Origin of the sequence: Micromonospora salmantinae (genome assembly GCF_022230905.1) — a bacterium.
Classification (GTDB): domain Bacteria; phylum Actinomycetota; class Actinomycetes; order Mycobacteriales; family Micromonosporaceae; genus Micromonospora; species Micromonospora salmantinae.
In genome coordinates, this window is the sequence record NZ_JAKKFG010000019.1 from 110,359 (window position 1) to 166,215 (window position 55,857).

Annotated in this window: 51 protein-coding genes and 2 pseudogenes (2 of these 53 cut by a window edge); 26 read left to right on the forward strand and 27 right to left on the reverse strand. The window is 70.0% G+C overall.

The window, feature by feature from the left end; all coding sequences use genetic code 11:
• From PSH03_RS16490 to PSH03_RS16500, 3 genes are all read right to left on the reverse strand, one after another.
• Positions 1 to 565, reverse strand: the 5' portion of a protein-coding gene (locus PSH03_RS16490) for a hypothetical protein (protein ID WP_238689661.1). The gene continues 284 nt to the left of window position 1, outside the view; 565 of the gene's 849 nt are visible here — the first part of the coding sequence; the start codon lies at positions 563 to 565; its stop codon lies off the left edge, out of view.
• A gap of 384 nt (positions 566 to 949) precedes the next feature.
• Positions 950 to 1,375: an OsmC family protein gene (locus PSH03_RS16495; protein WP_030332593.1), complete on the reverse strand. Its 426-nt coding sequence runs from the start codon at positions 1,373 to 1,375 to the stop codon at positions 950 to 952.
• Positions 1,376 to 1,445: 70 nt separating this feature from the next.
• Complete coding sequence (locus tag PSH03_RS16500; RefSeq protein ID WP_210785152.1) at positions 1,446 to 2,393, reverse strand: serine/threonine-protein kinase; 948 nt, start codon at positions 2,391 to 2,393, stop codon at positions 1,446 to 1,448.
• A gap of 200 nt (positions 2,394 to 2,593) precedes the next feature.
• Here PSH03_RS16500 and PSH03_RS16505 point away from each other — a divergent pair, with 200 nt between their 5' ends.
• From PSH03_RS16505 to PSH03_RS16525, 5 genes are all read left to right on the forward strand, one after another.
• A complete protein-coding gene (locus tag PSH03_RS16505; RefSeq protein WP_091408172.1) occupies positions 2,594 to 2,824 on the forward strand; it encodes a DUF8847 domain-containing protein in 231 nt (76 codons plus the stop codon).
• A 119-nt stretch (positions 2,825 to 2,943) separates the two neighbouring features.
• Complete coding sequence (locus PSH03_RS16510) at positions 2,944 to 3,684, forward strand: response regulator transcription factor (protein ID WP_372494781.1); 741 nt, start codon at positions 2,944 to 2,946, stop codon at positions 3,682 to 3,684.
• A complete protein-coding gene (locus PSH03_RS16515; RefSeq protein WP_238689662.1) occupies positions 3,662 to 5,167 on the forward strand; it encodes a sensor histidine kinase in 1,506 nt (501 codons plus the stop codon). Before PSH03_RS16510 ends, PSH03_RS16515 begins: the two co-directional genes overlap by 23 nt.
• A gap of 44 nt (positions 5,168 to 5,211) precedes the next feature.
• Positions 5,212 to 7,440 carry an ArnT family glycosyltransferase gene (locus tag PSH03_RS16520; protein WP_238689663.1) on the forward strand — a complete coding sequence of 743 codons (2,229 nt, stop codon included), beginning with the start codon at positions 5,212 to 5,214 and terminating at the stop codon, positions 7,438 to 7,440.
• Entirely contained in the window at positions 7,437 to 8,699 is a 1,263-nt protein-coding gene (locus PSH03_RS16525) for a glycosyltransferase (protein WP_238689664.1), read from the forward strand. Before PSH03_RS16520 ends, PSH03_RS16525 begins: the two co-directional genes overlap by 4 nt.
• A 12-nt stretch (positions 8,700 to 8,711) precedes the next feature.
• Here the strand turns inward: PSH03_RS16525 and PSH03_RS16530 are convergent, their stop codons facing one another.
• Genes PSH03_RS16530 through PSH03_RS16540 form a run of 3 tightly spaced genes read right to left on the reverse strand, consistent with a single transcriptional unit; the run spans position 8,712 to position 11,484 of the window.
• A complete protein-coding gene (locus PSH03_RS16530; protein WP_238689665.1) occupies positions 8,712 to 9,848 on the reverse strand; it encodes an FUSC family protein in 1,137 nt (378 codons plus the stop codon).
• 47 nt (positions 9,849 to 9,895) lie between these two features.
• On the reverse strand, positions 9,896 to 10,270 hold the full coding sequence (locus PSH03_RS16535) for a sensory rhodopsin transducer (protein ID WP_112680675.1): 375 nt from the start codon (positions 10,268 to 10,270) through the stop codon (positions 9,896 to 9,898).
• Entirely contained in the window at positions 10,267 to 11,484 is a 1,218-nt protein-coding gene (locus PSH03_RS16540; protein WP_238689666.1) for a D-arabinono-1,4-lactone oxidase, read from the reverse strand. Before PSH03_RS16540 ends, PSH03_RS16535 begins: the two co-directional genes overlap by 4 nt.
• A gap of 68 nt (positions 11,485 to 11,552) precedes the next feature.
• Here PSH03_RS16540 and PSH03_RS32900 point away from each other — a divergent pair, with 68 nt between their 5' ends.
• The gene (locus tag PSH03_RS32900) at positions 11,553 to 13,394 is read left to right on the forward strand and encodes a glycoside hydrolase family 15 protein (RefSeq protein ID WP_238689667.1); all 1,842 of its coding nucleotides are present in this window, start codon (positions 11,553 to 11,555) and stop codon (positions 13,392 to 13,394) included.
• A 4-nt stretch (positions 13,395 to 13,398) separates the two neighbouring features.
• Here the strand turns inward: PSH03_RS32900 and PSH03_RS16550 are convergent, their stop codons facing one another.
• Positions 13,399 to 14,247 (reverse strand): arginase family protein, encoded by an 849-nt coding sequence (locus PSH03_RS16550; protein WP_238689728.1) that lies wholly within the window; start codon positions 14,245 to 14,247, stop codon positions 13,399 to 13,401.
• A 201-nt stretch (positions 14,248 to 14,448) separates the two neighbouring features.
• On the opposite strand from PSH03_RS16550, the gene PSH03_RS16555 reads away from it, so the two are divergent.
• The 4 genes from PSH03_RS16555 to PSH03_RS16570 all read left to right on the forward strand — a co-directional run bounded on the left by PSH03_RS16555 (position 14,449) and on the right by PSH03_RS16570 (position 19,563).
• Positions 14,449 to 14,598, forward strand: coding sequence for a hypothetical protein (locus PSH03_RS16555; RefSeq protein ID WP_165947858.1), 150 nt, complete (start codon positions 14,449 to 14,451; stop codon positions 14,596 to 14,598).
• Positions 14,599 to 14,615: 17 nt separating this feature from the next.
• A complete protein-coding gene (locus PSH03_RS16560; RefSeq protein WP_238689668.1) occupies positions 14,616 to 16,046 on the forward strand; it encodes a class I SAM-dependent methyltransferase in 1,431 nt (476 codons plus the stop codon).
• 55 nt (positions 16,047 to 16,101) lie between these two features.
• On the forward strand, positions 16,102 to 18,093 hold the full coding sequence (locus PSH03_RS16565) for a sulfatase-like hydrolase/transferase (protein WP_238689729.1): 1,992 nt from the start codon (positions 16,102 to 16,104) through the stop codon (positions 18,091 to 18,093).
• 186 nt (positions 18,094 to 18,279) lie between these two features.
• Positions 18,280 to 19,563, forward strand: a complete 1,284-nt coding sequence (locus tag PSH03_RS16570) for a citrate synthase (protein WP_124854565.1) — start codon at positions 18,280 to 18,282, stop codon at positions 19,561 to 19,563.
• A 115-nt stretch (positions 19,564 to 19,678) separates the two neighbouring features.
• On the opposite strand, the gene PSH03_RS16575 is transcribed toward PSH03_RS16570, so the two are convergent.
• Both PSH03_RS16575 and PSH03_RS16580 read right to left on the reverse strand, forming a co-directional pair.
• Positions 19,679 to 20,323 carry a maleylpyruvate isomerase N-terminal domain-containing protein gene (locus PSH03_RS16575; protein ID WP_210784227.1) on the reverse strand — a complete coding sequence of 215 codons (645 nt, stop codon included), beginning with the start codon at positions 20,321 to 20,323 and terminating at the stop codon, positions 19,679 to 19,681.
• Positions 20,324 to 20,458: 135 nt separating this feature from the next.
• Positions 20,459 to 21,730 (reverse strand): glycosyltransferase family 4 protein, encoded by a 1,272-nt coding sequence (locus PSH03_RS16580; protein WP_238689730.1) that lies wholly within the window; start codon positions 21,728 to 21,730, stop codon positions 20,459 to 20,461.
• Between the two features lie 480 nt (positions 21,731 to 22,210).
• On the opposite strand from PSH03_RS16580, the gene glgX reads away from it, so the two are divergent.
• From glgX to treZ, 3 genes are read left to right on the forward strand one after another with little or no spacing between them, the layout of a single operon-like run.
• The gene (gene glgX / locus PSH03_RS16585; protein WP_238689669.1) at positions 22,211 to 24,328 is read left to right on the forward strand and encodes a glycogen debranching protein GlgX; all 2,118 of its coding nucleotides are present in this window, start codon (positions 22,211 to 22,213) and stop codon (positions 24,326 to 24,328) included.
• A 1-nt stretch (position 24,329) separates the two neighbouring features.
• Positions 24,330 to 26,633, forward strand: coding sequence for a malto-oligosyltrehalose synthase (gene treY / locus PSH03_RS16590; protein WP_238689670.1), 2,304 nt, complete (start codon positions 24,330 to 24,332; stop codon positions 26,631 to 26,633).
• A complete protein-coding gene (gene treZ, locus PSH03_RS16595) occupies positions 26,633 to 28,357 on the forward strand; it encodes a malto-oligosyltrehalose trehalohydrolase (RefSeq protein ID WP_238689671.1) in 1,725 nt (574 codons plus the stop codon). The genes treY and treZ overlap by 1 nt, the downstream gene beginning before the upstream one ends.
• A gap of 140 nt (positions 28,358 to 28,497) precedes the next feature.
• Here the strand turns inward: treZ and PSH03_RS16600 are convergent, their stop codons facing one another.
• Genes PSH03_RS16600 through PSH03_RS16610 form a run of 3 tightly spaced genes read right to left on the reverse strand, consistent with a single transcriptional unit; the run spans position 28,498 to position 31,704 of the window.
• The gene (locus tag PSH03_RS16600; protein ID WP_238689672.1) at positions 28,498 to 29,451 is read right to left on the reverse strand and encodes a hypothetical protein; all 954 of its coding nucleotides are present in this window, start codon (positions 29,449 to 29,451) and stop codon (positions 28,498 to 28,500) included.
• Positions 29,405 to 30,526, reverse strand: coding sequence for a DUF3696 domain-containing protein (locus tag PSH03_RS16605; protein ID WP_238689673.1), 1,122 nt, complete (start codon positions 30,524 to 30,526; stop codon positions 29,405 to 29,407). The genes PSH03_RS16600 and PSH03_RS16605 overlap by 47 nt, the downstream gene beginning before the upstream one ends.
• Positions 30,523 to 31,704 (reverse strand): DUF262 domain-containing protein, encoded by a 1,182-nt coding sequence (locus tag PSH03_RS16610; RefSeq protein ID WP_238689674.1) that lies wholly within the window; start codon positions 31,702 to 31,704, stop codon positions 30,523 to 30,525. Before PSH03_RS16610 ends, PSH03_RS16605 begins: the two co-directional genes overlap by 4 nt.
• Positions 31,705 to 32,007: 303 nt before the next feature.
• Here PSH03_RS16610 and PSH03_RS16615 point away from each other — a divergent pair.
• From PSH03_RS16615 to PSH03_RS16635, 4 genes and pseudogenes are all read left to right on the forward strand, one after another.
• A pseudogene (locus PSH03_RS16615) lies at positions 32,008 to 33,193 on the forward strand (helix-turn-helix domain-containing protein).
• Between the two features lie 548 nt (positions 33,194 to 33,741).
• Positions 33,742 to 34,932: a helix-turn-helix domain-containing protein gene (locus tag PSH03_RS16625; RefSeq protein ID WP_238689677.1), complete on the forward strand. Its 1,191-nt coding sequence runs from the start codon at positions 33,742 to 33,744 to the stop codon at positions 34,930 to 34,932.
• 121 nt (positions 34,933 to 35,053) lie between these two features.
• Positions 35,054 to 35,215, forward strand: a complete 162-nt coding sequence (locus PSH03_RS16630; RefSeq protein ID WP_238689678.1) for a hypothetical protein — start codon at positions 35,054 to 35,056, stop codon at positions 35,213 to 35,215.
• The gene (locus tag PSH03_RS16635) at positions 35,202 to 36,449 is read left to right on the forward strand and encodes a helix-turn-helix domain-containing protein (protein WP_238689679.1); all 1,248 of its coding nucleotides are present in this window, start codon (positions 35,202 to 35,204) and stop codon (positions 36,447 to 36,449) included. Before PSH03_RS16630 ends, PSH03_RS16635 begins: the two co-directional genes overlap by 14 nt.
• 28 nt (positions 36,450 to 36,477) lie before the next feature.
• On the opposite strand, the gene PSH03_RS16640 is transcribed toward PSH03_RS16635, so the two are convergent.
• The 3 genes from PSH03_RS16640 to PSH03_RS16650 all read right to left on the reverse strand — a co-directional run bounded on the left by PSH03_RS16640 (position 36,478) and on the right by PSH03_RS16650 (position 38,861).
• A complete protein-coding gene (locus PSH03_RS16640) occupies positions 36,478 to 37,353 on the reverse strand; it encodes a hypothetical protein (RefSeq protein ID WP_238689680.1) in 876 nt (291 codons plus the stop codon).
• 74 nt (positions 37,354 to 37,427) lie between these two features.
• Positions 37,428 to 37,895, reverse strand: a complete 468-nt coding sequence (locus PSH03_RS16645) for a peptidase inhibitor family I36 protein (RefSeq protein ID WP_091408216.1) — start codon at positions 37,893 to 37,895, stop codon at positions 37,428 to 37,430.
• Between the two features lie 336 nt (positions 37,896 to 38,231).
• Positions 38,232 to 38,861 carry a 4a-hydroxytetrahydrobiopterin dehydratase family protein gene (locus PSH03_RS16650; RefSeq protein WP_238689681.1) on the reverse strand — a complete coding sequence of 210 codons (630 nt, stop codon included), beginning with the start codon at positions 38,859 to 38,861 and terminating at the stop codon, positions 38,232 to 38,234.
• 124 nt (positions 38,862 to 38,985) lie between these two features.
• On the opposite strand from PSH03_RS16650, the gene PSH03_RS16655 reads away from it, so the two are divergent.
• Positions 38,986 to 39,327: a GlsB/YeaQ/YmgE family stress response membrane protein gene (locus PSH03_RS16655; protein WP_238689682.1), complete on the forward strand. Its 342-nt coding sequence runs from the start codon at positions 38,986 to 38,988 to the stop codon at positions 39,325 to 39,327.
• Positions 39,328 to 39,566: 239 nt separating this feature from the next.
• Here the strand turns inward: PSH03_RS16655 and PSH03_RS16660 are convergent, their stop codons facing one another.
• The 3 genes from PSH03_RS16660 to PSH03_RS16670 form a co-directional block, all read right to left on the reverse strand.
• A complete protein-coding gene (locus PSH03_RS16660; protein ID WP_210784252.1) occupies positions 39,567 to 39,989 on the reverse strand; it encodes an SHOCT-like domain-containing protein in 423 nt (140 codons plus the stop codon).
• 11 nt (positions 39,990 to 40,000) lie between these two features.
• Complete coding sequence (locus PSH03_RS16665; protein WP_238689683.1) at positions 40,001 to 40,183, reverse strand: hypothetical protein; 183 nt, start codon at positions 40,181 to 40,183, stop codon at positions 40,001 to 40,003.
• Positions 40,184 to 40,257: 74 nt separating this feature from the next.
• Positions 40,258 to 40,635 carry a DUF2089 domain-containing protein gene (locus PSH03_RS16670; protein ID WP_238689684.1) on the reverse strand — a complete coding sequence of 126 codons (378 nt, stop codon included), beginning with the start codon at positions 40,633 to 40,635 and terminating at the stop codon, positions 40,258 to 40,260.
• A 155-nt stretch (positions 40,636 to 40,790) separates the two neighbouring features.
• Between PSH03_RS16670 and PSH03_RS16675 the strand changes: the two genes are divergently transcribed.
• A complete protein-coding gene (locus tag PSH03_RS16675; RefSeq protein ID WP_210784257.1) occupies positions 40,791 to 41,123 on the forward strand; it encodes a YciI family protein in 333 nt (110 codons plus the stop codon).
• 107 nt (positions 41,124 to 41,230) lie between these two features.
• Here the strand turns inward: PSH03_RS16675 and PSH03_RS16680 are convergent, their stop codons facing one another.
• Entirely contained in the window at positions 41,231 to 42,250 is a 1,020-nt protein-coding gene (locus PSH03_RS16680; RefSeq protein WP_238689685.1) for a glycoside hydrolase family 43 protein, read from the reverse strand.
• Positions 42,251 to 42,481: 231 nt separating this feature from the next.
• On the opposite strand from PSH03_RS16680, the gene PSH03_RS16685 reads away from it, so the two are divergent.
• The gene (locus tag PSH03_RS16685) at positions 42,482 to 43,486 is read left to right on the forward strand and encodes a hypothetical protein (protein WP_238689686.1); all 1,005 of its coding nucleotides are present in this window, start codon (positions 42,482 to 42,484) and stop codon (positions 43,484 to 43,486) included.
• Between the two features lie 138 nt (positions 43,487 to 43,624).
• Here the strand turns inward: PSH03_RS16685 and PSH03_RS16690 are convergent, their stop codons facing one another.
• Positions 43,625 to 44,290, reverse strand: coding sequence for a TetR/AcrR family transcriptional regulator (locus PSH03_RS16690; RefSeq protein WP_210784263.1), 666 nt, complete (start codon positions 44,288 to 44,290; stop codon positions 43,625 to 43,627).
• Positions 44,291 to 44,390: 100 nt separating this feature from the next.
• Between PSH03_RS16690 and PSH03_RS16695 the strand changes: the two genes are divergently transcribed.
• Positions 44,391 to 45,305, forward strand: coding sequence for an SDR family NAD(P)-dependent oxidoreductase (locus PSH03_RS16695; protein WP_238689687.1), 915 nt, complete (start codon positions 44,391 to 44,393; stop codon positions 45,303 to 45,305).
• A 105-nt stretch (positions 45,306 to 45,410) separates the two neighbouring features.
• On the opposite strand, the gene PSH03_RS16700 is transcribed toward PSH03_RS16695, so the two are convergent.
• Complete coding sequence (locus PSH03_RS16700; RefSeq protein ID WP_238689688.1) at positions 45,411 to 46,085, reverse strand: winged helix-turn-helix transcriptional regulator; 675 nt, start codon at positions 46,083 to 46,085, stop codon at positions 45,411 to 45,413.
• Positions 46,086 to 46,226: 141 nt separating this feature from the next.
• On the opposite strand from PSH03_RS16700, the gene PSH03_RS16705 reads away from it, so the two are divergent.
• Positions 46,227 to 46,793, forward strand: coding sequence for a dihydrofolate reductase family protein (locus PSH03_RS16705; RefSeq protein WP_238689689.1), 567 nt, complete (start codon positions 46,227 to 46,229; stop codon positions 46,791 to 46,793).
• A gap of 15 nt (positions 46,794 to 46,808) precedes the next feature.
• On the opposite strand, the pseudogene PSH03_RS33190 reads toward PSH03_RS16705, so the two are convergent.
• The 3 genes and pseudogenes from PSH03_RS33190 to PSH03_RS16720 form a co-directional block, all read right to left on the reverse strand.
• A pseudogene (locus PSH03_RS33190) lies at positions 46,809 to 47,015 on the reverse strand (serine hydrolase); the annotation flags it as partial.
• A 51-nt stretch (positions 47,016 to 47,066) separates the two neighbouring features.
• On the reverse strand, positions 47,067 to 49,682 hold the full coding sequence (rph, locus tag PSH03_RS16715) for a rifamycin-inactivating phosphotransferase (protein WP_238689690.1): 2,616 nt from the start codon (positions 49,680 to 49,682) through the stop codon (positions 47,067 to 47,069).
• Between the two features lie 171 nt (positions 49,683 to 49,853).
• Complete coding sequence (locus tag PSH03_RS16720; protein WP_210784272.1) at positions 49,854 to 50,555, reverse strand: DUF4396 domain-containing protein; 702 nt, start codon at positions 50,553 to 50,555, stop codon at positions 49,854 to 49,856.
• 156 nt (positions 50,556 to 50,711) lie between these two features.
• Here PSH03_RS16720 and PSH03_RS16725 point away from each other — a divergent pair, with 156 nt between their 5' ends.
• From PSH03_RS16725 to PSH03_RS16735, 3 genes are all read left to right on the forward strand, one after another.
• Positions 50,712 to 51,182 (forward strand): hypothetical protein, encoded by a 471-nt coding sequence (locus PSH03_RS16725; protein WP_238689691.1) that lies wholly within the window; start codon positions 50,712 to 50,714, stop codon positions 51,180 to 51,182.
• A 194-nt stretch (positions 51,183 to 51,376) separates the two neighbouring features.
• On the forward strand, positions 51,377 to 51,979 hold the full coding sequence (locus tag PSH03_RS16730) for a TMEM175 family protein (protein ID WP_238689692.1): 603 nt from the start codon (positions 51,377 to 51,379) through the stop codon (positions 51,977 to 51,979).
• 14 nt (positions 51,980 to 51,993) lie between these two features.
• The gene (locus PSH03_RS16735) at positions 51,994 to 52,437 is read left to right on the forward strand and encodes a DUF5990 family protein (RefSeq protein WP_210784277.1); all 444 of its coding nucleotides are present in this window, start codon (positions 51,994 to 51,996) and stop codon (positions 52,435 to 52,437) included.
• 13 nt (positions 52,438 to 52,450) lie between these two features.
• On the opposite strand, the gene PSH03_RS16740 is transcribed toward PSH03_RS16735, so the two are convergent.
• A complete protein-coding gene (locus PSH03_RS16740) occupies positions 52,451 to 53,542 on the reverse strand; it encodes a winged helix DNA-binding domain-containing protein (RefSeq protein ID WP_238689693.1) in 1,092 nt (363 codons plus the stop codon).
• Positions 53,543 to 53,551: 9 nt separating this feature from the next.
• Positions 53,552 to 54,730, reverse strand: a complete 1,179-nt coding sequence (locus PSH03_RS16745; RefSeq protein WP_238689694.1) for a DUF418 domain-containing protein — start codon at positions 54,728 to 54,730, stop codon at positions 53,552 to 53,554.
• A gap of 403 nt (positions 54,731 to 55,133) precedes the next feature.
• On the opposite strand from PSH03_RS16745, the gene PSH03_RS16750 reads away from it, so the two are divergent.
• The gene (locus tag PSH03_RS16750; RefSeq protein WP_238689695.1) at positions 55,134 to 55,613 is read left to right on the forward strand and encodes a hypothetical protein; all 480 of its coding nucleotides are present in this window, start codon (positions 55,134 to 55,136) and stop codon (positions 55,611 to 55,613) included.
• Positions 55,614 to 55,690: 77 nt separating this feature from the next.
• Here PSH03_RS16750 and PSH03_RS16755 read toward each other — a convergent pair whose 3' ends face one another.
• Positions 55,691 to 55,857 carry the 3' portion of a DUF1996 domain-containing protein gene (locus tag PSH03_RS16755; RefSeq protein ID WP_238689696.1) on the reverse strand. The gene runs 1,348 nt beyond the window's last position, so only the last 167 of its 1,515 coding nucleotides appear in the window; the start codon falls outside the window, past its right edge; the stop codon is at positions 55,691 to 55,693.

The following is a 55,857-nucleotide window of genomic DNA, read 5'->3' on the forward strand; positions in this document are numbered from 1 at the left end:
CGTCGCTGGCCAGGTTGTAGAGGTTGCTCTCCTGCATCGCGGTGGACAGTGCCACCACCAGGGCGCGACGCGGCATCTTCATCTCCAGGCCGACGTCCACGATGATCTTCGCGTTGTCCATCTGTGCCTGGTCGAGGCCGGCGACCGGCCGGGGGCGGCGGGGCTTGACCGGCTTCTTGGGCACCTTGCGGACGGCGGTGGGAGTGGGAGTGGGCTTCGCCGTCGGGCTGGGCAGGACCCGGGCGGGGGCGGCGTCGCGGTCCAGCGACCGGGAGGCGCGCTCATCGGCGATGGCGGCGCGGTCGGCCACCGCCTCGGCGAGCGGCTCGACCGTACGGGGGGCGTCGTCGTTGCCTCGCGCGGTGGCGACCGCGACGAGGCTGAGGCAGCAGGTGACACCGGTGGCCAGCGCCACCCGCACCGGGGTCGAGCCCAGCAGGGCGCGCCGCGACGGTTCGGAAGCGCGGTGACGGCCGATCGTCCGTTCGGTTGATGCGGCGTCGTCCGAGGGGGTGGTCGGGCGCGCGTCGGTCAGCTTCTGGGCGGAGGGGTCGTCGGGATGCACCTGACGAGGCTAAAGAGCTGAATGCTCGATGCCATCAGCCCGTACGGTGGCATGCGCCACAATTTGCCCTGATCATGCTGACTTTAGCGGGCAAAACTACCGCGAAGCTGATCAACCTCGCGGATCACTCCAGACGGTTATTCCCGACTTGCCGGGGGAATGCGGTCGCCCCGCCACTCCGCCGGCCGCACCTCCGCCCACCTTCACGACTAACCCGAACAACCGAGGCACCCCTCCACCAACCGGCCCCCCAGGCCCCCACCTCGGCGATCTTGCACTTGCTGTGGCGACATAGAGGGGCATCCCCCTCATATCGACGACCGAAAGTGCAAGATCGGCGCGGTGGGGCGTGTGGGTGGCGGGTGGGTGGGGTGGGGCGTGGAGTTAGTGGCGGCCGTTCTCGGCTGGGGTTACGGTCAGGCGGTGTCGGCTGGCGTCGCCGCTGGAGAACGGCCAGAGCCGGTCGGCGTACTCGACCAGGTCGGCCAGTTGGTCTCGGCTCAGCCCGGCTGAGGAGATCTCCGCGTGGACGTCGGCCCGGTATCGGCCGTCGTTGTCCCGCCCGAGCTTCGCCTCCGCCCGGACCTGCACCGTGTGCGCCTCGTCGGTGATCTCCCCGGCCACCTCCACCGCCGCGTGGTGCAGGCAGGAGGCGAAGGCCGCTGCCAGCAACTGTTCCGGAGTCAGCCCGGTGCAGTGCGGCGCCAGCGGTGAGGCCAGCGCGGTGGAGAGCCCGCCATCGTCGGTGCGTACGTGACCGCCCTCGGCGGTCGCTGTGGCCTCACGCAGCCAGGAACTCTGATCCGGCATCGCGTTTCTCCCGTCGCTCACCAGGCCGGCTACCCCTTCGCCGCCCGGCGAAACGCCGTGCGGCGTCGGGTCAGCGCCCGGCGGGCAGGTTCGGCTCGTCCACCAGAGCCACCGCCTCGGTGGCCTCGGCGGCGGCCCGTTCGGTCCACGGCGACGTGGGGGCCGGCCGGCGGGTCGTCGGGATCGTCATCGGCACGTACACCCGGGCGTCGACCGCCTCGGCCAGCAGCAACGCGGCGACCAGGCTGGTCGGGCGCTGCTCGGGGTCGTCGGCGAGGCAGGAGTGGCACAGCTCGGCGACCTCCGGCGGCAGCCCGGCGATGTCGGGCAGCGGCTCCGGTGGCCGACGGCGGCGGACGAGCAACAGTTCGCTGGCGGTCGCCGCGCGGTAGGGCAGGCGGGCGGTGAGGCTGTAGTAGAGCAGCACGCCGAGGGCGTACATGTCGGCAGCGGGGGTGGCCGGAGCCTCGTCCAGTTGTTCGGGCGCCAGGTACGCCGGGGTGCCCAGCACCATCCCGGTCGGCATCGGGTCCGCCGTACCGGCGGCGATGGCGATGCCGAAGTCGAGCACCTTCACCCCGGTCGGGGTGAGCATGACGTTTGCCGGCTTGACGTCCCGGTGCACGATGCCCTCGGCGTGCGCGGCTGCCAGCGCGGCGGCGACCTCCGCGCAGACCCGCACCGCGATCTGCCAGTCCAGCGGCCCGGCACGCAGGTGCACGGCGAGCGTCTCACCCTCGGCCAGCTCCATGACGATGTAGGGCACCGGGCGGCCGGGCCACGTCGAGGAGGTGCCGAAGTCGTGCACGCTGGCCACGTTGGGATGTTCCAGACGGGCCGCCGACCGGGCCTCCGCCCGGATCCGGTCCACCGGGCCGTCCCGATCGTCGCGGCCGGGCGAGATGAGCTTCACCGCGACCGGCCGGTCCAGCACCTGGTCGTAGGCCCGCCACACCTCGGACATCCCGCCCACACCGATGCGCTGTTCGAGCCGGTACCGCCCGTCCAGCATCCGCATCGACAGCTCCTCGCCCTCGCCCCGCCGACGGCGGGTGCTCAGGTGCCGGTACCCGAGCGCCGAGCTGGGCAAACCGGAGCCCGATTCGGGGCGGACGGCCCCGCGCACCTCGCTGCGCCACGGGGGATGGGTGCGGTAGCTTGCGAGCCAGAGCCGGTGTCACCGATTGTGCCGGCATGGTCACCCGAGGGGACGCCGCGATGAGCGAGGTCACCGTACGCTTCGTCGGTGGGCCAGCGGACGGCCTGGTCCGGCTGCTGCCGGCCGGGTCGGACGGCGCCCCGCCCCAACGTTGGATCATGCGGCACCCGGACGGCACGGGCCCGGTGCAGCCCGGCCCCGACCACCTCTACGAGCGCGACCGGCCCGACGAGGCCGGCGGGTGGAGCATGCGGTTCGTGCGCACCGACGCGTACGGGGTGTCCGAGTGACCACGAGGCGGGGCTGACCGGTGGTGTCGCCGGCGTCGCGTCCGCCCGGCCGTACAGCTCGCGCACAGCTTCCGCAGGGGCGCGGCACAGGCGCGGCGGCCACCATGGGGCCCATGGTTATGAACGGGCAGGCCGCGCCGAGCCGGATCGAGTTGCGTCGCCCCGACGGTGAACCCGTCCGGGTGTTGGTGGTCGACGACGAACCCACGCTCACCGACCTGCTGTCGATGGCCCTGCGCTACGAGGGTTGGCAGGTCCGCACCGCCGGCAACGGCATGGCGGCGCTGGGCACCGCCCGACAGTTCCAGCCGGACGCCGTGGTGCTCGACGTGATGCTGCCCGACCTGGACGGCTTCCAGGTGCTGCGCCGGCTGCGCGAGCACGCCCCCACAGTGCCGGTGCTCTTCCTGACCGCCCGCGACGCGGTCGAGGAACGCATCGCCGGGTTGACCGTCGGCGGCGACGACTACGTCACCAAACCGTTCAGCCTGGAGGAGGTGATCGCCCGGCTGCGCGCGCTGCTGCGCCGCTCCGGGCTGGCGATCGCCGCCCGGGAGGAGGCGGTGCTGACCGTCGGTGACCTCAGCCTCGACGAGGACAGCCACGAGGTCCGGCGAGCCGGCCAGCTCGTCACCCTCACCGCGACCGAGTTCGAGCTGCTGCGTTACCTGATGCGCAACCCGCGCCGGGTGCTCAGCAAGGCGCAGATCCTCGACCGGGTGTGGAACTACGACTTCGGTGGCCAGGCCAACGTGGTGGAGCTGTACATCTCGTACCTGCGCAAGAAGATCGACGCCGGCCGCGCGCCGATGATCCACACGCTGCGCGGTGCGGGCTATGTCCTCAAACCCGCCGAGTAGGCGCCGCCCGCTGCGCGCCGCCCGGGGGTGGCTGGCCGGGCGCTCCCTGCGTACCCGACTGGTGTTCGCCCTGCTCGCGCTGCTGGCGTTGGTCAGCGTCGCGATCGGTGGCCTGACCACTGTGGCGCTGCGGCACTTTTTGATCGACCGGCTCGACGCTCAGCTGGTCCCCGCGCCGGCCATGCGGGGCGACCGGCCGGGGCGGCCGGCATTTCCGGGCAACGGACCGGGCATTCCACCCGGGCTGCCGTCCGGCACGGTGGTCGCCGAGATCAGCGACGGCCGCGTGACCAGCGCCCGGACCCTGACCAACAGCGCCTCCAGCGCCGATCCGTTCCCCGACGAGCAGCCCGTCGCGGTGGGGGAGGTCGCCGTGCTGGCGGACCTACCTGTCGACGCCAGACCGCACACCGTCGACCTCGGCGATCGTGGTGACTACCGGGCTGTGGCCCGCCAGTACTGGGACGGCCGGGTACGTGTCGTCGCGATCCCCCTCTCCGGCGTCCAGGAGACCGTCTGGGCGCTGGTCGCCGCACAGGCCGGGGTGGCCGCGATCGGACTGCTGCTCGCCGGTGTGGCGGGCGCGCTGATCGTGCGGGCGACCCTGCGACCGCTCAACCGGGTGGCCGCCACCGCCACCCGCGTCACCGAGCTGCCCCTGGACCGGGGGGAGGTGGCGCTCGCCGTCCGGGTCCCGGCCGCCGACACCGACCCACGCACCGAGGTCGGCCAGGTCGGCGCGGCGCTGAACCGGATGCTGGGCCACGTCGCCGACGCGCTCTCCGCCCGGCAGGCCAGCGAGACCCGGGTACGCCAGTTCGTCGCCGACGCCAGCCACGAACTGCGGACGCCTCTCGCGGCGATCCGCGGCTACGCCGAGGTGGCCCGGCGTGGCCGCGACGAGGTTCCCGCCGACGTGGCGCACGCGCTGCGCCGGGTGGAGTCGGAGAGCACCCGGATGACCAGCCTCGTCGACGACCTGCTGCTGCTGGCCCGCCTCGACACCGGCCGGCCGCTCGCTGTGGAACCGGTGGACCTGACCGCCCTGGTGGTGGACGCGGTCAGTGACGCGCACGTCGCCGGCCCCGAGCACCGCTGGCAGCTCGAACTGCCCGAGGTGGCGATCCGGGTGCCCGGCGACGCCGCCCGGCTGCACCAGGTGGTGGCGAACCTGCTCACCAACGCCCGGGTGCACACCCCGCCCGGCAGCACTGTCACCACCACGCTGGCCGTCGACGCCGCCAGTGCCGTGCTCACCGTCGCCGACGACGGGCCGGGGGTGCCGGTGAGGCTGCAACCGGAGATGTTCGAGCGGTTCGCCAGGGGCGACAGCTCCCGATCCCGCGCGCACGGCAGCACCGGCCTCGGTCTCGCGATCGTCGCGGCGGTGGTGGAGGCCCACCACGGCACGGTCGGGGTGGACAGCCGTCCAGGTCGGACCGTGTTCACCGTCCGGCTGCCGAATCCCACAGCTGACGCATAGTTCGCACACGGGGTCGCGCCAGGCGAGCCCTCAAGGCTGGCCGCATGGACAGAACCGAGACCCTGTTGCCGGCACCCGCCGAACCCGAGCCGCCAACTGCCGCACGCCCCGACGAGCACTCGCCGCCGACGCGCCGCCCGCCGGCCTGGGCCCGGCCCGCGCTGGCGATCCTGCTGCTCGCCACCGGCCTGCTCTACCTGTGGGGCCTGGACGCGTCCGGCTGGGCGAACTCGTTCTACGCCGCGGCCGTGCAGGCCGGCTCGGTGAGCTGGAAGGCGTTCCTCTACGGCTCGTCGGACGCCGCCAACTCGATCACCGTCGACAAGACACCCGCGTCGCTGTGGCTGATGGCCCTGTCCGTACGCGTCTTCGGCCTGAACAGCTGGGCGATGCTCGTGCCGCAGGCGCTCTGCGGCGTCGCCTCGGTCGGCGTGCTCCACGCGACCGTGAAGCGCTGGTACGGGCCGGCCGCCGGTCTGATCGCCGGCGCGGTCCTCGCGGTCACCCCGGTGGCGACGCTGATGTTCCGGTTCAACAACCCCGACGCGCTGCTGGTCCTGCTGCTGGTCGCCGGGGCGTACGCCACGGTGCGCGCGCTGGAGACGGCCAGCACCCGGTGGATCGTGCTGGTCGGTGTGCTGGTCGGCTTCGGCTTCCTCACCAAGATGTTGCAGGCGTTCCTGGTGGTGCCGGTCTTCGCCGGCGTCTACCTGCTGGCCGCGCCGACCGGGCTGTGGCGGCGGGTCCGGCAGTTGCTGCTGGCCGGGTTGGCGGTGGTGGTCTCCGCCGGCTGGTGGGTGGCGCTGGTCGAGCTGGTGCCGGCCAGCGCCCGCCCGTACATCGGCGGCTCGCAGGGCAACAGCATCCTGGAGTTGACCCTCGGCTACAACGGCCTCGGCCGGATCACCGGCGAGGAGGTCGGCAGCGTCGGCGGCGGTGGCGCGCGGCCGGGTGGCGGCGGTGGCCCGTTCTCCGGGCAGAACGGCGTGCTGCGGATGTTCGGCGGCGAGATCGGTGGTCAGGTCTCCTGGCTGCTGCCGGCCGCGCTGATCCTGCTGGTGGTCGGCCTGCTGCTGGCCGGAAGGGCGACCCGCACCGACCGCACCCGGGCCGGGCTGCTGCTCTGGGGCGGCTGGCTGCTGGTCACCGGTCTGATCTTCAGCTTCATGTCCGGGATCTTCCACGCCTACTACACGGTGGCGCTCGCACCGGCGATCGGCGCGCTGGTCGGCATCGGCGTGACGCTGCTCTGGCGCGAGCGGCGACAAGCTTCGGCTGTCGCTGGGGTCGCCGAAACGTCAGCGGGTGATTCGCTGCCCGCGTCCGCCGACGACGTCGTGGGGGGCACGCGGTGGCAACGCCTGCGCCCGCTCGCCGCCACGGCGACGCTCGCCGGCACTCTCGTGGTGACCGTGTGGTGGGCGTGGGTGCTGCTCGGACGCAGCCCCGACTGGTACCCGTGGCTGCGGACCACTGTGCTCGTCGCCGGCCTGGTCGGGGCGGTGTTGCTCCTGCTGGTCACCCGGCTGCCCCGCCGGGTGGTGCCGGTGGTGCTGGGCCTCGGCGCGGCGGCGGCCCTCGCCGGCCCGGTGGCGTACGCGGTGCAGACCGCCGCGACCCCGCACACCGGGTCGATCCCGAGCGCCGGCCCGTCCGTGGCGGGCGGGTTCGGCCGGGGCGGCTTCCCCGGTGGGCAACCCCCTGGTGGCATGGAGGTGCCGGCCGGCGGCCAGTTCCCCGGTGGCTTCCCTGGCGGGGGTCAGTTCCCCGGTGGCTTCCCGGGCGGGGGCCAGAACGGTGGCGGCCAGAACGGCGGTCAGCTGCCGGGCTTCCCCGGCGGTGGTCGCAACGGCGGGCCCGGTGCCACCGGCGGCCAGGGGCGCTCGGCCGGTGGGGGAATGGGCGGGCTGCTCGACGCCCGTGAGCCCAGCGCCGCGCTACGCGAGCTGCTGCAGAACGACAGTGCCGACTACACCTGGGTGGCGGCGACCATCGGCTCGAACAACGCGTCCGGCTATCAGCTCGCCACCGGCGAACCGGTGATGCCGATCGGCGGGTTCAACGGCAGCGACCCCTCACCGACCCTCGCGCAGTTCCAGCGCTACGTGGCCGACAAGAAGATCCACTACTTCGTCGGTGGTGGTGGCTTCCGGGCCAACGGCGGCAGCTCGGCCTCCCAGGAGATCGCCGCCTGGGTCGCGGAGACGTTCACGACGCAGACCGTCGACGGGGTCACCGTCTACGACCTCAGCGCCGGTGCGGAGGCGTCGTGACCGCGCTGGGCGGACCACGGGCCGCCGTCCAGGCCCGACCGACGGCCGTCGTGCTGGACGTGGTGATCCCGGTCTACAACGAGGAGGTCGACCTCGGGCCGTGCGTACGGCGGCTGCACGCCCACCTGAGCGCGAACTTCCCGTACCCGTTCCAGATCACCATCGCCGACAACGCCAGCGTCGACGACACTCTGAAGGTGGCCGACGGCCTCGCCGGTGAGCTGCCCGGCGTCGAGGTGCTGCACCTGGACGCCAAGGGGCGGGGGAGGGCGCTCTCCGCAGCGTGGTCGGCGTCGTCCGCGCCGGTGCTGGCGTACATGGACGTGGACCTCTCCACCGATCTTGCGGCGTTGCTGCCACTGGTCGCGCCGCTCATCTCCGGCCACTCCGACCTGGCTATCGGCACCCGGTTGGCGCGTACCTCCCGGGTGGTGCGTGGCGCCAAGCGGGAGGTGATCTCGCGGGCCTACAACCTGCTGCTGCGCGGGGCGTTGGCGGCGCGGTTCTCCGACGCGCAGTGCGGGTTCAAGGCGATCCGCGCCGACGTGGCCGTGGAACTGCTGCCGTTGGTGCGGGACACCGGCTGGTTCTTCGACACCGAGCTGCTGGTGCTGGCCCAGCGGGCCGGGCTGCGCATCCACGAGGTGCCGGTGGACTGGGTCGACGACCCGGACAGCCGCGTCGACATCGTGGCCACCGCCCTGGCCGACCTGCGTGGCGTGGGCCGGCTGGGCAGGGCGCTGCTGACCGGCGCGCTGCCCCTGGCCGACCTGCGCGCACAACTCGGCCGGGCGCCGCTCACCGCGCCGCCTGCACAGCCCGCCCAAGCGCTGCCGGGGCAGGCGCTGCCGGGGCAGGTGCCGGTCGGGTTGCCCCGGCAGCTGGTCCGGTTCGCGGCGGTCGGGGTGGCGAGCACGCTCGCGTACCTGCTGCTGTTCGTGGCCACCCGGGGTCTGCTCGGCGCGCAACCGGCGAACCTGGTGGCGCTGCTGGCGACCGCCGTGGCGAACACGGCCGCGAACCGGCGGCTCACGTTCGGCATCAGCGGACGCCGGCACGCCGCCCGGCACCACGCGCAGGGGTTGCTGGCCTTCGCCCTCGGTCTGGCGTTGACCAGTGGCGCGTTGGCGGTGCTGCACGTCGTCTCCGCCGTACCGGCCCGGCCGGTGGAGCTGGCCGTGCTGGTGGCCGCGAACCTGGCCGCCACGGTGCTGCGGTTCGTGCTGCTGCGCCTCGGCATGCACCATCGGCGTACCTGAGGCGTCGACCGGTCAGCCGGCGGCGGCTTCGCGGACCAACCGGCGTGCCTCGTCCCGGGGCACGCCGGTGGCCCGCAGGAGGTCGTTGGCGGCGGTGCGCAGCTGGGAGACCACTATCGTCCCGGAGAAGCCCAGGTCCTGCCGGCACGCCACGCCCGCCTCCCGGACCGCGTGCAGCACCCGCTCCCGGGCCTGCACCGGTTCCTGCCCGGCGACGAACTCCCGGTGCAGCAGCCGGACCGATTCGCCGAGGTGCTCCACCGCCGCGGGCAGGGCCGCCGGCACCGGTTCCTCGTCGCGCAGGGCGGTGCCGATCCGGCGCACCAGACCCCGGCTGTTGCGGAAGGCCCGTTCCATGTGCGTCACCCCGCGCCGGTACGCGGCGATTGCCCGGCGTCGTCGCCAGCGCACCGGGGAGAGCCGAACCACCTCGTCGGCGGCGGTCGTCACGGCGACGAGCTGTCGCAGTTGCGGGTCGGCGTCGCGCATCCGGTCCAACACCGCCCGCGCTCCGTCCCAGTCCGACTCGGCCAGCGCCTGCGCGGAGGCCGTCATCTCCCGGGCGAACAGGTCCAGGGCGGGCTCGGCGGAGCGGCGCACCATCCGCATCGGGTTGAGGGGCAGCAGGACGAGCATCACGAACAGTCCGGCCGCTCCGCCGACCAGCGCGTTGACAGTGCGGGGCAGTTCCAGGTCCGGCGCGGTCGGGGTCAGCGTGGCGACGAGAACGGCGGTACCACCGGCCTGAGTCATCAGCGCGCCGGTGCCGCGTACCAGCACCGACGCCGCGATCGCCAGGAAGACGATCACACCGGTCTGCCACGGGCCGGTGCCGAACAGGCTGATCAACAGGTCACCCACGCCGATGCCGAGCACCACCCCGGCGACCAACTCCGGGGCGCGGTGAGCACGTTTGCCCAGCGACGCCGCGATGACGCCGACCGCCGCGGCCGGCGCGAACGTCGGCTCCGGGTTACCGAACAGCTCGCTGGCCACCAGCCAGGCCAGGGCGGCGGCCAGGCCGGCCTGGAGCGCCACGATCAGGTAGAGCCGGATCCGCTGGCCGCTCTGCCGGCCGGCCCGCGCGACGCGAGTCCGCAGGTTGCCCGCCGCCGTTCGCGCCCCGGTCGCCGCGGCCGTTGGTTTCATGGCCGGGGGTACCCGGCCCGGCCCACGAGCGAACCTGCGCCGAACCGTTACGCCGGGTACGCCATGGCCGCAGCGATCGCGACGACCCCCGGCAGCCGGCTGTCCTGGCGCAGGAACTGCACCACCACCGGCACCGTGGAGCGCAACACACAGCCGTACGGTCGGTCGAGCCGTACCGCTTCCGGGTCGATCAGGTCGTTGAGCCGAACATGTCGTACCCGGTGGGCGTCGACGGTGATGGCGTACGGGCCGACCGGCTCGGTGTCCTCGTAGTAGAGGTGCAGCTCGGCGTCGGCGCGGGTGCCGGTGGCGTTGAGGACGCACAGCTGATCGAAGCTGGTGAAGGCCGGCTCGGGGCCGTTGCTGGGGAACGGGATGTGCCCGCCCGGCACGACCCACACGCGGGCGCCGATCTCGGTCATCGGCTCTCCTCCAGCAGCCGGGCGAGGTCGGGGCTGAGGAACACCCCGTCCGGGTCGAGTCGGCGGCGGGCGTCCCGGAAGTCGTCCCAGCGCGGATAGAGGGGCCTCAGGTCACCGGCGGTCAACCAGTGCTTCTTGCCCCAGTGCGGCCGGCCACCGTACTGCCGGAAGACCGCCTCCATGTCCCGGAAGTAGTCCTCGTACGGCAGCGAGGTGTTCTGGAGGCAGGCGATGGTGGTGGTCGGCCGGCCGTACGCGTTGCTCAACCAGATGTCGTCGGCGGCGATGCTGCGCACCAGTACCCGCCAGCCGACAACAGCGCGGTGCCGTTGCAGGATCCGCCGCCGGACCTCGGCGAAGCAGGCGGGGAACGCCTCCGACGGCAGCATGTACTCGATCTCCTCGAACCGCAGGTGCCGCTCCTGCGGGATGGTGCGGTGGATCGGACCGGACCGGATCTCGTGGGGTGCGCCCCACGGGCCGGAGTCCGGCACCCGCGGCGCGGCCCACACCCGCACGTCGGAGCCCCTGTCGGTGCGGTTCAGGGTGCGGATCTGTGTCTCGTCGCTGCGCGGGTACCAGTAGAAGTCCATGTTGCGGTTGGTGTGCTGCAATTCGGCCAGGTGGTCGAGGGTCCAGTCGATGTGCGCGCACCACGCCCGGCGGTGCAACTCGTAGTGCGGTTGCACGTCCAGGGTGACCTGGGTGACCACTCCGAGAGCGCCCAGCGACAGCCGGGCCGCCGGCAACAGGTCCGCGTTGTCGTCGGCCGAGATGTCGAGAACCTCGCCGGTGCCGGTGACCAGGCGAACGCCGGTCACCTGGGTGCACAGGTTGCCGAAACCGATGCCGGTGCCGTGCGTGCCGGTGGCGGTCGCGCCGGCGATCGACTGGTAGTCCACGTCGCCGAGGTTGTCCATGGCCAGCCCGGCGTCGTACAACCCCTCACCGAGGGCCTTGAGCTTGGTGCCCGCCCACACCCGCGCCCGATCGGCGTCCTCGGTGATGACTCCGGCGAGCCGATCCACGCTGAGCAGGATGTCGTCGGTGCGCGCCAGTGGGCTCGACGAGTGGCCGGAGCCCACCGGGCGGATCGTCCTGCCGTCCTGGCGTGCCCGCACCACCAACTCCCGTACCGCGTCCTCGTCCGCCGGCTCGGCGAGCTCCCGCGGGGTGAACGAAAGGCTGCCGGACCAGTTGACGAACTGTCGCATCCGGCCGACTACCCGTCGACGCGACCGGTAGTCGCGTTTCCGTGCCGGCCCGCCGGGTAAGGAGCCGCGTGCCGGCCTTCGGCTCCGCGAACACGCCGCCGATCGACTCGTACGCGTTCCTCTCCGACACCCACACCGGGGCGCTGATCGGCGCGGACGGCGTGGTCGACTGGTTCTGTGTGCCGCACTTCGAGGGTGACGCGCTCTTCGCGCGGCTGCTGGACCGTCGCGTCGGTGGCGCGTTCACCCTCTCCGTCGCCGCTGACGCCGCGCCGGTCCGCCGGTACCTGCCCGGCACCCTGGTCGTGGAGAGCGCGTACCGCGCCGCCGGTGGCAGCGCCGTCGGTCAGGACTTCCTCGCCGTACGGGCCGGTGATGCCGCACAGCCGTTCCGCGCGGACAAGCTGTTGGTGCGCCGCCTGCACGTGCGTGCCGGGTCGATGCGGGTGCGTGCCGAGGTGACGCCACGCCCCGGGTACGGCGCCCGCGCGGTCGACTGGCACCGGGACGACGACCAGTGGGTGGCCGCCGAGGCGGGGCTGCGGCTCCGCTCGGCGCTGCCGTTTCGGGTCGACGGCGCGACGGTACGTACCGAGGTGGTGCTGCGGGCGGGGCAGACGATCGACGTGCTGCTCGGCTACGGCCCGGGCCGCATCGACGAGGTCGACCCGGCCGACCTGCTGGAGCAGACCTGCCGCACCTGGCGGGAGTGGTCGGACCGCGCCGACTACACCGGCCAGGGCAGCGAGCAGGTGCGGCACAGCGCCGCCGTCCTGCGGGGCCTGTCGTTCGACGAGACCGGGGCGTTGCTCGCCGCGCCCACCGCCTCGCTGCCCGAGGAGATCGGCGGGGTCCGCAACTGGGACTACCGCTACACCTGGCACCGCGACGCCGCGTTGCTGCTGCTCGCCCTGTTCCGGTTGGGCCACGCCGAGGAGGGTCGTCGCTACCTGCACTTCCTGCTCACCACGTGCGGCGGGGCGGGCGACGTCCTCAGCCCACTCGTCGGGATCCACGGGGTGACCCGCGAGGAGGAGATCCTCGATCACCTCGACGGGTACGCCGGCTCGCGGCCGGTGCGCATCGGCAACGAGGCCGCCGAGCAGCTCCAGTTCGACACGTACGGGCACGTGCTCGACGCCGCGCTGTCGTACCAGCAGCTCACCGGGGAGTTGACCGGCGCGCAGTGGCAGGTGCTGCGCCGGCACGTCGACACCATGGCCACCCGGTGGCGGGAGCCGGACCACGGCATCTGGGAGATCCGGGGGCCGCTGCGGCACTACGTCAACTCGAAGATGATGGCCTGGGTCTGCCTCGACCGGGGTATCCGCCTCGCCGGCCTGGTCGGGGACCACGACGCACCAGTGCAGCGGTGGAGCGGGGAACGCGACGCCGTGCACGCCGACGTCATCGAGCGGGGCTTCGACAGTGACGTCGGCAGCTTCGTGCTGGCGTACGACTCGACCGAACTCGACGCGTCGTTGCTCCGGATGCCCCTGGTCGGGTTCCTTGCCGGTGGCGACCCGCTGGTGGTGGCCACCATCGACCGCATCCGCCGGGATCTCGCCATCGCCCCGGCGCTCATCCGCCGGTACACGGCCGACGACGGGTTGCCCGGCGAGGAGGGCGCGTTCCTGCTCTGCTCCTTCGAGCTGGTCTCCGCACTGGTCCTGGCCGGGCGGCGCGAGCAGGCCGCCGAGCTGTTCGACCGGCTCTGCGCGTACGCCGGGCCGCTCGGCCTGTACGCCGAGCAGCTCGACGCCGATGGCACCGCGCTGGGCAACTACCCGCAGGCATTCACCCACCTCGCGTTGATCGAGGCGGCGCTGAACCTCGATGGCGCCGGCGACCGCGACGCGCTGCACGCGTGGGCGGAGCTCACCGCGCGACCGGGAACGGCCGACGGCTGACCGGTCAGCCGACCAGCATCTCGGTGAGGACCTCGACGACCCGTCGGGTGTGCCGCCCGTCGGGGTCCTCGTCGGTGTTCAGGTCGGTCACGCTCATCCCGAGCAGCCGGTCGGCGCGGGCCAGCGGCGTGACCAGCGCGATCAGGTCTGCCCAGCGCGGGCCGTCCGGTTCGGGGTAGGTCACCGCGGGCAGGTCGCGCGGGTCCACCACGTCCAGGTCGAGGTGCAGCCAGGCCGGGCCGTCCCCGTCGGCGGCGAGGCTCGCGCCGACCGTCGCGGCGCCCCGTCGCCGCAGCTCGGCGGCGTTGATCTGGTGGATCGCCGGGTCGATCCGGGCCGCCTCGACCCGGCTGCTCTCGTCGGTGGCCGGGCGGTGCCCGAGCAGGTGGACGCGGCCGGGCTCGATCAGCGTGCCGCCGGGACCGACGGCGGCGGCGGGGCCGCACCCGGTGACAACCGAGAGGTCCATGTCGGCGGCCTCACCCGTCGGTGAGGTCGTGCCGTCGAGGAAGTCCGGGTGGGCGTCGACGAACCACAGGTCGGTCGCCGGGGGTAGGGCCCGGCAGACGCCGGGCAGGATCGCGCAGTCGCCGCCGAGCACCAGTGGTCGGTGGCCGTCCGCGATCAGTGCGCCGATGCGCGCGGCGATGGCGCCGCCGGCCCGGACCAGGCCCGCCGCGCCGATCACCCCGCTGGCCGGGTCGCGGTTCGGGTCGCGCAACCGCGCCTCGTCGATCCGCCCGTCGTCGTCGGCGGCCAGGGCCTCGCGCAGGCCGGCGCGGCGCAGCGCGGCCGGGGCCCGCTCCTCGCCGCGCCCGGCTCCGGAGGAGTCCAGCGGCGCGTCCACGATCATCCAGCGCACGTCCGCAGCGTACCGGCGCGGCCGGCCGTCCCGGCCGCATTCTGTGGTGTGGCTGGGAGTACGCCGATGTGCCCGCGACAGCGACGACGACCGGCGTACGGTGAGGGACAAGTCCGGCTTTATGGGTCAAAAGCCTCATCGGTGTACGCCCTGGGACGCCGGTATCGAGGCGGCGAGGGCAAGGAGCGATCGGTGGAACATCTGGCCTACCTGGACGCGGGGTCCGGCAGCCTGATCGTGCAGGCTGTCGTCGGTGGGGTGGCTGGCGCCGCGGTCGCCGCGAAACTCTACTGGCGACGGCTGGTCGACCGGTTCCGCCGGCAACCCACCGACCAGCGCTGAGCGGGCCAGCCCCGACGATGGCGATCTCACCCACCGAGGTACGGCCCGAGCCGGCCTCCTTCCGCGACCCCGCCAACCGGGTCTTCCACGTCGGCGACGAGGTGCTGCGCGGGCTGGACCCCCAGGCCGCCGCGCACTGGCGGGCGCTGACCAGCAGCACGTTCTTCCCGGCGCTGGTCGCCGCGCGCAAGGTCTGCGCCACCGAGGACGCCCCGCCCACCCTGGTGCCGGCCGCGACCGGGACACCGTGGGCGGCCGTGCTGCGCCACGAGCGCATCCCGTTCGTCTCCCACCCGTACGAGTGGTCGTTCAGCATGCTGCGCGACGCCGCCCTGCTGCACCTGGAGATCCTGACCGCCGCGCTCGGCGAGGGTTTCACCACGAAGGACGGCTCGGCGTACAACCTCCAGTGGCGCGGCGCCCAACCGGTCTTCATCGACATCGGCTCCTTCGAGCCGATGCGGGACGGCGAACCGTGGGCCGGCTACCGGCAGTTCTGCCAGACCGTGCTCTACCCGCTGATGCTCACCGCCCACCTGGGCGTCGACTTCCAACCGTGGCTGCGTGCCCGGGTCGACGGCATCGAGGCCGACGAGCTACGGCCACTGTTCAACGGGGCCCGCCGGCTGCGCCCCGGCGTGCTGACCCACCTGCACCTGCACGGGGCCATGCAGCACCGCAACGCCGCCGCCAGCACCACTGAGGTACGCGACCAACTGCGGGCCGCCGGCTTCTCCCGGGAGCTGCTGCTCGCCACCGTACGCGGCATCGAGAAACTGGTCGGCAAGCTGGACCGCCGCCCGCCCGAGAGCCACTGGTCGGACTACCAACGCACCTGCGGCTACTCGGCCCGCGACCGGGTGGCGAAGGAGCAGTTCGTGGCCGTCGCTGTCGCCGCCGGCACCCGCCCCCGCCTGGTGCTCGACCTCGGCGCCAACGACGGCCGGTACTCCCGGCTGGCGGCCGGGCACGCCGACTACGTGGTCGCCGTCGAGCAGGACCCCACAGTCGTCGACGAGCTGTACCGGCAGCTGCGCTCCGAGGGGCAGCGCCGCATCCTGCCGCTGGTGCTGGACCTGGCCGACCCCTCACCGGGTGGCGGCTGGCGGGGCGTCGAGCGGGCCGGCTTCGCCGAGCGGGCGTCCGCCGACGTGGTGCTCGCCCTGGCCGTGGTGCACCACCTGGCGATCGGGCGCAACGTGCCGCTGCCGGAGGTCATCGACTGGCTGGCCGGGCTGACCGCGCCGGGCGGCGCGGTGGTGGTGGAGTTCGTGCACCCGGAGGACCCGATGGCGACCCGGCTGCTGGCCAACAAGCCCGCCGGTCTCTTCCCGGACTACCGACGCGACACCTTCGAGACGTTGCTCGCCGCCCGCGGACGGATCACCGATCGGCTGGAACTGCCCTCGGGAACCCGCACGCTGTACCGGACGGTGATGGGTGGCTGAACCGGCTTCCGTCGACCCGCCGGCCGCGGACCACCGGCCGCCGCCGGCCCCCGCACTGTGGGACCGGGGCTGGCGAGGTGAGCTGGGCCGGCTGCTGGAGATCGTCGCGCTGGTCGGTCTCGTGGTCACCCAGCCACTGCTGGACGTGCTCGGCCGCAGCCCCGACTTCTTCCTCTTCCACCGCGCCGACCCGGCCCAGATCCTGCTGCTGCTCGCCCTGGTGACGGTGCTCCCCACGGCTGCGGTGGCGGTGCTCGGCGCGCTCAGCCGACTGGCCGGCCGGACCGCCCGCGCCCTCGCCCACACCGGGCTGGTCGGGCTGCTGGTCGCCGCCCTCGCCGTGCAGGTGGGCCGACACGTCGCGCCACTTCGGGGCGTACCGCTGCTGCTGGTGGCCGTGCTGGTCGGAGCCGCCGGCGCGGCCGCGCACCGGCGGTGGCGGGCGCCGGGCCGGGTGCTGCGACTGGCCGCCGCCGGCCCGGTGGCCTTCGTGGCGCTCTTCCTGCTCGCCTCGCCCACCTCGGCGGTGGTCCTGCCGCGCGGCGACGGCGGCGCGGCCGGCACCGCGCAGGGCTCGGCCGTGCACCCGCCGGTGGTCATGCTGATCCTCGACGAGCTGCCACTGGTCAGCCTGCTCGGCGCGGACGGGAAGATCGACGCCGGGCGGTACCCGCACTTCGCCGAGCTGGCCGGCGCCTCCACCTGGTACCGCAACTCCACCGGGGTCAGCGGATGGACGCCCAACGCGCTGCCGGCGATGCTCACCGGCCGCTACCCGGCCAAGCCGGTAGCCCCGCACTACTCGCAGTACCCGGACAACATCTTCACCGCCTTCGGCGGCCTGTACGACATCCGCGCCGAGGAGAGCATCACCCGGCTCTGCCCGCCCAGTCGCTGCGAGCAGCCGGTCACCCCCGAGCAGGGGCTCGGCGTGCTGGTCCGGGAGACCGGCAAGCTGCTCGGCCGGGTCGCCGGGCCCACGGAGAGCGCTGTCGACCCGGAGGACTCCTACCGCGAGCAGACCCGCGCCGAAGCCGGCCTGGACGCCGCCGAACCGGTGCCGGCCGACCCGAAGTTCCGCTGGGACAGCCTGGACGACAACCAACCGGCCCGGTTCACCAGCTTCCTCGCCGGGCTGAAGCCGACGACCCGGCCCACCCTGCACTTCCTACACCTGCTGATGCCGCACTCACCGTGGGCGTACCTGCCGTCCGGGGCGCGCTACGACGCCCCCGAGGACCTGCCCAACAACGGTGCCGGGTGGGTCGACCTGGCCCGGCAGCGGCACCTCGCCCAGCTCGGCTACACCGACCGGCTCATCGGCGAGACGCTGCGGACGCTGCGCGCCAGCGGCCTCTACGACCAGGCCCTCGTCGTGGTGACCGCCGACCACGGGGTCAGCTTCCGCCCCGGCGCGCAGGGCCGGGGCATGGACGCCATCAAGGCCGCCGCCGGCGAGGTCGCCTGGGTGCCGACGTTTGTCAAGGAACCCCGGCAGCAGGCCGGCCGGGTGGACGACCGCAACTGGGAACACGTCGACCTGCTGCCGACAGTGGCCGACGAGGCCGGCGTCCGGCTGCCCTGGCGGGTCGACGGGCGCTCCGCCCGCCAGGCCCCCCGCACCGACGGCACGAAACACTTCTACGACCGCCCCGGCGAACCGGTCACCTTCCCCGGTGGCGTGCCCGCCCCGCCACCCCTGCCGACACCCCACCCCCTGGTCGGCACCGAGGTCCGCGCCGGCCCCGCCGCCGGCAGCGCCCGGGTCGCCGACCTGGCCGCGTTCACCGCCACGGACCCGGACACCGGCACCCTCCCGGCACTGGTCTGGGGCGACGTCCCGGACCGGATCCCGGACGGCACACTCCTCGCCGTCGCCGTCAACGGCCGCATCGGGGCCGTCGTCCCGGTGGTGCCGGCCGACCTCGGCGGACGCCGGTTCGCCGCGCTGCTCGCCGACGACAAGCTGTTCCACGCCGGCACCAACCAGCTCGACGTCTTCCAGGTCGCGACGGACGGTACGCTGCGACGCCTCACCCTGTCGTGACCTGGCTTGCGGGTTCGGTCCGGTCCGGTCCCGTCTGGCGGGATGCCGGGTTTCCCGGCCGCCCGGTCGGGAATCGGGTGACGCATACCTCACCGCCGAACCACGGCGGACGTTGTCCCCCGAGCCGCAATTACGGTAGAAGCGAAGGCAATTCAACGTAGATCTGCCGGCGAAGCGAGGAACCACATGACGGAAGTCAAGCTCGATCACCCCGGTGGGCAGCTGTCGATGCCGGTGCATCCTGCGGTCGAGGGCCCCGCCGGTGTCGGGGTGAGCAAGCTGCTGAAGGAAACCGGGATGACCACGTACGACCCCGGTTTCGTCAACACCGCCGCTGCCTCATCCGCGATCACCTACATCGACGGCGACGCGGGCATCCTGCGTTACCGGGGGTACCCGATCGAGCAGCTGGCCGAGAAGTCCTCCTTCCTGGAGGTCTCCTACCTGCTCATCTACGGTGAGCTGCCGACCGAGCAGCAGCTGACCGAGTTCACCGAGTGGATTCGGCGGCACTCGCTGCTGCACGAGGAGATGCGCCGCTTCTTCGACGGCTTCCCCCGGGACGCCCACCCGATGGCGGTGCTCTCGTCCGCGGTGAGCGCCCTGTCCACCTTCTACCAGGACAGCCTGGACCCGTTCGACTCCGAGCACGTGGAGATCTCCACGGTCCGGCTGATGGCGAAGGTCCCCACCATCGCCTCGTACGCGTACAAGAAGTCCATCGGTCAGCCGCTGCTGTACCCGGACAACTCGCTGGGGTACGTGGACAACCTGCTGCGGATGACGTTCGGCGTGCCGGCGGAGCCGTACGAGGTCGACCCGGTGATGTCGAAGGTGCTGGACATGCTCTTCGTCCTGCACGCCGACCACGAGCAGAACTGCTCCACGTCGACCGTCCGCCTGGTCGGCTCCAGCAACGCCAACCTGTTCGCCTCGGTCTCGGCCGGCGTGAACGCGCTGTTCGGCCCCCTGCACGGTGGCGCCAACCAGGCGGTGCTGGAGATGCTGCAGCAGATCCACGCCGGCGACGGCGACGTCCGGTCCTTCGTCCGCAAGGTCAAGGACAAGCAGGACGGCGTCAAGCTGATGGGCTTCGGCCACCGGGTCTACAAGAACTACGACCCGCGGGCGGCGATCGTCAAGAAGGCCGCGCAGGACGTGCTGGGCCGGATGGCCAAGCCCGACCCGCTGCTGGACATCGCCATGGAGCTGGAGGAGATCGCCCTCGCCGACGACTTCTTCGTCTCCCGTCGGCTCTACCCGAACGTGGACTTCTACACCGGCCTGATCTACAAGGCCATGGGTTTCCCGACCAAGATGTTCACGGTGCTCTTCGCCCTCGGCCGGCTGCCCGGCTGGATCGCCCAGTGGCGCGAGATGATCAACGACCCGGAGACCAAGATCGGCCGTCCGCGGCAGGTCTACGTCGGCTCCGCCGAGCGGGACTACGTCCCCTTCGGCGAGCGCTGACCCGCTCCTCGCTAAACGAGCAGGCCGTCGACCCCTCCAGGTCGACGGCCTGCCGCGTTTCCGCGCCCCGAGCTGTCCCCGGCATGAGTCGATCACGAACGGGTGACGCCGGGGCTCAGAAGGCGGAGATGTCCTGGGCCCGCTCGCTGCGACTCAGCGCGCTGATCAGCGCGGACTGGCCACGGCGGCGCACGGCCAGCCGGACCAGCAGGTCGCGTACGGGGTCGAAGACATCCGCCGGGAACTCCGGCGTGGGCAGGCCGACGCTCACCGCGAGGTCGTCGGAATGGACCACGATCTCCAACTGGCGGGTGAGCAGGAACTCGCCGCGCGGAAGGGCCCAGCCCTGCCACGGGATCGGCACGACGTCACGAGCGGCACCCCGCGAGAGCAGGTCGCCGACCTCCGTCAGCGCCTGGGCGGAACGGGCGTGCAGATCGGCCGGCCCGCGTACGGCGTCGGCCTCGTCGGGGCCGGACGCGACAGTGTTCTTGTCCGGGGACCCCTCGGAGACCCAGGCGGCCCGCTCGTAGTGGTTGTCGGCCGACTCCAGGACCGGCAGGTCCGTCGGCATCGGCAGTAGCTCCGCCGCACGGACCGCCTGACGTCCCAGGTGGCACGCCAGCCCACCCACGGACAGGTGTGGCAGGGCGCTCGGGCTCGACCACCGCTCGGTCACCTCGGGGCGTCGGATCAGGTCCAACGCGATCGAGGCGGCGACCGGAAAGCTGGCATCCAGGGCGTCGACAGGACGAGACATCCGCACATTCTGGCAGCCCCGACCGACAGCCGCCGGGCAGCGCGGAGCGCTCGCCACACCAGGATCGACCCCGCCCGAGCCCGAGCCAGGCCCGAGTCCCGGCTGAACCGGAATCGGGCCTGGCTCGGGGAGGGGTCAGCGCAGGCCGGCGGCGGCGAGCAGGTTGCCCTCGGGGAGCGCCGGGAGGGCGCTACCCTGCGACATCCGCTGCTCGGCGCGCTCGGCGGTGAACGCGGCGTCGTGGTGGATGGCTGCGGCGTAGCTGGCGGCGGTGCGCTGGGCGATCGCGGCCCAGCCGTACTGGTCGTGGACCATCCGGCGGGCGCGGCGGGCCATGACGCGGGAACGGTCGGCGTCCGACAGCAGCGCGTCCACGGCGTCGGTGAGGCTGCCCGGGTCGTGCGGACGGAAGGTCATCCCGGTGACGCCCGGCTCGACGATCTCGCCGAGGCCACCGGTGGCGGCGACGGCCAGGGGAGCGCCGGCCGCGGCGCCCTCCAGTGCCACCATGCCGAACGGCTCGTAGATGCTCGGCACGGCGAAGCAGTCGGACGCGGCCATCAGCGCCGGCAGGTCGGTGCCGCCGAGGAAGCCCGGCATGGTGACCATGCCGCCGAGGCCGCGGCGGTGCACCTCGGCCTCCAACTCGGCGCGGTACGGGCCGTCACCGGCGATCACGGCACGCAGGCCGGGGTGCCGCTCGCGCAGCCGGGGCAGCGCGGCGATCAGGTGCTGGACGCCCTTCTCGTACACCAGGCGGCCGGCGAAGGTGACCAGCGGGCCGTTGCCGGCGAAGCGGGCGCGGGCGGCGGCCACGGCACGCGCGGGCACCCGCCAGCGGTGCGGCTCCACGCCGTTGGCGACCACGTCGACCCGTCCGGCCGGTACGCCGAACAGCGCGTTCACCTCGTCGCGCATGTACCCGGAGCAGACGATCACCCGGTTGGACTCGCTGCTGAGCCACTGCTCGACACCGTGGATGGTGCGGTTCATCTCCTCCGGCAGCCAGCCCTGGTGCCGGCCGGCCTCGGTGGCGTGGATCGTGCTGACCAGCGGGATGTCCAGGTGGTCGCGCAACGTCATCGCGGTGTGCGCGACGAGCCAGTCGTGGGCGTGGATGACGTCGTAGGAGCCGGCCTGGGCGGCGCGCAGGGCGGTGCGGGTGAGGGTGTGGTTGAAGGCCATGGTCCAGGCCAGCAGGGAGCCGGTGGCGAGGGGGAAGGTGACCGGGTCCTCGGGGGCGCGCAGGATGCGCACGCCGTCGGCGTACTCCTCCAGGGGTGCGCCGTCGGAGTGGCGGGTGACGACGGTGACCTCGTGGCCGGCGGCGGCGAGGGCGACCGAGAGGGCGTGCACGTGTCGACCGAGACCGCCGACGAGCACCGGCGGGTACTCCCAGGACAGCATGAGGATGCGGCGGGTCTGCGGGGGCACCCCGGGGCCGGACTGCGCCTGCACGGGCGTGCCGGGCTGCGCGGTCGGACCGGGCTGCGCGGGGGGCCGGGAGGTCAGGGTGGGCCGGTGGGCCCGGTCCTTGGTGGCAGCGAGCTGCTCGTCGACCCGCACTGTCACATCAGTCTCCGTCCATGCATGGTGAGGCGCGCCGACGTCAGTGGCGGCGGAGCGAGAGGTGTAAGGGGTGGCAGATGGCCAGGCGGGCACGCGCGAACGCTTGTCCCCGGTCAAGGAAAGTGCATAGGACCCGAGAACGCACCTCGAAAAGGGCCATCGTGACGGAGGACACCCGATCGGTGTAGCGCGCATCAGACGGGCGGTTTTCGCCCGTCGCCTGAAAGGATGGATTGGCGCGCCCGGGCCGGGGGCACTACCTGCGTGCGCGCGGGCGATCTCGGCCGGTGCGCACATAACCATGGTCTAAGGAGCGACATGCAGGTCTGGCCGGGCGAGCGGTACCCCCTGGGCGCCACCTACGACGGAATGGGCACCAACTTCGCCATCTTCTCCGAGGTGGCCGAGCGGATCGAGCTGTGCCTCTTCGACGAGTGGGACACCGGTGCGGAGCGCCGCGTCGAGCTGCGCGAGGTGGACGCCTACGTGTGGCACGCGTACCTGCCGGGCATCGAGCCGGGCCAGCGCTACGGCTACCGGGTGCACGGCCCGTACGACCAGGCGAACGGGTTGCGCTGCAACCCGCACAAGCTGCTGATCGACCCGTACGCCAAGGCCATCGACGGTGACGTGGACTGGGACCCGGCGGTCTACGACTACGACCTCAACGAGCCGGAGCGCATGTCGGAGACCGACTCGGCGCCGTTCATGCCGAAGTCGGTGGTGGTCAACCCGTACTTCGACTGGGGCAACGACAGGCCACCGCGCACCCCTTACCACCACTCGGTGATCTACGAGGCGCACGTGCGCGGGCTGACCATGCGCCACCCGGACATCCCGGAGGAGCTGCGCGGCACGTACGCGGGCATCGCCTCCCCGCCGATGATCGACTACCTGACCCGGCTCGGGGTGACGGCGATCGAGCTGATGCCGGTGCACCAGTTCATCCACGACAACCGCCTCTCCGACCTGGGGCTGCGCAACTACTGGGGCTACAACACCATCGGCTTCTTCGCCCCGCACCACGGCTACTCCGCGCTGGGCCGGACCGGCCAGCAGGTGCAGGAGTTCCGGGGCATGGTCAAGGCGCTGCACGCGGCCGGCATCGAGGTCATCCTCGACGTGGTCTACAACCACACCGCCGAGGGCAACCACCTCGGGCCGACGCTGAGCTTCAAGGGCGTGGACGCCCCCAGCTACTACCGGCTCAGCGAGGAGGACCCCCGCTACTTCGTCGACTACACCGGCACCGGCAACAGCCTCAACGTGCGCAGCCCGCACTCGCTGCAACTGATCATGGATTCGCTGCGGTACTGGGTGACCGAGATGCACGTCGACGGCTTCCGGTTCGACCTGGCGGCCACCCTGGCCCGCGAGTTCTACGAGGTGGACCGGCTCTCCACCTTCTTCGAGGTGGTGCAGCAGGACCCGGTGGTCAGCCAGGTCAAGCTGATCGCCGAACCGTGGGACGTCGGCCCCGGCGGCTACCAGGTCGGCAACTTCCCGCCACTGTGGACGGAGTGGAACGGCAAGTACCGCGACACCGTGCGGGACTTCTGGCGCGGCGAGCCGGCCACCCTCGCCGAGTTCGCGTCAAGGATCTCCGGCTCCGCCGACCTCTACCAGGACGACGGCCGCCGACCGTTCCACAGCATCAACTTCGTCACCGTGCACGACGGCTTCACCCTCAACGACCTGGTGTCCTACAACGACAAACACAACGAGGCCAACGGCGAGGAAAATCGCGACGGCGAGAGCCACAACCGGTCCTGGAACTGCGGGGTCGAGGGCGACACCGACGACGAGGCGGTCCTCGCCCTGCGGGCCAAGCAGCGGCGCAACTTCCTGGCCACCCTGATGCTGTCGCAGGGCGTGCCGATGATCGGCCACGGTGACGAGCTGGGCCGCACCCAGCACGGCAACAACAACGTCTACTGCCAGGACACCGAGCTGGCCTGGGTCGACTGGGACAACGCCGACGAGCACCTGCTGGACTTCGTCCGCACGCTCACCGCGTTCCGCAAACGACACCAGGTGTTCCGCCGTCGCCGGTTCTTCACCGGGCTGCCGGTGAACGGACGCGGCATCGACGAGCCGCTGCCCGACCTGGCCTGGTACACCCCCGACGGGCGGGAGATGACCGGCGAGGACTGGGGCAACGACTTCGGCCGCTCGGTGGCGCTCTTCGTCAACGGCGAGGGCATCCGCGAACGCGGCCAGTACGGCCAGAAGCACCACGACGCGTCGTTCCTGCTCTGCTTCAACGCCCACGACGCGCCGCTGGACTTCACCATGCCCGGCAGCGACTACGGCCAGAAGTGGGAACGGGTGATCAGCACCGCCGAACCCGAGCCCGGCGACGCCACGGTGATCAGCGCGGGCGGCACCATCCGGGTGCCGGACCGCTCCCTCGTCGTGCTGGAGAGGACGATCTGACATGCCGGCCACCCCTCCCACTGCCACCTACCGCATCCAGGTCCGCCCCGGCTTCGACCTGGACGCCACCGCCGCGATCGTCGACTACCTGGACGACCTCGGCGTCAGCCACCTCTACAGCGCCCCGCTGCTGACCGCCACCCCCGGCTCCCAGCACGGCTACGACGTTGTCGACCACCGGGCCGTCAACCCGGAGCTGGGCGGGGAGGCCGCCCGCCAGCGGCTGCTGACCGCGCTGCGCGACAAGCACCTCGGCCTGGTCGTCGACATCGTGCCCAACCACGCCGGGGTGGCCGTCCCGGCCGCCAACCCGGCCTGGTGGGACGTGCTGCGCCGGGGACGCGACTCGGCGTACGCCGACTGGTTCGACATCGACTGGGACCGGGGCCGGCTGCTGCTGCCGGTGCTGGGCGACGATGAGGCCGCCCTCGACGACCTGAAGGTGGTCGACGGGGAGCTGCGCTACCACGAGCACCGCTTCCCGGTCGCCGACGGCACCGGCGACGGCAGCGCCCGCGAGGTGCACGACCGGCAGCACTACGAGCTGGTCTCCTGGCGGCGCGGCGACGCCGAGCTGACGTACCGCCGGTTCTTCGCCATCGCGGGCCTGGCGGGTCTGCGCGTGGAGGACCCGGCGGTCTTCGCCGCCACCCACGAGCTGATCCTGCGCTGGGCCGCCGCCGGGGAGGTCGACGGCATCCGCGTCGACCACCCGGACGGCCTGCGCGACCCAGCCGGCTACCTGGCCCGGTTGCGGGCCGCCGCGCCCGACGCCTGGCTCGTGGTGGAGAAGATCCTGGAGTACGGCGAGGAGCTGCCGGACTGGCCGGTGGACGGCACCACCGGCTACGACGCCCTGGCCGCTGTCGGTGGGCTCTTCGTCGACACCGACGCCGAGGGTGACTTCACCGCGCTGGACAACCGCCTCACCGGGCAGCACACCTCCTGGGAGGACCTGACCCACACCACCAAACTGGCCGCCGCCACCCAACTGCTCGCCACCGAGCTGACCCGGCTGGCCGCCCTCGCCCCCGAGGTGCCCACCGAGCAGGCCCGCGCGGCGCTCGCCGAGCTGGCCGCAGCGTTCGCCGTCTACCGGGGCTACCCGCCGCACGGCGCCCGGCACCTCGCCGCCGCCCGCTCCGAGGCCGGCCGCCGTCGCCCCGACCTGGCCGGGGCCCTGGACGCGATCACCCGCCGACTGCGCAACCCCGACGACGAACTGGCTCAACGATTCCCGCAGCTCACCGGCGCGGTGATGGCCAAGGGCGTGGAGGACACCGCGTTCTACCGCTGGACCCGGTTCGTGGCGCTCAACGAGGTCGGCGACAACCCCGCCCACTTCGGGGTGCCGCCGGCGGAGTTCCACCGCTTCGCCGCCGCCCAACAGGTCCGCTGGCCGGCCAGCATGACCACCCTCTCCACCCACGACACGAAACGCGGCGAGGACGTCCGCGCCCGCCTCGCCGTGCTCAGCGAACTGCCGGGCCGCTGGGCCGAGCAGGTCAAGACCTGGATGGAGTACGCGCCGCTGCCCGACCCGGCCTTCGCCCACCTGCTCTGGCAGACCGCCGTCGGCGCGTGGCCGATCGAGCGGGAACGGCTGCACGCGTACGTCGAGAAGGCCGCCCGGGAGGCCGGGGCCTCGACCAGTTGGGCGGACCCCGACCCGGCCTTCGAGCAGGCGGTGCACGCGGTGGTCGACCAGATGTACGACGACCCGAGCCTGCACGACGAGCTGACCGAACTCGCCGCCGCCATCGCCCCGGCCGGCTGGTGCAACTCGCTCGGGCAGAAGCTGATCCAACTCACCATGCCCGGGGTGCCGGACACCTACCAGGGCACCGAGCTGTGGGACAACTCCCTCGTCGACCCGGACAACCGCCGCCCGGTCGACTTCGACGTACGCCGAGAGCTGCTGGCACGCATCGACGGCGGCTGGCGTCCCCCGATCGACACCGACGGAGCGGCGAAGCTGCTCGTCGTGTCGCGGACCCTGCGGTTGCGGCGGGCGCACCCGGAGCTGTTCACCACCTACCGGCCGGTGCCCGCGCACGGGCGGGTGGGCCGGCACGTGGTGGCCTTCGACAGGGGCGGCGCGATCGCCGTGGCGACCCGGCTGCCGCTGGGCCTGGCGCGCGCCGGCGGGTGGTGTGACACAGCTCTGTCACTTCCCGTTCACGAGATGAAGGACCTGTTCACCGGCCGGGTCTACAGTGGCGGGGAGACCCCTCTGGACGGCCTTCTGGCCGACTATCCCGTGGCTCTGCTCACTCCTTCCACCACTTCCGTGGAGGCTGCGTGATGACCGAATTCAGCGTGTGGGCGCCAGACGCCGAGCGGGTGCGGCTGCGCCTGGCCGACGACACCGACCACGAGATGCGCGCCTCCACCGACGGCTGGTGGCGGGTCGAGGTGTCCGACGCCGGGCTCGACTACTCCTTTCTGCTGAACGACGACGAAACCCCTCTGCCCGACCCCCGGTCACCGTGGCAGCCTGCGGGAGTGCACGGGCCGAGCCGCCGCTACGACCACGCCGACTTCGCGTGGTCCGACAGCGCGTGGACCGGCCGGCAACTGCCCGGCAGCATCCTCTACGAGCTGCACATCGGCACCTTCACACCGGAAGGCACCTTCGACGCGGCCATCGACCGCCTCGACCACCTCGTCTCGCTGGGCGTCGACCTGATCGAGCTGCTCCCGGTCAACGCCTTCAACGGCGAACACAACTGGGGGTACGACGGCGTCTGCTGGTACGCCCCCCACGAGCCCTACGGCGGCCCCGACGGCCTGAAACGGTTCGTCGACGCCGCCCACGCTCGCGGTCTGGGGGTGATCCTCGACGTTGTCTACAACCATTTCGGGCCCTCCGGGGCCTACGCGCCGCGGTTCGGGCCCTACCTCGCCGAGCAGAGCAACAGTTGGGGACGCTCGATCAACCTGGACGGCCCGCACTCCGACGAGGTACGCCGCTACATCATCGACAGCGTGCTCATGTGGCTGCGCGACTACCACGTCGACGGGCTGCGCTTGGATGCCGTGCACGCCCTGCACGACTCGCGGGCCGTTCCCATCCTGGAAGAGTTGGCGGTTTCCGTCGAGTCGCTGTCGACGCACCTGGGGCGGCCGTTGTCGCTCATCGCCGAATCCGACCTCAACGACCCGCGGGTCATCACGCCGCGCGAGGCGGGTGGGTTCGGGCTGCACGCCCAGTGGAACGACGACGCCCACCACGCGCTGCACACGTTGCTGACTGGGGAGCGGCAGGGGTACTACGGCGACTTCGGCTCCCTGGAGACGCTGTCGGATGTGCTGACCGGCGGGTTCTTCCACGCCGGCACCTGGTCGAGCTTCCGGAACCGTCATCACGGGCGGCCTGTTGACCCTCGGGTGCCTGGGCATCGGTTCGTGGCCTACCTCCAGAACCACGACCAGATTGGGAATCGGGCTACCGGGGATCGGATCTCGGCTTCGCTGTCGCCTTCGCTGCTTCGTGTCGGGGCTACGTTGCTGTTGACGGCGCCGTTCACTCCCATGCTGTTCATGGGGGAGGAGTGGGCGGCTTCTACGCCTTGGCAGTTCTTCACCTCGCATCCGGAGCCGGAGTTGGCCTCTGCGGTGCGGACGGGACGGCGGCGGGAGTTCGCTGCGCACAGGTGGCCCGAGGGGGACGTGCCCGATCCGCAGGACCCGGAGACGTTCGTGCGGTCGCGGTTGGACTGGGCGGAGCTGGACAAGCCTGAGCATGCTTCGATGCTGGCGTTTTACCAGCGGTTGATCGCTCTGCGTCGGTCTCTGCCTGACCTCTCTGATCCTCGGTTGAACGCTGTCTCTGTGCAGCACGGGGACCAGTTCCTGGTGATGCGGCGGGGGGACACGCTTGTCGTGGCGAACCTGGCTGGGCGGGGGCAGGGGGTGTCGCTGCCTGGGGTGGCGCGGCGGGTGCTGCTGGCTACTGAGGAGGGGGTCACCGTGATGCGGGACCGGATCCAGTTGCCGGCGGAGACTGCGGCGATTGTGGCGCTCTGAGTGAGCGCGCAGAAAGCACTTCGGGTTTCATCGAAACGGCAATGTACACTTGCGATCTTTATCAAGATACTGCCTGCCAGATTTATTCCCTGCCGGTCAGAGCGTTACCTAGGGTAGAAACTTCGACCCAACCGTAAAGATTAAGTGTCGAGGTGTTGGACGAAGATGCCGATGAGCGTGCGGCCGTCCGAGAGGGAGCCAGGGGTCGTAAAGTGAATTCTGTCGGTATTCCATAGCCGCTTCGCGTGCCACTCGCACAAGTGCAACTCGCCGCTGTGCTTAACGACCCGTTGGCCAGCTGCCTTTCGGTTCTTGTGCGTTTGACTGCTTTCTGGTGAGATCTCTAACCCATGGGAAGCCATGTCGCGTTGGACTAAGTGCCGCACTCCTTTGCGGGCCTCAAAAGACTGGCCAAGGAAATTGTTGAGTACTGTAAACGTTTGCACTACCCAATCGTAGACTTCTTCGTATCCGCCGCGGAACTTGCGAAAATCAAGGTCGGAATGGAAGGCGAGGTGCGGGAAAGCGTGATTAGCAATCGAAAAGAAATTTTCAATTCTGATCTTTTCCCGAGTAAGTGTGAGCTGCCAGTATTCAACTAGGCTCGAAGCCTCCGCTAAGAAGTAAATCTCACCGCTTAAGTCACCTGCCGAAACCGTCAGCAACCCCCGCCTTCCGGCGGTTGAACATACCAGGCATGCCATGAAGTGTGTGCTCGATCGCATTATGGCATAGCCCAATGACCAGCTTTCTACTTGCTCGCCTGCCACCTTGCAGATGGTGGAGACATCATCGACCTCTTCGTCCCAATCTGTGCACCGGTCCAGCAAGGCGCTACAGCGGCGCAGTGTCTCAGCATCAATAGCCGCTGCCTGTTCATAAAGAAGCTTATATAATGGTAAGCCTGTCCGGCATTCGACGTCGAGACAGCATGAGAATTTGGCTACGGTAATCCCGGATCGCAGAATTTCAGACAAGAGGTCGTTAAAGTCATCGATTGCGTATTCAACTTCGATGTCGTCAACGTCGTGGAAAGAGAAGCTGGATTCATCTATCACTAATCTTCGCGGCTCGCCGAGCTTCTCGCTTTGCATGTGCAAGCCTCCCCAGGTCTTGGTCAAGTTGATCGAAAAAGCCGGGAGGCCAGTTAGACATACTTCCTCCGGCGCCAACGTCAATCACAACTGGCGACGACCGGCTGTCGTCAAAGTAATGAACTACGACGTCTGACGCGCTTACGGTTCGGTCATCGACCGCCGCGCGTCGAATTCCGTTTAGCACGTGGTCGCTGTGCGTTTCAACGATGACTTGGGCCCCTGCCCCTGCCACGCGACCCAAGAACCTGCCAAGCTTTGATTGGCCTGCCGGATGAAGGTGAGCTTCTGGATTTTCGACTATCAGTATGCCTTGCCCCACTGCTAGACCAGCGACCACGATCGGCAGCGCATAGGAAACGCCGAATCCGACATTCCCAGGCCTGAGTGGCTGCGATTCAATGTCAGGTGTTTGGAAGCGTATCGTACTCGTCGTCATTCCGAGCGGCCACCGAGCCTCGATACGGATCGGTCGCACGATGTCCGACATCCACGCCTCGACCTGCGCTCGAAAAGTCTGAACCGTGGGGGCAGTGGCGTGGCGCAAAGAGTCTGCAACGACATCTCGTTCTCTGATGGTAATGGCCTGAGCCACGTACTCACCACGAACTCCCACACCGATATTTGATACCTCGGCAGACGTAACCGACAGTTGATCGCGAGGTCCCAGCCGCTCCGCGTTCAAGTAGGTAAAGGGCATGCCGGGAGAGCTGAGTAGCGTCGGCAGCGGTTGCGGCCTGCGAATAATCGGAAGATGCAAGGATCTCTCTTCGATTATTGCTGAAAACTCGTATTCGTGGCAGACGTTGCCGATGTTGAGCGATACTTGGATAATGTGATCCTCGGCTGTCACGCACAGTGCGTCATCGGCCTCGCCGATCTCAAGACTATATGGTCCGTTGAGCTGCACGACCGATGATCGCTCATCCTCGCTGGCCTGCCGTACCAAGAGGAGTGCTTGGATGAGAGAGCTTTTCCCTGCACCGTTAGTGCCGGTTAGAACTGTTAGCTGACGAAGCGGTAGATCAATCTCCCGAAAACGCTTGAAGTTGGTTATTCGAACGCTTTCAATCATTGGCTTTCCCTGACGATTTCGGCAGCCTTTTGAAAACGGTAGCGGACCTTCCTCGCGTCGCCAGTCGAGGTGGTTATCGCGGTAATGTACTCAGCGTCGGCTGACATCGAACTGCGCGCTCGCTCGATGATCTGCTCGCGAACTCGTGAAGCGGTGCGAGTGTTAAGATCGGCTAGCGCGACAGACCAGGATTCGAACAGTGCTCGATTGAATGGGCTGAGATTGTCCCTCTTCAGAGGCCACTTCCGGAACGCGTGCTCACCGAAGACTTCATGGCTGATCGTCATTGCTTGCTTAAAGTCCTGTCGAAGCTGCTCCAGCGTCGCGTCTGAGACGATCTTCGGGTCGTCTAGCCTCCTGGTGGCCTCGTCAAGGAATGGCTCCATCGCCCGGTATCGCTGTTCCTCGTAGACTTCGACTCCGAGGAGGCGGAACGCACAGAATCTCAATACCATCTCTCGGTCTGTCATCCGCACCCTGGATCTGAGTGCCCCACCAACTACGATCTCGAATTCGAGCATAGCTGCACAATCCGACAAAAACGCTCGGCTGCGATTGCGGCTCATGCAATGTCGGATCTCTTGCGAATTTAGCGGCGAACCCCCGGTGTTGAGTCTCTTGAAGATGTTGTATTTGACGTCGGTCGGGGTCGACGGATCTATGACGTGTACAACCAGTTGACTGCTGAAAATCCGTCTCTTCCATGCTTGCGGCAGATCGCTGAATTTTTGCCCGACAGTGGGTTGAAGGTATTCCAGGCCGTGGAGCGCGAAATCTTCGCCGCGGACGAAGGAGTGGATCGTCGACAGTCGCTGCAAACCGTCTACGGCTCTATACATGCCGTCTTCGTCTTCTGCAAAGTAGAAGGCGGGTAACGGGATCTGCAAGATTATTGACTCAATCAGACGAGATTTTTGAGGCGATTTCCAGACGAGGTTTCGCTGAAAATCTGGAGCGAGCTCCAGGTCGCCTTCATCAATTTGATCAAGAACCTGGCGGATGGAGAAAGTTTTCGTGGAAACCCTGATTGCATTCGGGTCCCAGGGTCTCGCGATTGGTTCCTCGTCGTCCGGATCTTCTTCCTCTAGCTCAATTCCTAGCGGCTGGTTGTCGAAGTACTCCTCGCGCGGTTCCCGGGCGACCTCGCTCAACTCGCTCCGCTCCTCCTGCTGGCTCACCTGGCTCGCCTCCGTCGATCAGTTCGATGAGATCATACGGATCGTTTGCTGCCCAGGCTCCACGCCAACGCTGGACCCATCAAGATTTGTCTGCACAGTCAGGTGCTGACCAACGGGCAGAGGGGCAGCCCGATGGCTTCGAGTCCAGTACCACTTAGCCCTTTGTCGGTCGCTAGCAGATCGTCGGTGGTCACGAGGAGTTAGCGTCACGCTTCGCGGTCAGGCTGGTGTAGCGTCGCACTGCAAGTGCCGGGACGGAGGCTCTGCCCTCGTCTGTACCCCAGGAGGGGCGGAGGCGCGGTGATAAAGCCGGACACCATCGGTGCCAGGACCCGGTGCTGGCGGATGCGCCGTGGCGGTATGACTCAAGCCGTTCTCGCCGGGCTCGCTGGCGTCACCCAGTCGTACATATCGCAGGTCGAGTCGGGTCGGCAGACTATCGATCGTCGCTCCACTCTGGTCGCTCTTGCTGCCGCACTCCAGGTCACGGTGGCCGACCTGCTCGGCCAGGGCACCGAGTCCGGTGATCCGGCCCGAGAGAGCGCCGCCGAGTGCGTGCCGGCGATCTGGTCGGCCCTGATCGAGATCGAGGACGGCGAGCGCCGCCCGTCGACCTACACGGAGGACCGGCTGGCTGCCGAGATCGCCCGTGCCGAGCAGCTTCGCACCTCGTGCAGCTACCCGGCGATGGCTCATATGCTGCCCACCCTCCTGCTTGAAGCCTCCGCTGTTGGCGGAAGCGTGCTCGTCCAGGTCGCCTACCAAGCCGCCACCTGCCTGCGGAACCTCGGCTACCGCCACCTGGCCCTTAATGCCGCCCGGCTAGCTGGGGCGGTCGCCGAAGACACCGAAGACCCGGGCTGGATCGCGGCCTCCCGCTTCGCCTATGCGCAAAGCCTGCCGATCGAGTCCGCATCAGTCGCGGCCCGTGCCGCCGACCGGTCACTGATTGAGCTGCAAGCTGACGCCGCCGACGAGCGGGTGCGACAGATGCTCGGACAGCTCCACCTCTCGGCCGCATTGACGTCGACGGTGAGCGGTCGTTTTGGACGTAGCTCGCGATCACCTTGCCGAGGCAGCGCGCGAGGCGGCAACGCTCGGGGATCCGGTCGACGGGGCCGGCTTCAACGGCTGCGGGTTCGGCCCAACCAACGTCGGGCTCTGGGAGATGTCCATCGCCGTCGAGCAGGGCGAGTCCGGCCGGGTCATTGAGCTGTCCCGGACGGTCCGACCGCAGGTGCTCGCAGCGTCGATCCGCCAGCAGTCCTACTGGCTCGATCTCGGTCGCGCCCTGGCGGATGGCGGTCGCCGAGACGTCGAGGCCCTCACCGCTTTCGTACAGGCCGAGCGGGCTGCGCCGATCCCGTTCGCCATCAACCCTCTCGCCCGCGACGCCGTGGTGACCCTGGCGCAGCGAGCCCAGCGCCGAGCCATTCCCGACGAACTGCGCCTGCTCGCCGGCCGCATCGGCATCAACCTGGCCGCATAACTGAAAGTTGTCGAGCCTGCGGGCGGTTCTGCCCTGACATTGGGCTTCGGAGTTGAATGTTCCGTCCGGACGAACGTGGCGCCGTCATGCTTGATTGCACCAGCGAGGCGCCTGTCCAGTTGACTTGGCATCTACGCCAGGCCGTGCCTGTGCTCATAACCCGCGGCTTCCGCACGCTGCCCACCCCCGGGGCACTCCTCGGGCGGGGCGTAGGCACGAATGGTGCCGTTGTGCCGCGCAACTCTTCCGTCGGCGGTGAGGGCTACGGTGCGTTTACAGACGGGGCACCGGCCCCGCTGGTGCTGCGAGCGCTGAGTCACCTTGCCTCCCCATGTGGGTCTTTGCACCTCTTCACTCTCATCCGCCGATCGATGCTGCCCATCATTGTCGATCGAGGCTCGGAAGTGGGCTGACCACGGAAGGTGCCAGACCCGCCCGGACGATGTCGAGCGTCATCGATGCGGTGCGCTGCGGGTGTAGCGTCCAACCGTGCGGGCGTAGCGCTTCGACGCCGCAATCAGGTCCTCTAACTGGGGGTGGGCGTAGGCATGGTGACGAAGCCGGACACCATCGGTGCCAGGGTCCGTTACTGGCGCATGCGCCGTGGCGGGATGACTCAGGCCGTCCTCGCTGGGCTCGCTGGCGTCACCCAGTCCTACGTGTCGCAGGTCGAGTCTGGCCGGAAGACAATCGACCGTCGTTCCACTCTGGTGGCTCTCGCTGCAGCCCTCCAGGTCACGGTGGCGGACCTGCTTGGTCAGGGCACGGAGTCAGGTGATCCGGCCCGTGAGAGCGCGGCCGAGTGTGTGCCGGCGGTCTGGTCGGCCCTGATCGAGATTGAGGACGGCGAGCGTCGCCCGTCGACCTACGCCGCAGATCAACTAGCGGCCGAGATCGCCAGCGCCGATCAGCTCCGCAACTCCTGCAACTACCCGGCGATGGCTCGCATGCTCCCGCGTCTGCTGCTCGAAGCCGCTGCCGTGGGCGGGGCCTCGCTCGCTCAGGTCGCCTACCTAGCCTCCACCTGTCTTCGGCACCTCGGTTACCGCCACCTGGCCCTCAACGCCTCCCGGATATCCGTATCGGCTGCCGAGGACGTCGAAGACCGCGCGTGGATCGGCGCATCTCGTTTCATCTACGCGCAGAGCCTGCCGATCGAGTCCGCACGCCTGGCATCCAGAGTCAGTGACCGCTCGCTGGTGGAGCTTCAGGGAAGCGCATCCGACGTCCGGGTGCGGCAGATGCTTGGTCAACTTCATCTCATGGCCGCGCTGGCCTCGACCGTGGACGCTCGCCCGGACGTGGCCCGCGACCACCTCGCCGAGGCCGCACGAGAGGCGGCGAGTGTGGGAGATCCGGCCGACGGTGGCGGCTTCAACGGCTGCTGCTTTGGGCCAACCAACGTCGGGCTCTGGAAGATGTCCATCGCGGCCGAGCAGGGCGAATACGGCAAGATAATCGAGTTGTCCCGGACGATACGACCGCAGGTGCTCAAGGCGTCGAATCGCCAACTGTCCTACTGGCTCGACATTGGGCGAGCGCTCGCGGACGGCGGTCGTCGGGACTCCGAGGCCCTCGCCGCATTCATCCGGGCCGAACAGGCCGCGCCGATCCCGTTCGCGATCAATCCCCTCGCCCGCGATGCCGTAGCGACCCTGGCCCAGCGCGCCCAGCGCCGAGCCGTCCCCGACGACCTGCGCCTACTCGCCGGCCGCATCGGCATTAACCTGGCCGCATAACTGCCAGTAATCACCGCATCACCATCTGGCCCTAGTGTCCGGTTTGGGACGTGAGCACGTCCTGATGGCCTGGGGCGACGGGTGATAGCGAGCCTCCCGGGCACCGATGGAGGAGGCGGGGATGAGCGGACAGGACGACAACGCTCCGGAGAACACGGGCGAGGTGGCCGAGCAACAGGCTGCCAAGCAGCGTCTCTTGGCCCAGGCCGAGGCAGAGCGCGTACCTGTAGACGACACGACCCGCGCGGTCCCGGACCGGCGGTGGCGGCGTGACCAACGATGACCTCCCGATCGGCCGTCGGGTTGCCCGCTGGCGGGTGCGGCGGTCGATGACGCAGCAGATGCTCGCCGACCGGCTGCGCAGGTCGAAGAGCTGGGTGGACAAGGTAGAGCGGGGCGTGCGCGCCCTGGACCGGTACTCGGTGATCCAGGAACTGGCCCACGTCCTGCGGGTCGACCCGGAGGTGCTGCTCGGCCAGCCGGGCAGCACCCCGGCGGGTACGCCGGACGGGGTGGACGACATCCGGGCGACGCTCGCCTGCTACTACACGCCGCAAGCACCAAAGCAGACGACCGAGGAGCTAAGAAGGCAGGTCGGCTACGCCTGGCTGAGCTACCAGCACGCGCACTACGGGCAGTTGGTGCGGGTGTTGCCGGGTCTGCTCGACGCCATCCAGGGCGCGCGGTCGGCGGAATTGCCGGTACAGGCGTACCGGATCACCTCGTCGCTGCTGGTGAAGCTCGGCGAGGCCGACCTCGGCTGGTTGGCCGCCGACCGGGCGATGTCCGCCGCCGGTGACGACCCGGTCCTGGCGGCAACGGCAGCCATCTCGGTAGCCCAGGCGCTCCGCGCCTCCAACCGCGACCGCCTAGCGCTGACAGCGGGCCTAACCGCCGCGAACCGCATCCTCCCGGCACCCTCCGACCGGACTGATCATGAGGTTGACGGGCTCCATGAAGATCAAAGCGACCGTCAACCTCATGATCACCGGGGCGGGTGCGGGGTTGCACCGGGGTGGTTGGCGGGGGAGTGGGCCGTGGGCGGGACGTTGCTGCTCCAGGCCGCTCTCGCTGCCGCCGGGTGCGGCGAGAGCCGCCGCGCCGACGAGCTGATCGACCGGGCCTCGGCCGTCGCCGCCAACCTTCGGGGGTACGACGATCAGCACCACACCAGCTTCGGGCCGATCGCCGTCGAGTTGGCGCGGGTGCTGGTGGCGGCCTCGCGGGGTGACGCCGTCGAGGCAGTGCGGCGGCATCCGGTGGTTGTGCGACGGGAGGCGTGGCGGCGGTTGCCGGCCGAGTACCGGGGCGCGTATCTGGTGGATGTCGCGCGGGCGTACCTCCAGGTGGGTGACGTGCGCGGCGCTGCCCGCGCGCTCGTCGACGCGGACAGCGTCGCGCCGGCTGAGGTCCGGTGCCGGCCGTTGGCGCGTACCGTGATCGCCGATGTTGCCCGGGGTCACCCGGCGCCGGCCGGTGTGGCGCGACTGGCCAACCTGGTCGGCCTCACCCGCTGACCGACCTACCCGCCGGTCGCGGCTGGCCTCACCTCGTGGCCAGCACGCGTCTGCCGTTGGCGAGCCGGGCGCTCTTGGCCTGCTCGTAGCGTTCGATGTCGGCGGAGCGGCTCGCGATCGTGCGCTGTTGGTGCTCGACCATCGCCGCTTGCCAGATCGTCACGAGATCCGTGCTGTCCTTGCATGCGACGTCGGCCACCGCGGTCCGGCGCTCCACGTCACTGGGATGGTCGGTGCTCCACCGTGGGTCGTCGTTGGCCTGCCAGGGGTCGGCGTAGGCGAACCCCTTGCCGGCCATGCACGTCGACCAGGCCCGGAACCCGGCCTGAACGCGCGCGTCCTGCTCTGCCTGTTGGCCGGCCCGCAGGGCCAGGTCGTACAGGAGCGTCTCGCCGACCGGTGGCGCGCCCTCGGTCAATCGCCGGTTCGCCTCGCCGAGGCAGCCGCCCGCAGGGATCCGGCCGCCGGCCGGCTCGGGTCCGTCGGCGCCGAACCGGGTGCCGCTCAGCGCCAACGCCGTCTTTTCCGGAGGCGGTGCAGGCTTGTCCTCAGCCGCCTCACCGCCAGGTGCGGCGCGGTAGCCGAGGCGCTGCGCCTGGTCGTGCTCCACCAGCCCGTACAACCCGTCGCGCGTGGCGGCCGGCTCGGTGTGGTGCGGTTCCGGCGGCCGGTAGGAGATGCCGAGCCGGCGCATGCAGGCCACGACCAGCTTCGCCTCGGCCCGCTGGAGAAGCAGATCCTCGTCCCCGGACGGGAACAGCCGGTCCAACGGAAGGCTCATGGTCGCCACCGGCGACGGCCCGGCGGGCCGTTGCGCGGGCCCGCTCGGTTCACAGGCGGTCCCGGCAGCGACGGTCAGACAGGCCAGCACCAGGGCCGCGAATTGGCTACGGATCATGGGCATGGAGACCTCGATCAGGCTGGAGGGGCCCGCGTTGCCCGCTGTTTCGCGGCCGACGCGAGCCCCTCGATGCGGTCCTAGGGGCGGCAGCGGGTCTGCGGCTGGCCGGCCCAGACAAAGCAGAACGAGCTGAATCGGTCGTCCCAGTGGTTCCCGTTCTGGTCCCGGTCCAGCGTGAGGTTCAGGGCCTCGTCCGACTGGCCGCTGTTGGCCTTCTGACGCCAGAAGTAGAGGCCCCGGTAGTTCTCGTGCTCGAAGAGGCGGACGGCATTCTGCGTGTCGTAGTTGCGCAGTGAGCTGACGTTGTCGTGCAGCAGGCAGTCCGAGGTGCAGGCAGCCACGAACGACCATTGCTTGAAGTCCGCAGTGGTCGAGAGGGTGTCGTAGCGACCGCCGCGTAGGTCGGGGTGCTGCCACATGCACAGTTCGCCGCTCTCGCACACGCCGTTGCGCGACGTCGCCGCCTGGGCCGGGCTGGCCACGGCCAGGAGCCCGCCGGCCGCCAGCGCCAACGCACCGAAGAACGCCAGGATTTGTCGCTTCATGAGTCTCCTTAGCTGGGGGATCTTTCCGCCGGAGCTGAGTGATCGTGCTGGTGGCACCGGTGTGGACGGCGTCAGTCAACCCCGGGGATAGCGGCGCAGCCGAGACATTCGAACCAGCTCGAATCTCGACCCTGTCCGGCGTTTTCCGGCTTGCCGCTGAGGGGCCGCCCGGGTCTGGTGAGGGGCGCCCAGGTGCGCCCGCGCAGGGGGTGGTCAATGGGCGGGCGTTGGCGCGTACCGTGATCGCCGATGTCGCCCCGCGCGCAGCCGGCGCCGGCCGGCGTGGCGCGACTCGCCACGCTGGTCGGGCTCACGAGGTGAAAGCTCGCCGTCCTGCTATGCGCGGCCGACCCAGGTGGCGACGCACGCCTCGTTGCCCTCGGCGTCGGCCAGGACCCACCACATCGGTGCGTGCGCGTCGGAGACCAGGTTGCCGCCGGCGGCCAGGGCGGCGGCGATGCGAGCCTCTGCCTGATCGTGCGGGACAGCTATGTCGAGGTGCATGCGGTTGCGCTGTGGGCGCGCCTCGTCCGACGGTTGCAAACCGAAGCCCGGGCCGCGGCGCGACGGGTCGAACAGGTAGTCGTCGCCAATCTGCCGATAGCCGAGCAGCGCCTGCCAGAACGGCAGCACGTCCGCCCCGGCGAGTGCGTCAAGGGTGACGTTGATGAGTTGTACGGCGGTCGGGTCGGCGGAGAGGCCCAGCTCCTTGGCGGCGGCCGAGATGCGCCGGGCCAACGCGATGTCGCGCCGAGTCAGGCTCACCGTGACGCCGGTGCCGCGCAAGTCGACGATGAGGGTTTGCTGCTGGGACTCGTCGGCGAGCCGGCCAATCTCATCGACGAGCGCGATGCCCTTTGACAGCGAGCCGGTCGGGAAGTAGGCCGAGACCAGATGGTAGAGGCAGCGCCAGTCCTCGACACCGTCGGCCGCGTGGAACTGCGCGGCCGTGATCTGCCCAGTCATGCCAGCGAACCTAACATCGGCGGCGCGACGGCCTCCTACTCGGCGGTTACCAGCTGAGTATCGGGTTTCCGGGAACGTGAGAATCGGGCATGTACCTGGGCACTGCTGGAGGGGAGACTCGGCAATGCTGGTAACTGGTTATCTCGGCGCGGTGCTCATCGGTGCCCTCGTCGGCCTGCTCGGCCGACTCATCCTGCCGGGGAGGCAGCGGATCGGCTTCTTCGCCACTTTCGTCATCGGCGTCGGCTCGGCGGTGCTGGGCACAGTGGTTGCTCGGGCGCTTGATATCGACGACGGAGCCGGCGTGAAGGTGTGGGTGCTGCGCTGGGACTGGGTGGTGCTCGCGATTCAGGTCGGCGTCGCGATCATCGCCGTGGCGCTGGCGAACATGCTCACCTTCACCCGGCTTGCCGGCGGCGACGACAAGCCCCGTCGGCGAGTCCGCCGCAGCCAGGCCAAGGGCTGAACGAGCGGGAGCGGGCGAGCCACCCAGGTGGCCGCAACACGCGCTGCCCTGTCGTCGGCTGTCCCAGCTGACCTGTGCCGCGCCAGCGGAGGGACCACCCGTCCGAGTGGTCCCTCCGCTGGTTCGCTGGTGAGTGGCTAAACTTCGGGTTGGCAGTTCACCTGTGCTCTGCTGCGGCGGGCGCAGCCTCGGGAGGGTGTTCCAGCACCCTCTCGAGGGGCCGTCCCATCGGACGGCGCCTACTCGCAGAAGACCCGCACTGTGGCATCGGGTGAATCCACCTCCACTGTCACCTCGTCGAGGTGCTCCACGAGCGCCTCCAACTGCTCGGGCTTGAGCTGCGTCAGGTCGATCGGCACACCCGACTCGCTGAGTGAGGCGTTGGCCTTGACCAGGGCCTGCGGCGGGATCAGCGCCGCCAGCCGTACACCAGCGCGCAGCAGTTGCAGTGGCACCCGCACGTTGACCCGCGACGGCTCGCCGTTGTCGGTGGCGTCCACCACCACCCGCAGGTACTTCACCTTGCCCTTCGGTCGGGCGTCGTGACTCACCGTCGCCGGTGCCTGGTCCCGTTCGAGTGCGGCGATGAGCTGCTCCGCCTCCTCGGCGGTGATCTTGCCGGCGGCCAGCATGTCGAGGATGTCCTTGCGTTGTTCGGTCATTCGAACCTCTCCTATCGGATAGCCACGAACACGGCCGTGCGGCCCTGCTCGATGTCGAAGCGGGCGCCGGGCAGCGCCGAGATGACACGCCAAGCGGCGCCGAGTGCCCGCACCACACCGATGCGGAACACGACGCAGGCCACGATCGCCGCCAACACGACCAGGACCACGACCGGGAAGAGCACGAGCGCCACGGGGAGCACCGGAACCCAGACGCGGACGGGCCGGCGGTCCGGGCGGTTTACCTTGACGGTCACCAACTGCGGCATCACGTCCGGCCCTCCAGCTCGGCCAGCGCCTCCTGCGCGGTGATCTCACCGCGGCGCAACCGGTCGATGATGTCGGCTCGCGAGGGCGCCGGGTCGGTCTCGACGAAGTCGAGCATCTGTGTGATCCGGTTGAGTCGTGACTTGATCGTCGGGTAGCTCACCCCGAAGATGCGTTCCATCTCCTTGATCGAACCGTGGCAGCGCACGAACGCCGTGACGAAGACCTGATCATCGACGTTGAGCTGAGCCAGTTGCGGTGGCTCGAACGCGCCCTCGATCGCGACGCCGTTGCTCGCCAGGCGCACCCGCTCGACGACGAACGGCTGCCCCCGCGTCAGGCTGGTCAGGTCCTGCCAGTCCATCGCCTGTTCTGTCATACCTAAAGTTGTACCTTAAGAATCCTCAAGTTCCAAGAAGTTGACCTTAATTTTCTTAAGGTCACGCTGCGGTCGAAGGGTGCTGCTCGCCGGGCGCCCAGCGGGGTCGTGATTGCGACCCGGCTGCCTGCGCGGGCCGCCACTAAGATGCCGGGATGGGCAGGTTTTTGGCGCTCTTCAACGGCGCGGCTGACGAGGCCGACAAGGCCGACCTCACCGAGCAGCAGCAGACCGAGTTCATGAACGCGTGGGCGTCATGGGCGCAGGCCAACGCGAACGCCATCGTCGACCCCGGCGCTCCCTTGCACGCCAAGAAGCGGGTCACGGCGCGAGGTGTCGAGGACTTCACCGACGCCCTGATCGCCTACGCCGTCGTGGAAGCGGGCTCGCACGACGAGGCGGTCCAGATCTTCTCCGGGCACCCGCACCTGGGGCTGTTCGCGGGGAACTCGATCGCCGTCCTGGAGTGTCCGCCGCCGCCCAGCTGACACGCGCGCCGCCCACGATCCATCCACTCGCCCTTTACGGACGTCGCGGTGTCCCGGCTTTTGGACAGGCCGACGTCACTGACGTAGGGACAGGATGCACGTCCGGATCACTCGAAGAACTTGATGCTGAACCCGGTGTCGGCCGTCGGGCCGGGCACGTTGGCGCGGCGGTAGGTGGTGTTGCCCCACCAGCAGAAGGTGCCGGTGTACCAGTAGCGGTTCGCCCAGGAGTACGCGGTGCCCTTGGGCACCCCGTGGTACATCAGTGGGAACCTCGGCCCGGCGGGTGGGCTGGTGGCGATGTCACCGTTGAGCAGCACGAAGCTGTGGTGGCCAGGCCCGTTCACGTGCAGGGTCGGATCCCAGCCGGCCATCATGGTGGCCCGGTTCGAGCCGAACAGGCAGCCGTTCGACTTGTACCAGTCCCACACGTACGTCGGGTCGCCGCCGGCGCGCAGCCGCAGGTCGGCGAGGCAGTACTGGTCGCTCCAACTGCCGTTGGCGGAGTAGACGATGTGGAGCTGCCCGTTGGGGTCCCTGATCGCCTCGGGGGACTCGTTGATGAACGGGTTGCCGACCACGCGCTCCCAGCTCTCGCGGGGCTGGGAGATGACGTGCCGGCCACCGGTCGGGGTGAGCGGGTCGCTCATCCGGCTGAGGTAGATGTTCTGCTCGACGTTGGTGTCCCCGGCCCAGCCCGACCAGACGAACCACCGCTGCCCGTTGAAGGTGAACAGGCTGCCGTCGATGGCCCACCTGCCGTCGGGCAGCGCGAGCTGCCGCTCGGTCGTGTAGCCGCTGGCCGGTGACGCCGAGTGGATCGCGTACATGCGGTGGGCGGTGCCGCGCCCGGCCGAGAAGTAGATGTAGTAGCGGCCGCCATCGGTGACGATCTCCGGGGCCCAGACCTCACCGAGGTTGCGGCTGTCCGTCCAGACCTGCCGCGCGGGTGCGGCGGCCAGCGCGTCGGGAGAGGCCGCCTGCCGAACGGCGATCCCGCCGTTGACCGACTGGACGGAGATGTAGGTGCCGCCGACGCGGATCACGCTGGGATCGGCGGCTCGCAGGCCGGTCTGCCCGGCCGCCGCCGGCCCGGCGCCGAGCGGGGACAGGCCGGTGGCGAGCACGACGGCCAGCAGGACGGAGAGGAGTCGCGGAAGGGTTCGGCTATCCCGGATCTTCGGCCGCCAACAGCCCCGTCCACGCCTGCTGGGCGTGATGCATGCCTGTGGCGAGCGGTGAAACCGCGATCCGACGGAAGTCCGACGTTGGGTGTCCGCCCGCTCACGCAGGGTCCAATCTGGAAGCCGGTTCGCCATGAGGGCGACCGGTACACAGAGGACAATGGAGGGGCTCGGATGCTGATCATCGCGGAGGAGAAGGACGCCTACCCACCGAACGGTCAGATCCCCAACCTGGAAACCGACGAGAAGGCGTGCGGCGACATCCTGACCAGGATCGAACCGCTCCTGCCCACCGACCGTCGGGGAGAGGTGGTCGGTGCCCTGGTGAACTGGTCGGAGAGCGCGCTGAAGCCAGGCCAGAGCTTCGGTACGTGGGCCGAAGCCATCACCGCCGCGACCAGTTACGCGCAGCGCGAGGCCGCGCTCACCACCGACAACAGCCAGCGGCGTCGTGACCAGGCCGTCGACGACGACGAGTTGGTCAAGCTCAAGGCGGCGGTGGGCAGTACGGGCAGGACCGGCGACCCGCAGATCGCGTTGCGCGACGAGAGCCGCAGGTGGGCGAACTGCGGGATGGCGGCGTTCCAGATTCGCGAGAAGTTGCACGCCGCAGGCGGAAAGCTGGCCCGCGTGTCGAGCGAGACCTACGGGACTGGCGGCGGTGAGGCGCTCAAGAAGGCGCTGTTCGTCAAGCCGGTCAGCACCGCTACCGTCCTGCTGCTCGACTGCCAGTTCCCGCAGGTGCACAACTTCATCATCGAGGTGCACCACGACGGGTCGCGCTACCTTGCCCAGGGCTACCAGGGCACCTACTTCGCCCACTGGTGGCTCGGAATCAACGACAGCTACTCCTCCAAGAAGCCCACGCCCGAGATTCTCGCTCTGCGCGAACGGTACGGGTTGGGTCGGGCGATCAGCCCGCAGGATTACGCGACCCTGCTGGACGGCCTGGTCGCGGCCGTCTCGTCCGACTGGCAGGTGACCGCCAACCAGTGGCCGACGTTGCCGTTCAACCCTGACCGGCAGGAGGTCGACGGGATCCGCCGCCGGTCCGGATCGCCGACGCTCCTCGTCGAGGTGTTCGAGCTGGGCAAGCCCGCAGCGGCTCGGGCGGCGCTCGGCGACAACGGCGTCGCGTCGCTCAGCGAGCTGGCCACCCGAGGAATGACAACGGCCTGACACGGTGTCGCCGTTCGGCACGCAGCCGCGTCCGGAATCGAGGCCGGGCAAGGCGTGACGATCATGCTCGATGTGCACCACCCGAGCTGTCGGTGTGGCCGCATCCCGGCAGCCGCTGCGCCTGCCTGGCTCGAAAGGCTAGGAGCGCGGCAGTATGCCCACGAGCGATGTGACGATCGCGAGCCGCAGGGCTGTGCGTAGGTCGACATGGTGGACCGCGAGCGCCGGCTCGGACTCGTAGACGGCGAGCAGGCTCGGCGGCGGCGAGGTGTAGGCGGACAGTGCGCCACCCATGATCAAGGTGTTCAGGCAGAACAGTTCGGCGTTGTCGCCGACCTCGGGCAGGTGCCGCCGGACGAGGTCGGCCATCACCGCGAGCTTGCCCAGTGCGGCCCGCTTGTGCCGGCGGGCCACCTCGACCGAGACGTTGTGCTCGAGCACGCCGCCCTGCGCGCCGAAGAGATCACAGAGCACCGTCTGGGCGGCGAGCGACCGGCTGAGCACGTCCGCCACCTGCTCCGCCCGTTCCATCGCCGGCCCGCTCAGGTCGACACCGTGGGCCAGCTCCTGTTCCAGCTCGGCCAGCCAGGTCGTCGTCCGGTCGTCCAGCAGGTCGAGCAGGATCGCCTCGCGGGACTCGAAATAGCGCAGCACCGCCGTCTTTGCCAGGCCGACCCGCCGGCTCAGCTCGTTCAGGGTCACCTCGGCCACCGGCATCTCGTCGAGCATCGCCGAGGTCGTCTCCAGGATGGCCCGGCGCCGGACCTCACGCTGCTCCTCGCTGCGTGCCCGCTGGAACGTCATGACGCCAACCCTAGCTTAGGTACCGGCGGTCCCTTGACAGCGTACCGGCGGTACCTTACCGTTCTGGCATAAGTTACCGGCGGTACATAAGGAGCCTGACATGAAGTGGACCGAGCAGCAGATTCCGCGCCAGGACGGCCGCGTCGCAGTGGTCACCGGTGCCAACACCGGGCTGGGCTTCGAGACGGCACGGCGACTCGCCGAGCGCGGGGCATCGGTAGTGCTGGCCGTGCGCGACACGGAGAAGGGCAGGCTGGCCGCCGCCCGGATCAACGGCGACGTCTCCGTACGGGAACTGGACCTGGCCTCGTTGGAATCGGTGCGCGCCGCCGCGGTCGGCCTGCGCGCCACCCACCCACGGATCGACCTGCTGATCAACAACGCCGGCGTGATGTACACCCCGAGGCAGACCACCCGCGACGGCTTCGAGCTGCAGTTCGGCACCAACCACCTGGGCCACTTCGCGCTCACCGGCCTGCTGCTCGACCTGCTGCTGCCCGTGCCCGGCTCCCGGGTGGTCATTGTCAGCAGCAACGGCCACCGCATCCGCGGCGCCATCCACTTCGACGACCTGCAGTGGGACCGTTCCTACGGACGGGTCGCCGCCTACGGCCAGTCGAAGCTCGCCAACCTGATGTTCACCTACGAGCTGCAGCGCCGGCTCGCCGCGCACGGCACCACCGTCGCGGTGGCCGCACACCCCGGCATCTCCAACACCGAACTGCCCCGCAACGTCCCGGCGGTCGTCCGCCGACCGCTCACCTGGATCGCCCCGGTGATCACCCAGCCCGCGACGGCGGGCGCGCTGCCCACCCTGCGGGCCGCCACCGACCCGTCCGTCCTCGGCGGGCAGTACTACGGCCCCGACGGCCTGGCCGAGGCGCGCGGCTACCCGAGGCTTGTCACTTCCAGCCCCGACTCGTACGACGTGAGCGTGCAGCAACGCCTCTGGGCCGTCTCGGAGGGCCTCACCGGCGTGCGGTTCCCGGTGGGCAGGGCAACCGTCACGGCGTGACCGTGCCAAGGGCGGGACCGCGGCTTTTGTGGCCCATCACAACTCCATGATCGACTCGGCCGGGGCGGTTGGGCGCCGAGGCGTGGCGGGCTGGGCGGGTGGGAGTCAGGGCGTGGCGGGCTGGGGTGCGGGTGTGAACGGGGCCAGGAGCAGGTCGGTGAGGCGCCGCCTGGCCTCCTCGTCGCCGCTCAACCGCAGGGCGCCCGACTCCGTCGCCGCCGCCATGGTGATCTCCTGCCCGCAGACTGCCCGAAGGGTGTCGATGTCGGTGGTGAGCGCCGCATCGGGGTCGGACGCCGTGCCGCGCCGGAGCTGCACCGCCTCGCCGGCGACGTCGGCGAGGTACGTGTCGGAGTCGATGTGGAACGCGTAGCTGCCGGCGAGTGCCGGCGCGCGCGCCGGGTCGAACGCGGCCTTGATGCTGAGCAGCAGGGAGTCGACGCCGAGGGGGCCGTCGGGAAGTTGGGGGGACTGGCTTCCCCAGCGTCCGAACTGAAGGAGGACCGGCTCCAGGTCGCGGCCCCATTCGGTCAACTCGTAAAGGTGGACCCGCGTCGGCGGGCCCAGGTCCCGCCGCCGCACCACGCCGTGCTCGGTCAACTGGCGCAGTCGCTGGCTCAGCACGTTGGGGCTCACCCCGGGTAGGCCGCCGAGCAGGTCGTTGAACCGCCGGGGGCCGAGCAGAAGGTCGCGTACCACCAGCAGCGCCCATCGTTCCCCGATGATGTCCAGTCCACGCGCGACACCGCACGGATCTCCGTAACTGCGCATGCCGCTCATGGCGTCCACCCTACCTGGATCCTCATTTAGGAGTATCACTTGTTCTTTAGGAGTTGGACCCCTAGCGTGGCTCACGTGAGCCTGCCGAAGTGACGTGAAGCTGGACCCCGGGGCTCACCACACCATGAGGGCGAGGACGACTTGCGCAAGATTGTCGTGTCGATGTGGATCACGGTGGACGGGTTCGTCGCCGGCCCCGACGACGAGATGGACTGGCTGCTGGTCGACGACCACCTGCAAAAATACGAGCGGGCCCTGGTGGACAACGCCGGCAGCCTGATGCTGGGCCGGATCACGCACGCCGACTTCGCCGGCCACTGGCCGTCGACCGCGCAGAACCCCGACCAGCCGGACGTCGTGCGGGGGTACGCCCAACGCCTCGACACGTTGGAGAAGATCGTCGTTTCCGCCTCGGGAAACACCGCCACCTGGGCGAACACCCGGCGACTCTCTCGCCTCGACGCCGACGGGATCACCGACATCAAGCGTGAGCCCGGTGGCGACATCGTGGTCTACGGCAGTCTCACAGTGATCCGATCCCTCGCCGATCTCCGGCTCATCGACGAGCTGCACCTCTTGGTGCACCCCGTGTTCCTTCGTCGAGGCAGGGCGCTGTTCGACGGTGGTCAGCCGCCGGCACGACTGGAGCTGGTGTCCGCCGAACCCTTCGCCTCCGGAGTCGTCCTGGTGAAATACCACCCCGCCTAGGTGCTCACAGGTGGCGACGACCACCCGGGTGGCCTGGGCGATGAGGGCGTCGTCGGGGGTGACGTCCTTCGTCTCGCGGCTGGACAGCACGGCGAGCACGATCGGGGCCCGGTCGGGCGGCCAGATCACCGCGATGTCGTTGCGGGTGCCGTACCCGCCGGTCCCGGTCTTGTCCCCGACCACCCAACCCGCCGGCACCCCGGCGCGGACCAGCGCCGCGCCGGCAGCCGTCGGACCGAAACCGCCATCATCGGCCCTCCTGAAGCCCGTCGGTCAGGGCAGGATCTCGACGTACCCGTCGCTGCCGTGCACGCGGATCCGCTGCCCGTCGCGAATCAGCCGGGTGGCGTCGAGCACGCTGACGACAGCCGGCAGGCCATACTCCCTCGCGATCACCGCGCCGTGCGTCATCAACCCGCCGACCTCCGTCACCAGCCCGGCGATGCCGACGAACAGGGGCGTCCAGCTCGGGTCCGTGTGGGCCGTGACGAGGATGTCACCCGCTTCGAGGTCGGCCTGCGCCATGTCCAGGATGACGCGGGCGCGTCCTTCGACAGTCCCGGAGGACACCGGCACACCGGCCAGGGCACCGGCCGGCACGTCGTCGCGTCGGTACGCCCCGGTGATCGCCTCGCCGTCGGAGGTGAGCACCCGGGGCGGGGTGAGCGTCTGGTACGACCGGAACGCGTCCCGGCGCTGCCGGATCAGCTCGTCGTCCACCCGGTGCGTGCGCGCGACCTCGTGGAACTCGTGGAACGTGAGGTAGAAGACGTCTTCGGCCTCGGTGAGCACCCCGGCGCGCACCAGGCGTTCGGCCTCCGCGAGCAGGGCCTGCTTGTAGGTGAAGTAGCGGCTGACGATGTCGTACTTCGGGTACTCCCGATAGCCGATGAAGGCCCGCACCTGGTCGATCATCCGCGCGGTCTCGTCGGCCTTCTGCTGCCCGTCCGGCAGCGCCCGCAGGCGCGTCAACACCTCCTGCGCCTGCCGCTGCGCCTGCTGTCGGCCCTGTTCGAAGCGCCGCCGGGCCGCCCCCGGCTCGAAGAGCTTGATGTTGTCCAGCAGCACGGGCACCAGCGTGCTGGGGCGTTCGCGCCACCGCGGCCTGGTGATGTCGATCTCGCCGACGCAGCGCATGCCGTACCGGTCGAGGTACGCCTCGATGGCGACGCGCGCCTCGGCCCCGCCCGCGACCTTCGGCAGCTCGTCGAGGAAGTCGTCGTGCGCGACGTCCTGGAGGAACGCCACCACCTCCGGACAGGGACGGATCACGTCGGCGACGTCGAGCAGCGCCAGCCCCATCTCCGACGTGATGTTGCCGGGCGCGGAGAGCGTGAGAGTGTCCGCGGCGTTCTTCTCGCCCAGCCACTCGTGCAGCCGGTCGTTGAGCCACCAGGTGGCCTCCATGCCGGCCATGATCGCCTGCATGTTCAGCGGATCACCGAGGACCCGCTTGTGCTCCTGGAAGGCTTCCAGCAGGAAGTCGAACAGCGCCGTACCGGTCACCGTCGCGATGTCGCGCCGCAGGGCGGCGATGGACGCCTCGCTGCGTTCGACCAGTTCGGTGACGACGGCCGGGTCGGTCTCGATCGACGTGGACGCGCCGCCGGTCGTCGGCTTACCCGGACCGCCCTGGTCCGGAAGCGTCGGGATGAAGTCCCGGCGGTCGATCAGGGTTTCCAGCGCGTCCTTCATCAGCGGATCGTCGCGCCCCGCCATAGTGAGGAAGCCGGCGCGGCTGGCGGGGGAGGCCAGCAGTCGGGTGGCGTCGACGAACAACCTCCCGCCGGCCGCCAGCATCGGGGCCATGGCCGTCAGCTGCCACATGGAGAGCCCCAGCGGTCGCATGGCGTCGGTCATCATCTGCTGGTGACCGACCGAGAGGTACACGTGGTTCTCCTGGTCATCGGCCACCGGGATGGGAAACAACGTGGTGATCGGTCGGCTCTGCACGATCTGGAAGTCGTCGCCGACCAGGCACCACTCGATGTCCTGCGGACGGCCGAAGTGCGCCTCGATCCGTCGACCGAGCCGCACGAGTCGCACCACCTGAGCCCGCGTCAGCGCCGGCTGCTCCTGCCGCTGCGTGTCGATCTCCACCTCCCGAGTGCCGCCGCCGGGCAGCGCGGCGACGGCACGCTGCTTCGCGGCGACAGTGCCGGCGACGACCTCGCCGTCGCGCACCGTGAAGACGTCCGGGTTCACCAGGCCGGACACCAGGGCCTCACCGAGGCCGAAGCTGGCGTCCACTGTCGCGACCTTCCGGTTGCCCGTCACCGGGTCCGCGGTGAACAGGATGCCGGAGGCATCCGGAAAAACCATCTGCTGTACGACGACAGCCATCTGAACCGTGCGGTGGTCGATGCCGTTGCGCAGGCGGTAGATGACGGCCCGCTCGGTGAACAGCGACGCCCAGCACCGGCCGACGTGCCGCAGGATCGCCTCCGGCCCCACCACGTTCAGGTAGGTGTCCTGCTGCCCGGCGAAGGACGCGGTGGGCGTGTCCTCCGCCGTCGCGCTGGACCGCACGGCGTAGGCGGCCTGCTCGCCGAACCGGGCGAGCGCGCCGGTGATCGCGGCGGCCAGGTCGCCCGGGATCGCGGTCTCCTCGACGCTGCGGCGGATCTCCGCGCTGAGCGGGCCAATCGCCTCCCGGTCGTCCGGGCTCAGGCGCGACAGCTCATCGAGTCGGTCGTCGATCGACGGCGTCTGCGCCATGATCCGCCGGAAGGCGGCCGTCGTCACGCAGAACCCCGCCGGCACCCGAATGCCGTCGATCCGGGACAGCGCGCCCAGGTGCGCGGCCTTGCCACCGACAATTGACACCTGCGTCTCGTCGACCTCTCGAAGATCCAACAGCGGTGCCCGGTCGTCGCGGCCCCCGTCCATCGACAACACACCCACGTCGTGCCCCCGTTGCCTCGTTCGTGCTGGTCCGGCCGCCGATTCTGCGCCACGACCGGGGCCTTGCCGCAAGCCCCCGGGTGCGGTATACGTTAGAAGTGGCAGGGAGAGGGATCTCGTTGCCGCTTGTTGTTCTTCGAGGGCGGCCGGGCCCGTTCAGTCGTCGGGCAGTCGGCGCGGCTCGATTCTCAGCCCTCTGCCGAGCTGCCAGGAGGCGGTCGGCCAGGCCGCGATGAAGCCAGCTATCAGCCCGAGCTGACCGGCGAACCAGAACGTGGGGCTGTCGGGTCGCAGGTGTGGCTCCGTAAAGATCACCCGATGTGCGAGCGCCAGCCACACGAACAGCGCCACCTCGAACGTGGTGATCGTCCGCAGCTCGATCCTGCCGACGTTCGACAGTGCGTGCCGGATCTTTCCGAGGCTGCGACCCGGCCCGGCGAAGTACCGGAAGAGCACGGCGATCGTCACCGCCATCAGGTAGTCGCCGGCGTAGCCGACCCACAGCGGGTCCTCGGCCGGGTCGAATCTCACTGCGTACAGGGCGACCTCGGCGACGATGAACCCGAGAGTGCAGTGCGCGCCGCAGCGGGACACGTGAGTGACGACGATGCCCCGGCGGGGCCGTCGTGGTTGACCCTCGTGCCGCCGTCGAGAGAACGCCTCGGGCCTGCCCCAGTTCCAGTAGAGGCGGACGCCGGCCGGGCCGATGTAGAGGACTGTCACCAGCCAGACGATCTCCATGACCCGGACCGGCTGCCGGTGCCCGCGGAGATAGGTGTCGGCCAGCACGACCGCGATGCTGACGACGCCGAGTGCGAGCGAAGTCCACGAGAGCGCTACGAGCCAGGTTGGATGCATTCCCGCCCCTTCCGTCAGCCGGGCGAGTCTTTCACGGCGTACTCGTTCAGATCGGCAGATCGGGCGTTCCCGCGTTCCGGCACGGACGGATTCACCCTCCCCGGCCCCGCCCGGACGGTGGAGTGAACCAGCCGGCCGCTGCACTACGGTGCGAGGGTGACGAGTGCCCCTCGCGAAGCGGAAGCGCGTGTCGGCCCGATCGGCGCGCTGCTGAGCCGATTCGTCTTCCTGGCCATCTGCCTACCCGGACCGGTCCTGCTCGTCGCCGCCGTGACGCTGAACCCACCGCGATCGTCCAGCGACTTCTGGGGTCTGCTGGTCGGTGGCGTCCTGGCGACAGCCATCGGTGTCGGGTTCGGCGTCTTCGGTTGGCGGGTGGTCGCCCGATCCCGTCGCGACACGCGTCGGTTGGCCGCGGCCGGTGTCGCCGCGACGGCAGAGGTTCTCCAGGTGGCGAACCACCTGGACGGCGAGAATCCCGGGCTGGAACTCCGTCTGTGGATCAGCGGGCCGGGGTTCACGCCGTTCGAGGCGGACACGATCCGCGCGGACGATCCGGCGCTCGTGCCGGGCGCGGTGCTGGCTGCGGTCGTGGACCCCGCTGACCGTCTCTTCGCGATCATTTGACGTCTCCTGGCACCCGCCGATTCCATCCCGGCCACGGGGACAGCTTCGACCGGACGCGCCTTCGCCAGTTGGCCGAGACCTACCTGCGCAGAACGGCCCCGATCACTGCCCAGACATGAAAGCTGACGTATAGCATAATTACGGATGTGCCTCCCAAAAGGGAAACTTCACGGCTTACCCGTAGCCCGGGCCGGTTGCTGGCCTTCAGCGACGGTGTCTTCGCGATCGCCGTGACGCTCCTCGTGCTGGAGATCCAACCGCCCCACGACTTCGGGCGCCTCGTCCAGGGGCTCGGTGCGCTGTGGCCGTCGTACCTGGCGTACACGTTGAGCTTCCTGCTCATCGGGCAGGTGTGGGTGAATCACCACGTCATGTTCGATCGCGTCCGGCACGTCGACCGAGGGGTCCTGTTCCTCAACACGTTGCTCCTGATGGTCATCGCGTTCCTGCCGTTCTCCACGTCACTGCTTGCCGAGGCGTTGCGCGCGGAGCAGGGGCTACGCGCGTCGGTCGTCGTCTACGGCGGCACACTGTGGACGGCTGCGGCTCTCTTCAACATCGTGTGGGCGCACCTGCGGCGGGCCAACCTGCTGGACCCCGGCCTCGGTCCGTTCGGGGCGCGGGCCATCGGTCGCCGCTTCGCGCTCGCGCTGGTCTGGATCGGCTCCGGCATCCTCGTCGGCGCGTTCGTGCCGATCGCCGGAGTCGCCATCATCGCCGGGTTCCTGCCCGCCTACTACCTGCCCATCCGCGGCGAGTACGGCGAGGACGACACCGCCGGACAAACGGCCGTGTAACTAGAGTCGGTGCCATGCGGATCAGGATCGACGGCAGCGATCTCCCAGGTCAGCGTCCCGGTGCGGAGGCCGACGCGCTGCGGTTGGGCAACGTGCACGTCGGCGTTCAGCGCAAGGCCGAGGTCGTCGATCAGGTGCCGGCCGACGCGGCCAGCGCCACCTGGTCCTTCGAGGTGTCCAGCCGCGAGATCGACGGTGCGCTCGACGTCGGTGGCCCCTGGGTGCACGGCCGCCCCGGGGCTCGGTTTATCTATCTGAGCTGGGGCGCGGTGACCCAGGACGGCTTCGCGATGTTCCGACGGGCGAAGTTGATGTTCACCGACGTGCCGACCGAGCTGCTGCGCGCCGCCCACGAGGGCAACGGGACGCTGGTCGGCCGGGTCGGGTTGACCGATGCCACCGGTGGGCCGATCTGCGCTCGGGTGCGCCCGCCCGCCGTCGCCTGGGCGGTGGAGTGAGTGTCGTCGAAGACTAGCTGCCGAAGTCGACGCCGCTGAGGGAGACGGAGCGGTACGCGGCGAGGTGTTCGGCCTGCGCGGTGATGGCTTCACGGGTGGCGTCCGACAACCGGCGCCACGGCCTCACGGCGACGGTGAACGTCCTGCCGGACTTGCGGGGCCGCCAGGTGCCGACCAACTCGCCGTCGACCAGGACGGCGCCGGGGCGACCCAACACCGGCCACAGCTCCTTGGCGCGGGCGGCGTCCGGCACCAGCGTTGCCCGGTCCTTGGCCTGGAGGAACAGGTCGAACGGGCCGAGCAGTCGGGTGACGGTGCTGTCGGCCGACTCCAGCGCCGCCTCGTCGGCGGCCAGCAGTGAGCGCACCTCGCGGTCGACAGTCACCTCGACCACATCGTCGGGCCAGTGCGCCTTCACGTCCTTCACCGGGGTGTCGAGGTAGTCGGCGACCTGTTTCGGGGTGGCCGGACCGAGCAGGCGAAGATAGGCGCGGATGAGGTCGAAGCGGTCACCCGCAGCGGCTGCCTTCCTGAACCCGGTGATGCGCCGCAGGACCGGGGGTGAGGTGTCGAGCTGCAACTCCAGTCCGGCCCGCAGGGCGGCGAGCCGGAACGGCATCTCGTAGAGGTGCGTGGCGTCGCACGGGCGGCAGAACCGCAGGTAGGGCTCGGGCAGCATGGTGGCCAGGCGGCCGGAGACGTCCCCCTTGACCGTCGGCGTGCTGACGATGGCCCGCATCCGCTCGGCGATCTCGTCCAGGGCCGCGAGGGTGTCGATGCCGGCGGCCTTCAACGGTTTCGCGGCGTCGTAGATGCGCTTGCCCGCGTCGGCCGAGGAGTGGGGTTCGACGGCCGCCGCCACCTTCGCAACGTCGGCCCGGCGGTAGAGGTGGGGAGCACCCCGCACCGTCCACAGCAGGACCAGATCCGCGTCGGACAACGCGGTCACGTCGACCCCGCGTATCGCCAGCGCCCACCGCCCGCCGTCCGGACCGGTGTTCTGCACCCCGAGGTCCAGCACGGCGGTGTCGGCGAGTGTGCCCTCGGCCCGGTCGAGCTGTTGGGCCCGAACCCGGAAGTTCATCACCTGGTGCCGATCGACCATGTCAGCACCCTAGTTGGGGCGGCGCGTCCAGGCGCGCAGTGCCCATTCGACGGGGCCGTACCGGAACCGTCGCAGCCACCACGAGCTGACCACCAGCTGCACCGCGAAGATCACCAGTGCGATCAGCAGTGTCTGTGCCGACGAGGTGCGGCCGACCAGGCCCCACCCGAGGCCGGTGAAGACGAGCACGCACACGAGCGACTGGGCCAGGTAGTTGGTCAGGGCCATCCGCCCAGCGGGGGCGAACGCGTCGGCGAGGCGCGGCCGCCGCGTGAACAGGCGCAGCAGGGTCGCGGCGTAGGCGGCGGCCAGGAACGGCGCGGTGACGATGCTGACCATCAGTCCGGTCAGGTTCGCCGTGGAACCACCGACCGCGAACACGACGGCACCGGCCAGACCGATCGGGTAGCCCACCCGTTCGCACCGGCGTAGCAGGTCCTGGTGGGCGGGCACGGTGGCGAGCAGCCGGTGCTTGCCGGCGGCGAGGCCGACGAGGAACGCCGCGAACGCCAGGGGCCCCTGCACGGCGAGACCGCCGATCATCGCCGGCATCGACCGCAGGTGCTCCAGGACGACATCGCCGAGGCCGCCGCCCAGCGCCAGCGTCGAACGCGCACCGGCGCCGAGTGCGGCGGCCTCGTCCGGAACCACTGTGGCGCCGAGGACCGCGGCGATCCCGACCACCATGGCGATGCCGCCGATGATGGACGCCGCCGCGATCAGCGCGGTGCGGGGCTCGATCCGCCGGACCGCGAACAGCACGAGACCGAGCAGCGCGTACGTGGTGAGGATGTCGCCGTGGAACAGCAGCACCGCGTGCAGCACGCCGAGAACGAACAACCCGGAGAGCCGGCGCAGGAACGCCGGGCGGAATTCCACTCCGCGCCGAGCCGCGGATTCGAGTTGCAGGGTGAAGCTGTAGCCGAACAGAAAGGCGAACAGCAGGTACGCCTTCATCGCGAAGAACAGCTCCACCGCGCCGGCGATCAGCAGGTCGACGGCGCCGCGCGTCGGATCGTCGACCAGGTGGAAGTCGTAGCCGGAGCTGAAGAACGCGATGTTCACCAGCAGGATGAGCAGCAGCGCGCTTCCGCGCAGTGCGTCCACGACGGTGATGCGGGAGAGGGTGTCCCCGGGCGAGGGCTGTGGGTGGCCGTCGCCCGGTCGGTCGAGCCGGGTCACATTCATGGTGTCCAGCCTCCGGAGCGTGACCCGCTGCCGTGAAGTGTTTCCGTCACACGGACCGTCGTGACGAAAAGACACCATCCCCGCGGTGGCAGACCAGATTGCGAACCGGCTCGTCGCCTGCCTTGGGCAGAGTGGTGTCGCACCGTCCGCACGGCGACGGCTGACCGAGGCGTTGGCGGACATTCCGGGAAGCGCCGCCGTACGCGCCTTACGGACCTGTCGCACGATCAGGACCGCGCCGTCGCACTGACGGCGACCTCCATCCTCGCGCTTCGCGACGTGGCTTCACCGTGACCGAACACTGTGGAGCCGCCGAGGGTGGGCGGGACGCCGAGCGAATTGATCATCGTTCGGACTTCGACTATCGTCCGCGTCCGTGAAATCTTCCCGTCTTGCTTCCGCCATGTTGATCCTTGCCGTTTCGACGGCCCTCGCCGCCTGTGGCGACGCCGATAAGGCGACGACCGCCGGATCCACCACGCCCCCTCCCACCTCCGCAGCCCCGTCCGCTGTTGCCACCTCCGCTGCCGCCGCTCCGGCCTCGTCACCCGCCGCGGGCGCGGCGACCGACAAGCAGCTCTGCGAGGCGGTGAAGAAGGCCAGCGACGAGATGAGGACCGAGATGGTGAAGGTCGCCACGACTGGCGACGCGTCGGCGGCGGACTTCAAGAAGATCCTGACCGGGCTGGAGCAGAAGGTGACCACTGTCGCCTCGACCGGCGACGGCAAGTTGGCCGACGCCCTGCGGACGTTCGCCGCCGAGGCGGCCAAGGCTGCGGCCGCGGCGGACCCGGCGACCGCCGCCGACAACCCGGCCTTCGAGAAGGCCGGCAAGGACGTCAGCGCCGCGTGCAAGGCCAACGGGGTCAGCATGGTTCTCTGACCGTCGCAGGTCGGGTGTGATGACGGACGGCCCCCACGCTCAGGCGTGGGGGCCGTCCGTCAATACGGAGGCGGCGGTCAGCCGCCGGCGAAGGTCGTGTCGACGCCGCACTTGGCGTTCTGGTTGAGGCAGGACTTCACCAGGTCGCCGAGACGCTCCGGCTCCCAGGCGTTCATGAAGTCGCCGTGCATCGACGACGGCTTGCCGGAGGAGAGGCTGAGGCCGTCACCGCCCAGCGACTCGT

Excerpts from the sequence above, each read along its gene's own strand:
- PSH03_RS16495 (WP_030332593.1), bottom strand. The coding sequence starts at position 1,375 with ATGCCGGATCAGAGTTCCTGGCTGCGTGAGGCCACAGCGACCGCCGAG.
- PSH03_RS16500 (WP_210785152.1), bottom strand. The coding sequence starts at position 2,393 with ATGCGGATGCTGGACGGGCGGTACCGGCTCGAACAGCGCATCGGTGTG.
- PSH03_RS16505 (WP_091408172.1), top strand. The coding sequence starts at position 2,594 with ATGAGCGAGGTCACCGTACGCTTCGTCGGTGGGCCAGCGGACGGCCTG.
- PSH03_RS16510 (WP_372494781.1), top strand. The coding sequence starts at position 2,944 with ATGAACGGGCAGGCCGCGCCGAGCCGGATCGAGTTGCGTCGCCCCGAC.
- PSH03_RS16515 (WP_238689662.1), top strand. The coding sequence starts at position 3,662 with ATGTCCTCAAACCCGCCGAGTAGGCGCCGCCCGCTGCGCGCCGCCCGG.
- PSH03_RS16520 (WP_238689663.1), top strand. The coding sequence starts at position 5,212 with ATGGACAGAACCGAGACCCTGTTGCCGGCACCCGCCGAACCCGAGCCG.
- PSH03_RS16530 (WP_238689665.1), bottom strand. The coding sequence starts at position 9,848 with ATGAAACCAACGGCCGCGGCGACCGGGGCGCGAACGGCGGCGGGCAAC.
- PSH03_RS16535 (WP_112680675.1), bottom strand. The coding sequence starts at position 10,270 with ATGACCGAGATCGGCGCCCGCGTGTGGGTCGTGCCGGGCGGGCACATC.
- PSH03_RS16540 (WP_238689666.1), bottom strand. The coding sequence starts at position 11,484 with ATGCGACAGTTCGTCAACTGGTCCGGCAGCCTTTCGTTCACCCCGCGG.
- PSH03_RS16550 (WP_238689728.1), bottom strand. The coding sequence starts at position 14,247 with ATGATCGTGGACGCGCCGCTGGACTCCTCCGGAGCCGGGCGCGGCGAG.
- PSH03_RS16560 (WP_238689668.1), top strand. The coding sequence starts at position 14,616 with ATGGCGATCTCACCCACCGAGGTACGGCCCGAGCCGGCCTCCTTCCGC.
- PSH03_RS16570 (WP_124854565.1), top strand. The coding sequence starts at position 18,280 with ATGACGGAAGTCAAGCTCGATCACCCCGGTGGGCAGCTGTCGATGCCG.
- PSH03_RS16575 (WP_210784227.1), bottom strand. The coding sequence starts at position 20,323 with ATGTCTCGTCCTGTCGACGCCCTGGATGCCAGCTTTCCGGTCGCCGCC.
- PSH03_RS16580 (WP_238689730.1), bottom strand. The coding sequence starts at position 21,730 with ATGCTGTCCTGGGAGTACCCGCCGGTGCTCGTCGGCGGTCTCGGTCGA.
- glgX (WP_238689669.1), top strand. The coding sequence starts at position 22,211 with ATGCAGGTCTGGCCGGGCGAGCGGTACCCCCTGGGCGCCACCTACGAC.
- treY (WP_238689670.1), top strand. The coding sequence starts at position 24,330 with ATGCCGGCCACCCCTCCCACTGCCACCTACCGCATCCAGGTCCGCCCC.
- treZ (WP_238689671.1), top strand. The coding sequence starts at position 26,633 with ATGACCGAATTCAGCGTGTGGGCGCCAGACGCCGAGCGGGTGCGGCTG.
- PSH03_RS16600 (WP_238689672.1), bottom strand. The coding sequence starts at position 29,451 with ATGCAAAGCGAGAAGCTCGGCGAGCCGCGAAGATTAGTGATAGATGAA.
- PSH03_RS16605 (WP_238689673.1), bottom strand. The coding sequence starts at position 30,526 with ATGATTGAAAGCGTTCGAATAACCAACTTCAAGCGTTTTCGGGAGATT.
- PSH03_RS16625 (WP_238689677.1), top strand. The coding sequence starts at position 33,742 with ATGGTGACGAAGCCGGACACCATCGGTGCCAGGGTCCGTTACTGGCGC.
- PSH03_RS16630 (WP_238689678.1), top strand. The coding sequence starts at position 35,054 with ATGAGCGGACAGGACGACAACGCTCCGGAGAACACGGGCGAGGTGGCC.
- PSH03_RS16640 (WP_238689680.1), bottom strand. The coding sequence starts at position 37,353 with ATGCCCATGATCCGTAGCCAATTCGCGGCCCTGGTGCTGGCCTGTCTG.
- PSH03_RS16645 (WP_091408216.1), bottom strand. The coding sequence starts at position 37,895 with ATGAAGCGACAAATCCTGGCGTTCTTCGGTGCGTTGGCGCTGGCGGCC.
- PSH03_RS16650 (WP_238689681.1), bottom strand. The coding sequence starts at position 38,861 with ATGACTGGGCAGATCACGGCCGCGCAGTTCCACGCGGCCGACGGTGTC.
- PSH03_RS16655 (WP_238689682.1), top strand. The coding sequence starts at position 38,986 with ATGCTGGTAACTGGTTATCTCGGCGCGGTGCTCATCGGTGCCCTCGTC.
- PSH03_RS16660 (WP_210784252.1), bottom strand. The coding sequence starts at position 39,989 with ATGACCGAACAACGCAAGGACATCCTCGACATGCTGGCCGCCGGCAAG.
- PSH03_RS16670 (WP_238689684.1), bottom strand. The coding sequence starts at position 40,635 with ATGACAGAACAGGCGATGGACTGGCAGGACCTGACCAGCCTGACGCGG.
- PSH03_RS16675 (WP_210784257.1), top strand. The coding sequence starts at position 40,791 with ATGGGCAGGTTTTTGGCGCTCTTCAACGGCGCGGCTGACGAGGCCGAC.
- PSH03_RS16685 (WP_238689686.1), top strand. The coding sequence starts at position 42,482 with ATGCTGATCATCGCGGAGGAGAAGGACGCCTACCCACCGAACGGTCAG.
- PSH03_RS16690 (WP_210784263.1), bottom strand. The coding sequence starts at position 44,290 with ATGACGTTCCAGCGGGCACGCAGCGAGGAGCAGCGTGAGGTCCGGCGC.
- PSH03_RS16695 (WP_238689687.1), top strand. The coding sequence starts at position 44,391 with ATGAAGTGGACCGAGCAGCAGATTCCGCGCCAGGACGGCCGCGTCGCA.
- PSH03_RS16700 (WP_238689688.1), bottom strand. The coding sequence starts at position 46,085 with ATGAGCGGCATGCGCAGTTACGGAGATCCGTGCGGTGTCGCGCGTGGA.
- rph (WP_238689690.1), bottom strand. The coding sequence starts at position 49,682 with ATGGACGGGGGCCGCGACGACCGGGCACCGCTGTTGGATCTTCGAGAG.
- PSH03_RS16720 (WP_210784272.1), bottom strand. The coding sequence starts at position 50,555 with ATGCATCCAACCTGGCTCGTAGCGCTCTCGTGGACTTCGCTCGCACTC.
- PSH03_RS16735 (WP_210784277.1), top strand. The coding sequence starts at position 51,994 with ATGCGGATCAGGATCGACGGCAGCGATCTCCCAGGTCAGCGTCCCGGT.
- PSH03_RS16740 (WP_238689693.1), bottom strand. The coding sequence starts at position 53,542 with ATGGTCGATCGGCACCAGGTGATGAACTTCCGGGTTCGGGCCCAACAG.
- PSH03_RS16745 (WP_238689694.1), bottom strand. The coding sequence starts at position 54,730 with ATGAATGTGACCCGGCTCGACCGACCGGGCGACGGCCACCCACAGCCC.
- PSH03_RS16750 (WP_238689695.1), top strand. The coding sequence starts at position 55,134 with ATGTTGATCCTTGCCGTTTCGACGGCCCTCGCCGCCTGTGGCGACGCC.